At 61.7% G+C, this 45,391-nt stretch carries 39 protein-coding genes and 1 pseudogene; 25 read left to right on the top strand and 15 right to left on the bottom strand.

What is annotated here, in order from left to right; translation table 11 throughout:
• Nucleotides 1-678: VanW family protein (locus J5M72_RS27680; protein WP_207868158.1), on the bottom strand; the 678-nt coding region annotated here is incomplete at its 3' end.
• A gap of 244 nt (nt 679-922) precedes the next feature.
• On the opposite strand from J5M72_RS27680, the gene J5M72_RS27685 reads away from it, so the two are divergent.
• Entirely contained in the window at nt 923-1,744 is an 822-nt protein-coding gene (locus J5M72_RS27685) for a glycosyltransferase (protein WP_207868111.1), read from the top strand.
• A gap of 325 nt (nt 1,745-2,069) precedes the next feature.
• On the opposite strand, the gene J5M72_RS27690 is transcribed toward J5M72_RS27685, so the two are convergent.
• The 5 genes from J5M72_RS27690 to J5M72_RS27710 all read right to left on the bottom strand — a co-directional run bounded on the left by J5M72_RS27690 (nt 2,070) and on the right by J5M72_RS27710 (nt 8,701).
• The gene (locus J5M72_RS27690; protein ID WP_207868160.1) at nt 2,070-2,654 is read right to left on the bottom strand and encodes a hypothetical protein; all 585 of its coding nucleotides are present in this window, start codon (nt 2,652-2,654) and stop codon (nt 2,070-2,072) included.
• Nucleotides 2,655-2,767: 113 nt separating this feature from the next.
• Nucleotides 2,768-3,835, bottom strand: a complete 1,068-nt coding sequence (locus tag J5M72_RS27695) for a lipocalin-like domain-containing protein (RefSeq protein ID WP_207868113.1) — start codon at nt 3,833-3,835, stop codon at nt 2,768-2,770.
• On the bottom strand, nt 3,825-6,296 hold the full coding sequence (locus J5M72_RS27700) for an FtsX-like permease family protein (protein WP_207868117.1): 2,472 nt from the start codon (nt 6,294-6,296) through the stop codon (nt 3,825-3,827). The genes J5M72_RS27695 and J5M72_RS27700 overlap by 11 nt, the downstream gene beginning before the upstream one ends.
• Complete coding sequence (locus tag J5M72_RS27705; protein WP_207868118.1) at nt 6,293-6,946, bottom strand: ABC transporter ATP-binding protein; 654 nt, start codon at nt 6,944-6,946, stop codon at nt 6,293-6,295. Before J5M72_RS27705 ends, J5M72_RS27700 begins: the two co-directional genes overlap by 4 nt.
• A gap of 57 nt (nt 6,947-7,003) precedes the next feature.
• Nucleotides 7,004-8,701, bottom strand: coding sequence for a sulfatase-like hydrolase/transferase (locus J5M72_RS27710; RefSeq protein WP_207868119.1), 1,698 nt, complete (start codon nt 8,699-8,701; stop codon nt 7,004-7,006).
• Between the two features lie 392 nt (nt 8,702-9,093).
• Here J5M72_RS27710 and J5M72_RS27715 point away from each other — a divergent pair, with 392 nt between their 5' ends.
• From J5M72_RS27715 to J5M72_RS27795, 17 genes are all read left to right on the top strand, one after another.
• Nucleotides 9,094-10,446, top strand: coding sequence for a UDP-glucose/GDP-mannose dehydrogenase family protein (locus tag J5M72_RS27715; RefSeq protein ID WP_207868121.1), 1,353 nt, complete (start codon nt 9,094-9,096; stop codon nt 10,444-10,446).
• Nucleotides 10,443-11,480, top strand: a complete 1,038-nt coding sequence (locus J5M72_RS27720; protein ID WP_207868122.1) for an NAD-dependent epimerase/dehydratase family protein — start codon at nt 10,443-10,445, stop codon at nt 11,478-11,480. The genes J5M72_RS27715 and J5M72_RS27720 overlap by 4 nt, the downstream gene beginning before the upstream one ends.
• Nucleotides 11,481-11,498: 18 nt before the next feature.
• A complete protein-coding gene (locus tag J5M72_RS27725; protein ID WP_207868123.1) occupies nt 11,499-12,245 on the top strand; it encodes a sugar transferase in 747 nt (248 codons plus the stop codon).
• Nucleotides 12,245-12,892: a CpsD/CapB family tyrosine-protein kinase gene (locus tag J5M72_RS27730; RefSeq protein ID WP_169429769.1), complete on the top strand. Its 648-nt coding sequence runs from the start codon at nt 12,245-12,247 to the stop codon at nt 12,890-12,892. Before J5M72_RS27725 ends, J5M72_RS27730 begins: the two co-directional genes overlap by 1 nt.
• A gap of 20 nt (nt 12,893-12,912) precedes the next feature.
• The gene (locus J5M72_RS27735) at nt 12,913-13,938 is read left to right on the top strand and encodes a polysaccharide biosynthesis/export family protein (protein ID WP_169429768.1); all 1,026 of its coding nucleotides are present in this window, start codon (nt 12,913-12,915) and stop codon (nt 13,936-13,938) included.
• A gap of 17 nt (nt 13,939-13,955) precedes the next feature.
• On the top strand, nt 13,956-15,548 hold the full coding sequence (locus tag J5M72_RS27740; protein ID WP_207868124.1) for a Wzz/FepE/Etk N-terminal domain-containing protein: 1,593 nt from the start codon (nt 13,956-13,958) through the stop codon (nt 15,546-15,548).
• Nucleotides 15,545-16,639: a glycosyltransferase family 4 protein gene (locus tag J5M72_RS27745; protein ID WP_207868125.1), complete on the top strand. Its 1,095-nt coding sequence runs from the start codon at nt 15,545-15,547 to the stop codon at nt 16,637-16,639. Before J5M72_RS27740 ends, J5M72_RS27745 begins: the two co-directional genes overlap by 4 nt.
• The gene (locus J5M72_RS27750; RefSeq protein ID WP_169429765.1) at nt 16,636-18,006 is read left to right on the top strand and encodes an O-antigen ligase family protein; all 1,371 of its coding nucleotides are present in this window, start codon (nt 16,636-16,638) and stop codon (nt 18,004-18,006) included. Before J5M72_RS27745 ends, J5M72_RS27750 begins: the two co-directional genes overlap by 4 nt.
• Complete coding sequence (locus tag J5M72_RS27755) at nt 18,003-18,971, top strand: glycosyltransferase (RefSeq protein ID WP_207868126.1); 969 nt, start codon at nt 18,003-18,005, stop codon at nt 18,969-18,971. Before J5M72_RS27750 ends, J5M72_RS27755 begins: the two co-directional genes overlap by 4 nt.
• Nucleotides 18,964-20,100: a glycosyltransferase gene (locus J5M72_RS27760; protein ID WP_207868128.1), complete on the top strand. Its 1,137-nt coding sequence runs from the start codon at nt 18,964-18,966 to the stop codon at nt 20,098-20,100. The genes J5M72_RS27755 and J5M72_RS27760 overlap by 8 nt, the downstream gene beginning before the upstream one ends.
• Nucleotides 20,101-20,113: 13 nt before the next feature.
• A complete protein-coding gene (locus J5M72_RS27765; protein ID WP_207868131.1) occupies nt 20,114-21,115 on the top strand; it encodes a polysaccharide deacetylase family protein in 1,002 nt (333 codons plus the stop codon).
• Nucleotides 21,112-22,419 carry a lipopolysaccharide biosynthesis protein gene (locus J5M72_RS27770; protein WP_207868133.1) on the top strand — a complete coding sequence of 436 codons (1,308 nt, stop codon included), beginning with the start codon at nt 21,112-21,114 and terminating at the stop codon, nt 22,417-22,419. Before J5M72_RS27765 ends, J5M72_RS27770 begins: the two co-directional genes overlap by 4 nt.
• Complete coding sequence (locus J5M72_RS27775) at nt 22,416-24,335, top strand: hypothetical protein (protein ID WP_207868135.1); 1,920 nt, start codon at nt 22,416-22,418, stop codon at nt 24,333-24,335. Before J5M72_RS27770 ends, J5M72_RS27775 begins: the two co-directional genes overlap by 4 nt.
• 71 nt (nt 24,336-24,406) lie before the next feature.
• A complete protein-coding gene (locus J5M72_RS27780) occupies nt 24,407-25,096 on the top strand; it encodes an N-acetyltransferase (RefSeq protein ID WP_169429759.1) in 690 nt (229 codons plus the stop codon).
• Nucleotides 25,097-25,100: 4 nt separating this feature from the next.
• Nucleotides 25,101-26,288 carry a GNAT family N-acetyltransferase gene (locus J5M72_RS27785; RefSeq protein WP_207868137.1) on the top strand — a complete coding sequence of 396 codons (1,188 nt, stop codon included), beginning with the start codon at nt 25,101-25,103 and terminating at the stop codon, nt 26,286-26,288.
• Nucleotides 26,260-27,051 carry a ChbG/HpnK family deacetylase gene (locus J5M72_RS27790; protein ID WP_169429757.1) on the top strand — a complete coding sequence of 264 codons (792 nt, stop codon included), beginning with the start codon at nt 26,260-26,262 and terminating at the stop codon, nt 27,049-27,051. The genes J5M72_RS27785 and J5M72_RS27790 overlap by 29 nt, the downstream gene beginning before the upstream one ends.
• 115 nt (nt 27,052-27,166) lie before the next feature.
• Nucleotides 27,167-27,859, top strand: a complete 693-nt coding sequence (locus J5M72_RS27795) for an N-acetyltransferase (protein WP_207868138.1) — start codon at nt 27,167-27,169, stop codon at nt 27,857-27,859.
• Nucleotides 27,860-27,908: 49 nt separating this feature from the next.
• On the opposite strand, the gene J5M72_RS27800 is transcribed toward J5M72_RS27795, so the two are convergent.
• Nucleotides 27,909-28,715: a class I SAM-dependent methyltransferase gene (locus J5M72_RS27800; RefSeq protein ID WP_207868140.1), complete on the bottom strand. Its 807-nt coding sequence runs from the start codon at nt 28,713-28,715 to the stop codon at nt 27,909-27,911.
• Between the two features lie 134 nt (nt 28,716-28,849).
• Between J5M72_RS27800 and J5M72_RS27805 the strand changes: the two genes are divergently transcribed.
• Nucleotides 28,850-29,218, top strand: coding sequence for a hypothetical protein (locus tag J5M72_RS27805; RefSeq protein WP_169429754.1), 369 nt, complete (start codon nt 28,850-28,852; stop codon nt 29,216-29,218).
• Here the strand turns inward: J5M72_RS27805 and J5M72_RS27810 are convergent.
• The 5 genes from J5M72_RS27810 to J5M72_RS27830 all read right to left on the bottom strand — a co-directional run bounded on the left by J5M72_RS27810 (nt 29,209) and on the right by J5M72_RS27830 (nt 37,705).
• Nucleotides 29,209-30,639 (bottom strand): sigma-54 dependent transcriptional regulator, encoded by a 1,431-nt coding sequence (locus tag J5M72_RS27810; protein WP_207868142.1) that lies wholly within the window; start codon nt 30,637-30,639, stop codon nt 29,209-29,211. The two genes, J5M72_RS27805 and J5M72_RS27810, sit on opposite strands and share 10 nt — an antisense overlap.
• A complete protein-coding gene (locus J5M72_RS27815; RefSeq protein ID WP_207868145.1) occupies nt 30,608-32,101 on the bottom strand; it encodes an ATP-binding protein in 1,494 nt (497 codons plus the stop codon). Before J5M72_RS27815 ends, J5M72_RS27810 begins: the two co-directional genes overlap by 32 nt.
• A 102-nt stretch (nt 32,102-32,203) precedes the next feature.
• Entirely contained in the window at nt 32,204-33,274 is a 1,071-nt protein-coding gene (locus tag J5M72_RS27820) for an SCO family protein (protein ID WP_207868147.1), read from the bottom strand.
• 17 nt (nt 33,275-33,291) lie between these two features.
• On the bottom strand, nt 33,292-36,099 hold the full coding sequence (locus J5M72_RS27825; protein ID WP_207868149.1) for a multicopper oxidase domain-containing protein: 2,808 nt from the start codon (nt 36,097-36,099) through the stop codon (nt 33,292-33,294).
• Nucleotides 36,100-36,256: 157 nt separating this feature from the next.
• Nucleotides 36,257-37,705, bottom strand: coding sequence for an ATP-binding protein (locus J5M72_RS27830; protein ID WP_169429749.1), 1,449 nt, complete (start codon nt 37,703-37,705; stop codon nt 36,257-36,259).
• Between the two features lie 307 nt (nt 37,706-38,012).
• On the opposite strand from J5M72_RS27830, the gene J5M72_RS27835 reads away from it, so the two are divergent.
• The 6 genes from J5M72_RS27835 (at nt 38,013) to J5M72_RS27860 (ending at nt 44,375) form a co-directional block, all read left to right on the top strand.
• A complete protein-coding gene (locus J5M72_RS27835; RefSeq protein WP_207868150.1) occupies nt 38,013-39,359 on the top strand; it encodes a hypothetical protein in 1,347 nt (448 codons plus the stop codon).
• A gap of 35 nt (nt 39,360-39,394) precedes the next feature.
• Complete coding sequence (locus J5M72_RS27840; RefSeq protein WP_207868151.1) at nt 39,395-41,629, top strand: Ig-like domain-containing protein; 2,235 nt, start codon at nt 39,395-39,397, stop codon at nt 41,627-41,629.
• Nucleotides 41,630-41,698: 69 nt separating this feature from the next.
• Complete coding sequence (locus tag J5M72_RS27845) at nt 41,699-42,163, top strand: curlin (RefSeq protein WP_207868152.1); 465 nt, start codon at nt 41,699-41,701, stop codon at nt 42,161-42,163.
• Nucleotides 42,164-42,189: 26 nt separating this feature from the next.
• Nucleotides 42,190-43,641, top strand: a complete 1,452-nt coding sequence (locus tag J5M72_RS27850) for a curlin (RefSeq protein WP_207868153.1) — start codon at nt 42,190-42,192, stop codon at nt 43,639-43,641.
• A gap of 268 nt (nt 43,642-43,909) precedes the next feature.
• Nucleotides 43,910-44,116, top strand: coding sequence for an antitoxin (locus J5M72_RS27855; protein WP_085613439.1), 207 nt, complete (start codon nt 43,910-43,912; stop codon nt 44,114-44,116).
• Nucleotides 44,106-44,375, top strand: a complete 270-nt coding sequence (locus tag J5M72_RS27860; RefSeq protein WP_179695643.1) for a type II toxin-antitoxin system RelE/ParE family toxin — start codon at nt 44,106-44,108, stop codon at nt 44,373-44,375. Before J5M72_RS27855 ends, J5M72_RS27860 begins: the two co-directional genes overlap by 11 nt.
• Before the next feature lie 208 nt (nt 44,376-44,583).
• Here the strand turns inward: J5M72_RS27860 and J5M72_RS27865 are convergent, their stop codons facing one another.
• From J5M72_RS27865 to J5M72_RS27870, 3 genes and pseudogenes are all read right to left on the bottom strand, one after another.
• On the bottom strand, nt 44,584-44,811 hold the full coding sequence (locus J5M72_RS27865) for an antitoxin (protein WP_127797545.1): 228 nt from the start codon (nt 44,809-44,811) through the stop codon (nt 44,584-44,586).
• 77 nt (nt 44,812-44,888) lie between these two features.
• Nucleotides 44,889-45,023 (bottom strand): annotated as a pseudogene (locus tag J5M72_RS29110) (CopG family transcriptional regulator); the annotation flags it as partial.
• 25 nt (nt 45,024-45,048) lie between these two features.
• Nucleotides 45,049-45,391: DUF6124 family protein (locus J5M72_RS27870; RefSeq protein WP_207868155.1), on the bottom strand; the 343-nt coding region annotated here is incomplete at its 5' end.

Here is a 45,391-nt window from a genome sequence, read left to right on the forward strand (position 1 = left end):
CTCCCCCTCCCGCACAAACCGATGCCCCACCTCGAACACGTGATACCGATAAGCCCGTTCCCGGTCGCACAACAACTCCCCTTCCAGTTGCGTCTCCCCCACCCTCAGCTTCAGCTGAAAGCTGCGATCCGTCGGGTTGTGCAGTACCAGGTCGATGTAGTTGTAGAAGATCGCTGCGCCGGAGCCGAATGGCAGGACGCGGCCGTCGTCCGGGAAGGGGTCGAAGCTGTGGTTGGCGCGTTCGATGACGACCAGGGGTGAGTGAATGGCCATCCAGTGGATGAGGTTGCTGAGTTGGCAGATGCCGCCGCCGATGCCGGTGCGGGCCTGGCCGAAGGACAGTTCCATGCCTTCGACGTAGCCGCGTTGGCGGGTCGGGCGGCCGACGAGGCGGCAGAAGGAGAAATATTCGCCGGGGGCGATGGTGACGCCGTCGATGGCAGCGACGGCGAGTTTGAGGTTGATGACTTTGTTGTGTTGCAGCGCCAGGTCCGAGTCGCCGAGTTTGCGGATCAGTTTTGAGGTGTGTTTGAGGTAGCGATACGGCAAGCGCTCGGACGTCGTGGCCGGCCGTGCGTAGCGTTTGCTCGAGCAGTGCCAGGCGATGTGGCGAAACAGTCTTTTTTGCCACACGCGCAGCCAGTAAAGGGCCGGGTGGTAGAGGGAAAGTGGTTTCATCCGTGGCGAACGGCGCGGGCCGTTGTCTTCCTTGAACTTGAAATGGCGGCGCATCTTACCGTGGAACCGCGCTTGATCGCCAAGCGCCTCGCCGGTGTCGCAAGCCGTAACAAGTCGCCCGCCCCGGACGCTCGAAAATTAAGCTTGAACTAAGGTTGCGTCCCTACCATCCGGGCCACAAAGCAGCGGTTCTGTGGGCTGATTGCCGTCAGCAGAACCCTTCAACTTGAAGTGAGCCCAGACCATGAGTGCGATCGATTCCACCTCAAAACAACTGCCCGCCTTCAGTCTTGTATTGGTCAATTACAAGACGCCGGAAATAACCCGGATGTGCCTGGAGTTTCTCGAGCAATACGTCAAGGAGCATCAAATTCCGGTGTGGGTGGTGGACAACGATTCCGCCGATGAAAGCCAGATCTACTTGCGGTCCCTGGACTGGATCAACTTGATCGAGCGCCCTTCACCCGGCAAGGAAGCGGGGCATATTGCTCATGGCAAGGCGCTTGATCTGGCACTTGCGAAAGTTGAAACCGATTACCTGTTTTTGCTGCACACCGACACTTTCGTTTTTGACAGTACTGTCTTTTCGATGATGATGAATGAGTGCATGCAATCTTTGGATACAGCGGCGGTCGGTTGCGTCGAGCAATTAGATCGAGGCGTACTTAGAGACACCTGGCGTTTGTCTTCACGTTACTTCAAACACTATTTCCGCCGGGCAAAACAGCATTTTGGGTTGCCCTCCAGAGATCCAAAACCCTACCGGGAAACTCACCTGAAAAGCTTCTGCACCTTGTGGAACGCTCGGTTGATCAAGGCTCACGGGCTGCATTTTTCGATGGATGACCGGGTCCCGGGATACACGCTGCAGGATCGTTTAAGCAACCTTGGCTACGGCATCAAATGCCTCTCGCCGCGGACGATCTTCCGCTACCTGGATCACATCCAGGCCGGCACCGTGGCTGCTATCGGTGGATATGGCACGCGACACCGCCGTACCACCATGTACCAGGAAACGCTCAAGCGCCTTCAGTTACAACAAGGCATGCGACCCGCCAAATCGTAAGACAATAAAAAAGGGCGACTTCACAGTCGCCCTTTTTGCATCTGAATTCTTTGGCCTCCACTCCGAGGAGGTGTTCGCCCAGTGTAATGGCCTGGCAATCCATGCACCGGTAAAGAGCCCTGACACTGGGCGAACGCGAAGGATTTTAATGGAAATTGGCGGATATGTCGTCCTGCTTCAACATGAAATTTATGTACTGAAAAGTTAAAGGAAATATTCGTCGATATTTCCCGACAAACTTTCTGAATTCATCACCTTGAACACTTTATATGACTGCTCTCATACAATTACTTGTACAAGAACAGCCGTTATGTAGAGTCAATACTCAACTTTCATGCTGACTGGTCACTTTTAATACATCGGTGTAAGTGACCACCACACTCTGCCCGACTTTCAAATCTTTCAGTTTGGCCTGAATCTCAGGCTTCTCGACGTTGAGGGTTTTCGACTGGCCTGAAGGATTTTCCAGGGTGACCTGGTTTGTCGCCAAATCAATTTTGGTGATTTTCAGTTGCACCTGAACCTGGCGGAAAGCCTCGCCCCCCGGGTTGCTGCTGCCCACGGCATTGCGCAGTTCACCGGTGCGCTCGGTGGAACCTGGCAGACCTTTATCCACATCAGTGTCCAGATAAGCGGCGACCGAACGAGTCACCTCGATCTTGACCAGATCCCCCACCTTCAGATTTCCAAGATTTTTGGCCTTGTCGCTGAGCTGGATATGTACCTGGCGACCTTCCGCCCCCTCAAGAACAACCTGATGATTGGCCGGGTCAACCGCCAGCACTTTGGTGGTTACCCGGTCGGCCTCGACCGTGGCCGACAGCGGGATATCGTTGGCCATCGCCGAAAGGCTGGCAGCAGAAAGGGTGGCGGCGAGTGCAATGGCGTGCGTCAGTGCTTTGAGCTTCATAAGCGGTACTTTCCCTGTGATGGATGACAGCACCCGGCGCCGAATCGGTCTCGGCACCGCGCGTGCCAAGGAGCATAGACGCTGATCGGCCGTTGCTCCCCGAACCGGGTCAATCAGTACCCGGTCATCTCCAGATAGCCCTGCCCGCCCCGATTGCCGCTCAAGCGCACCGGCCCTTCCCAATACGGAATGCGCAGGTTCATCCAGGCATCGGGGTTGACTGCATCGAGGGTGATTTGCAGATTTTTTTGCGCAATGTCGATCGACCAGCGCACCGGCATCGAACGGCCGGCCACTTTCGCAATGCCCTGCGGGGTCAGCTTGATCTGCTCGGCGTGCAGGGTTTCGGTCTGGCCATCGGCGCCAATCCACGTGCCGGTGAGGTACGGCGCCCCTTGCTTCTGGCGCATGCGGTAGAGCATGACGTGTTCGCCGCCATCCAGATGCAGGGAGAACCAGTCCCAACCGGTCTGGTTGGCGGTCAGCGGTTGGCTGCTCCATTCGCGGTCGAGCCAGGCCGGGCCGCTGACGGTGTAGGTCTGGCCGTCGATCTGCAGGGTGCCGCTGGCCTGAAAAAACGGCTGGCTGTAGTAATACGACGCCTGTCCCTGTTCGGATTTCTGACTGAAACCGTGATCACCTTGCAGCACCAGCGGACGGCTGGAAGTCAGCCTCAACTGATAGCTGAAGTTTTTGTCCTTTGCGCTGAGCTGCATGTCGCCCAGCGGATCACTCGCCTGACTGACGAAACGCCAGTCATCGATCCACGCCTCGAACGGCGCGGCACGCACCCCGGCCTGGCCGACACCACCCCGGGCATAACGCTCGGCGGCGTGATGGACGCTGGCCGAGGTCACCGCCGCATGACCGAGCCAGATCGTTTGATTGGCCCACCCCGGTTGTTCCGGCGAGGCGTTCAGGGCGCTGCGAAACAACGTCCACTGAACGCCGAAATCTTTGCCCTGAGCATCCTTGAGATTGGCCGTGACATACCACCATTCGATGCGAAAACCGTCATGGGCGCCGTGATCCGCCGGGAAACTGAACACCCGCCCCGGCACCACCGGCGTGAAGGCCTGCGCCTGAGCGCCCATCCCGGCAAAACCTTTCTGTTCCGGTGCCGGGTTGTCGCAGCCAGTGAGCAACAGCGCCAGGCACACCACGGCGAAGTTAATCCTCATGGGCAAACGTCCTCAACAAGTCCGCCGGTTGCGTGCGGTACAACGAATACAGCGGCCACGCCGAGGCCAGTAGCGTCGCCAGCAGCGCCAGCCCGGTCAGTTGCAGCAACTGCAACGGAAACACCCGCAACGGCAGGCGCCAGCCAAAGGCCTGCACGTTGATCACCGCATCCAGACACCACGCCAGCCCGATGCCCAATGGCAATGCCAACACCAGCGTCAGTACCGCCAGCAACCAGGTCTGACCGAGGTTGAGCAGCATCAATTGCCGTCGCGTCACCCCCAAGGCCCACAACGGCGCGAGTTGGCCGAGACGGCTCTGGCTCTGGGTCAGCAGGCTGATGAACAACGCCACACCGGCGACCGCCAGCGTCAGGCTGTTGAGCGCGGCCGTCGCGGCAAAGGTCCGCTCAAAAACCTGCACCGACCAGCCCTTGAGCCGCGCCTGATCGACGATGCGGCTGTCGTCGAGCTGGAAGCGTGCCTGCAAGGCACTGAGCAGTGCCGGGATCTTTGCCGGTTCGATCCGCAGGTTGAACCGGTTCGGTGTCAGTTGCGGCCAACTGCGCAACAGGTGATTGCTGTTGACCAGCACATGGCCCTTGGGATTGCCGTAGTCGGCGTAGATCCCGACGATGCGCGGCGACCACGACAGGCCCGGCGTCGGAATCGTCAGGCGATCGCCCGGCCGCACCTTGAGCCGGCGCGCGAGTTGTTCGCTGAGCATCACCGCGTCATCGGTGGCCAGCAAAGCCCACGGGTCGTTGCCCCGGGCTTCGAGCAGCGGCCAGTGCTGACGATAGTGCGGATGGTCGATGATGCCGAACACTTCCGTCGGCCAGCCTTGCAGCGTCACCGAAACCTGCCAGTTGGGCAGGATCGCCGTGACACTCGGCTGTTGTTTGAGCCAGCTGTACAGCTCGCGCGCCTGAGCCGGATTGCTCGGGTTCAGATAGAGCTCGGCAGTGAGCCGTTGTTCAAGCCAATCGTTGAAGGTCTGGCGGAAACCGGTGGTCATGCTGCCGGCGCCGATGTTCGCCGCCAGCGCCAGCAGCAACGCCATCAGCGCCAGACTCAGCGCCGGCAATTGCTGTCGGCAGTCGGCGAGAAACCACTGCCCCAGCACCGAACGACTGCGCCCGAGCAAGCCGTTCAACAGCGCACTGAGCACCACCGGCAGCGCCAACGCGGCGCCGAGCAACAACCCCGCCATCAACACGAAACCACTGGCCAGACTGTTACCCGACACCAGCGCAATCAAAGCAATCGCCGCAAACACCCCGGCCACCCAGCCCTGTCGGCGCAACCAGCGCGCATGCTGTTCATGCCAGGCTTGCGGATCGGCCACCGCCAACAACGGCAGCCGCGCCGCTCGCAACAGGCTGTTGGCCCCGGCCAGCAACGCGCCGAGCAGACTCAAGCCAATGCCGCTGAACCACCACCACGAACTCAGGCGCAACTGCCCCGCCACCTCCGCGCCGTACAACCCGCGCAGGCTGGCGGCGACATCCGGTAGCAGCACACTGGCCAGCCAGTAGCCGCTGACGACACCAAACAGTCCGCCGATCAACGCCAGCGCACCGAGTTCGACGATCAGACAAGCAATCAGCATTCGCGCACTGACACCGCAGGCGCGCAACGTACGCAACAGCCCACGACGCTGTTCCAGCGCCAGACCGATAGCCGCATGCACGATGAACAGGCCGACGACAAACGAGAGAAAACCAAGTGCATCGAGATTGAGATGAAAACTCTCGGTCAGCCGCGCCAGATTGTTTTCTTCGCCGCTGCTCTTGAGCTGCAACCGGCCCTTGAACGCGGCCGGTACGTCGGCGTGAAAATCGTTGGGCAACGTCAGCCGCGACAGTTGACCGGGTTGTTCGAGCACACGTTGAGCAACACCGATGTCCACCAGCAAGACACCGGGAGCCATGTCCTTCTGCGCCAGTAACGGTGGCAACGTCTGACCGGTTCCGGTTTGCGGTGTGTCACCTTCTGACAGGTTCAACGCTTGCAAGGTGTCGGGGGAAATCCAGGTGCTGCCCGGCGCGCTGAAGAACTCGACGATGCGCTCGATCGGCATCGCCTGCCCCGCCACAGCACTGTCGGCCGGCAGCGACACCGGCTCGATACCCATCAATTGCAGGCGTTGAGATTCATGGTCCTTGAGGATCAAACGGCCCTGCAACACCGGCGAAACCGGCCAGCCCTGACGGCGCAGATCGACAAACCACTGCTGCGAAAACGTCGCGCCACCTGGCGCACTCAGGCTGGCTTGGGGTTCGCCGCCGATCATCCGGCTGGCTCGCGCGTAACTGTCCCGCGCCTGGCTGTTGAGCGCTTCGACGCCGGTCAACAGACTGGTGGCCAGCCATAACCCGGTGAGCACGCTGAAAAACTGCACCGGATGTCGCCGCCAGTGACTGAGCAAGGCGATCAGGGCCAGCCGGAAAACCCTCACGTCAGTCGACCGCTGGACAACACCACCCGCTCCGCCAGTCGCGCGGCCACGCGCTGACTGTGGGTGACCATCAGCAAGGTGGTCGGCGTGTTCTCGAGCAGTTCCAGCAACAGCCGCAGCACCTCGTCACTGGTTGACTCGTCGAGGCTGCCGGTGGGTTCGTCGGCCAGCAACAACTTGGGCCGCGATGCCAACGCCCGGCCGAGCGCGACCCGTTGCTGCTGGCCACCAGAGAGTTGTTCGGGATAACGCTTGAGCAGATCGTCCAGGCCCAGACGCTGCACCAGATGGTTCTGCCAGCGCGGATCATGGCGTCCGGCGAGTCGTGCCTGAAACGCCAGGTTGTCTTCGATGCGCAGGCTGCCGATCAGGTTGTACTGCTGGAACACCAGACCGATTTCCGTGCGGCGCCAGTTGGCCAGTTGCGCTTCGCTCATTTCGTCGAGTCGATGTTCGCCGCTGCGGATGCTGCCGCTGTCGACTTTATCCAGACCGGCAATCAGGTGCAGCAGCGTGCTTTTGCCGCTGCCTGACTCGCCCATCAGCGCCAGACTGCTTCCCGGTTTGAGTGTCAGGTCGATGCCTTGCAACACGGGCAACGGGCCTTGAGGGGTGAGATAGCTCTTGAAGACGTTTTGAACCTGCAGCATGCCGCCATCCGATCGAACCGTGTGGGGCAAGGATAGCGGATAGCGGGTGGCGCAGGGTTACTGTCCTGCTGCAATGCTGGTGGGCGACTCACCCGGCGTGACGATGCTGTTCAGGTCGATATGTTTCCACTCGGGCCTGGCCCCCAACCGCGCATTGAAGCGGTAGTTGAAGGTGAAATCGTCCGCTGTCGGCACGCTCAGCGGTTTGCCGTAGACCGATTCGATCCCCGCCAGGTCGTAGCCCATCAACTGCAGCAGGGTCGGAAAGATGTTGTAGTGACTGGAGCGATCCTTGTTGGCCGCCAGTTGTGCCGACCAGTCGAGCGAGTGCAACTGATCGCCCTGAATCACCACCAGCGGCACCAGCCCCTCCTCTTCCACCGGGTCGCCACCGCAATGGGTGTTGAGCCCCGGGTTACCGCGCTCGTGCAGGTCCTGGCCGTGGTCCGAGGTGTAGATCAGCAGTGCGTTGTTCAGATTGGCCTGGGCAAACACCCGCGAGAAAAATTCGCCGACATTCCACAACACGGTGTTCTTGTAGGCGTTGCGGTACAGCACCCAGTCATCCGGCTGGCCGTTGAAACCGTCGCGCTTGCCGGTGTCGGCGACTTCGGTGAACTGCCCTCGCGGCAACGTCGGGCGGTAGGCCATGAAGGCGTCCGGGTATTTGTCGTGCACCGGGAAATGCGCGCCGACCTTGTTGATCACCACCAGCTCCGGTTTGTCGTCGTTGAGCAGTTCGATCAGCTTGGCAGCGGCGGCCATGTCGCGATCGCGGACGCTGGTCTGGTCAAATTGCACGAACTCGTCGATGTCCTTTTTCTCGGTGTCGGTCATCAGGTTCTGCAGGTTGCCGCCGGTACGCTGGGCATCGATGTAGACCGTGCGCAGGCCGGCCTTTTTCGCGTACTGCCAGATCGACGGCAGCGTGGTGTTGATGCGCATGTAATCGGCGCGAGTGCCGCCGTAGCGCAGGGTGACGTTGGTGTCGGCGCTGCAATTGGCGATGGACGCCGCGTAGCCGTAGTTGAAGATCTCGACACCCGGATGCGCTTGCTTGAGGTTGCTGTGCACGCCAAACGGCGCGTTGATGTCCAGGTAATTGCCGGAAATGCTTTCGTCGATGATCAGCACGATGTCGTGACTCACCGCCGGGCCGTTGCGCGTCAGGGTCACTGGCTCACGGGGGCCGACAGTGTTGTGCAGCGCCTCGTAGCCAAACAGGTTGAGGTAGGCCAGCGGCGTGTACATGATCGGCAAGCCCCGCGCCCCTTCCCCGGCCCGCACGAACAGTACGGCGCTGAGCAGCAACACCCCCAGCACCGGCGCCGCGACTCTCAGTGCATTGGGAACCGGAATCGAATGACGCGGCCGCAGGCCGATGCCGATCAACAGCAAAAGACCGTTGAGCACCCCGTGGGCGATCACGTCCCGGTACTGATACGCCGCTTCCTGGATGAAGCCGCCCGAATAAACCAGTGAGACAAAACTGCTGTACGTCAGGTAATCGGCAGTGACCCGGGTATAGACATCAAAGAACACCGCCGAAATAAACATCGCCAATGCGAACAAGTGCCGAATGAAAGTCTGCCTTATATAGGCCGTTAGCAATAATGCGAACGTCAGCGCCAAAAACATCGCGCCAAAAAGTAGTACTGCCGGACCGATACCCATGGCGTTTAAACGTTCAAGGTAATAATCGGAATAAAGCAGTAGATAAATAACTAAAAGCAGTTCTTTCAAATATCGAAACATGGCGATTCCGGGACGCTTGCGACGGGGCATGGTCAATCGCTTGTCGGTCATTTTCTGACACTAGCAGCGGGCCATCAAAGCGCAAGAATTGTCCGACTTTTGCCAAAAGCGTCAAAAAAACATTGACTCAAAACTGACACACCCAAGTCGTTACAGGCCTTGTATTTTGTGGCCTACGACCGTTTATCGTTTTCTTTGAAATGTGAAAAGCATGTCAAGGACGGGACAAATCCAGATACAGCAAGTACTTGATGGCCAATCGCCCCCAAAAACGGGGGTGTTATACACATGCAACATGTCATTTTGCTGACACGCTTTCCCCACCCTGCGCTATACCCCTTTTGACAGTTCCAATTCGATCTTCTTTCCACCGTCTTACGAGGCACGCCAATATGGACGTGAGCGTATTTGGTACGGGCTATGTTGGCCTGATTCAAGCTGCGGCACTCGCCGATGTCGGACATCGAGTGTTGTGCGTCGATATTGACCCGAACAAGATTAAACAACTGCAACAGGCAGTTCCGCCGATCAGTGAACCGGGACTGTCGGCAACTTTGGAAGAAAACATCAAGGCCGGGCGCTTGCTGTTTACCACCCAGGCCAGCGATGCCGTTGAACACGCCGAACTGATCTTCATCGCCGTGGGTACGCCGGCTGACGAGGACGGTTCCGCCGACCTCAGCCATGTGCTCAGCGTGGCACGGCAAATCGCAAGCTTCATGGAGGCCGATCGCACCCTGATCATCAAATCCACGGTGCCGGTCGGCACAGCGGATCAGGTACTCGACACCGCCAACAACGAATTGCACCGGCGCGGCAAAAGCGGCCTGAACGTGCGAATCGTGTCCAACCCCGAATTCCTCAAAGAAGGCAGCGCCCTCGCCGACTGCATGCGTCCGGACCGGATCATTGTCGGCACCCTGGACCCTGACGCCCGGGAGCAGTTGAGCGAGCTGTATGCACCGTTCTGCCGCAACCACGAAAAACTGATGTTCATGGACAACCGCAGCGCCGAGCTGACCAAGTACGCGGCCAACGCGATGCTCGCCACCCGCATCAGCTTCATGAACGAACTGGCCAACCTCACCGAACTGCTGGGCGCCGACATCGAAGCCGTGCGCAAGGGCATCGGCTCCGACCCGCGCATCGGCTATCACTTCATCTACCCCGGCTGCGGCTTCGGTGGTTCGTGCTTTCCCAAGGATCTGCGCGCCCTGTTGCACACCGCCGAGCTCAACGGCATGCCGCTGAAATTGCTGCGCAGTGTCACCGACGTCAACGACACCCAGCGGCACATCCTGTTCAGCAAGCTGAAGGCGCAGTTCCCGCAAGGCCTGGCTGGCAAGTCCATCGCCATCTGGGGCCTGGCCTTCAAGCCGAACACCGATGACATGCGCGAAGCCCCCAGCCGTTATCTGATGGATGCCCTGTGGGCCGAAGGCGCCAGTGTGCAGGCCTACGACCCCGAGGCCATGTCCGAATGCCGGCGCATTTACGGCTACCGCAATGACCTGCACCTGTGCGCCACCCGCGACGACACCCTGGAGGATGCCGACGCACTGGTGATCTGCACCGAGTGGAAGAATTTCCGCGTGGTGGATTTCGAGCTGCTGGCCAGCAAGCTGCGCTCGAAAGTCATCATCGACGGTCGCAACCTCTACAACCCTGAACAAGTGGCAGCCGCCGGCCTGCACTACAGCGGCATCGGCCTGCGGCATATCGCGCCTGACGGGCTGCGGTCATGAAAATCCTCGTCACCGGTGCGGCCGGGTTCATTGGCGCTCATTGCGTGCTGCGGCTGATGCGCGACGGGCATCAGATCGTCGGTCTGGACAATTTCAACGCCTATTACGACCCGCAACTCAAGCATGATCGTGTGCGCTGGGTCCGCGGTCAGGTCGGCGATTTCCAGATTGCCAGAGTCGATCTGGCCGACGCCGCCGCCGTCGACGCCCTCTTCGTCCGTGAATGCCCGCAAGTGGTGATCCACCTCGCGGCGCAGGCCGGGGTGCGTTACTCGCTGGAAAATCCACGGGCCTACATGGACAGCAACCTCAGTGGCTTCCTGAACATTCTGGAGTGCTGCCGGCATCACCCGGTTGAACACTTGATCTATGCCTCGTCGAGCTCGGTATACGGCGCCAACCAGCACACGCCGTACACGGTGCATGACGACGTCAATCACCCGCTGTCGCTGTACGCCGCGACCAAAAAAGCCAACGAACTGATGGCCCACAGCTACAGCTATCTGTTCGGCATTCCCTGCACCGGGCTGCGCTTTTTCACGGTGTACGGGCCCTGGGGGCGGCCGGACATGTCGCCGATCCAGTTCGCCCGGGCCATCTCCGAAGGCCTGCCGTTGAAGCTGTTCAACTACGGCCTGCACCAGCGCGATTTCACCTACATCGACGACATCGTCGAAAGCATTGCCCGCCTCACGGTCCATCCGCCGCATACCCATCCGGAATGGGATCGCGAGCACCCCGATGCGGGCAGCAGCATGGCGCCGTGGCGCCTGTTCAACATCGGCGGCCACCATCCGGTGGAGCTGAAAACCTACCTGGCCCTGATGGAAAAACATCTCGGCCGCAAAGCCATTGTCGAGCTGCTGCCCCTGCAACCGGGCGACGTGCTCAACACCTGTGCCGACGCCGAAGATCTGGCTCAGGCCACCGGGTTCCAGCCCCGGATAGAGCTGGATGAAGGTCTCGGGCGTTTCATCGCCTGGTACCGCGAATACTACCCGACTGCCTGTCGCCCACGCGCCGTTCGCGGCTGAACACCAGCGGAGGACTCCATGACTGGACATGAAAAAGGTGTACCGATCCAACATCTGGTTCGTGACAAACGCATGGATCCGGAACATCGAATGCGCCTCGACGCGGCCATCCACCGCCAGGGGCAAGGCTGGGTGACCGGACGCGAGGGTGGCCGTCCCTGGCAGCTGTCGCGCACCAACAGGGTGGTGGCCTGCCTCGGCGCGCTGGTCATTCTGGTGATGATTTCGCCGCTGCTGATCGGTCTGGCACTCGCCATCAAGCTCACCAGCAAAGGCCCGGTGATGTTCGTGCAGAAACGCACCGGCTATCGCGGCCGCAAGTTCGGCATGTACAAATTTCGCACCATGGTCGCCAACGCGGAAGAACTCAAAGAGTCGCTGCGCCACCTCAATAAACACGGTGCCGATGCGATCGACTTCAAGATTGATCAGGACCCGCGCATTACCCGGATCGGCGGTTTCCTTCGGCGCACCAGCCTCGACGAACTGCCCAACCTGATCAATGTGGTGACCGGCGACATGCGCCTGGTCGGCCCTCGTCCGACCTCGTTCAACGCCTACCGCTACAAGGACAAGCACCTCGCCCGTCTGGCGATCTACCCCGGCATGACCGGCCTGTGGCAGATCTCCGGGCGCAGCAATATCGACTTCGACCAGCGCGTTGAGTTGGACCTCAGCTACATCGCCGAGCAGAGCCTGTTGCTTGATTTGAAGATCCTGTTGAAAACCCCTTTCAAAGTATTCAGCGGCCACGGAGCAAGCTAATGGACGGTTCAACCAACAAAAGCCTGAGCATCGCCAGCCCCAGCGAGTCGAACCTGACGTCGACCGTGCTGGACCTGGATCTGCGGATCCTTTTCCTGACCGCCGCCAACCCCGGCGCCGGCACTACCACCAGCGCGCTGGCCATGGCCAGCCAACTGGCACAGATGAGCAGCGGACTGGTGCTGTACGTCGATGCCAGTCAGTCGGCGAACAACCTCACCCAGCAACTGAACCTGGGCAAGGAGCGCGGCCTGCGCGACCTGCTGTTCAACCCGGACAACCCGCCACTGTTGCAGGACTGCGTGGTGCAGGTGTCAAGCCTGCCCTTCCACGTGCTGCCCAACGGCCGGCCGATCCGCACCCTGGAACACCTGACCGCCGAGCGCCTGAGCCCGTTGCTCGATCAACTGGGCGCTCAGTACCGCTTTGTGGTGATCGACGGCGACGCGGTGTATTCAGCCGCCGACACGCTGGTCATCAGCACTCAGGTCGACGGCGTGGTGTTCGTGGTCCGCGCCGAAGACACCCGCTGGGAAGTCGCGCAAGCAGCCGTGCAGCGCTTGACCCAGGCCGGGGCCAAAGTGGTCGGCAGCGTGTTCAACCGGCGCAAGTACTACATGCCCAAATGGCTGTACAAAAACCTGTAAGCAACGCGAGGGATGACGCAATGAACGCCAAGATACTGGTTCTGCTGATGCTGCCGCTTGCAGGTTGCTCCAGCAACTCCGAAACCCAGACCATGCCGGTGAATATCCTCACCGCCACCCCGGCCAACGCCCAGGCCACCGACATGCCCAAGGTCGAACAGACCCTGCGCCCGCAGGATGTGCTGGACGTGATCTTCCACATCAGCACCAGCGGCTCGGACGCTTACCGCGTGCAGGCCGGTGACCAGATCGGCCTGAACTTCACCGCCGCCAGCCAGCTCAACGGCAACCAGTTGGTATTGCCGGACGGCACCATCAACCTGCCGGGCGCCAACACCTCGGTGAAGATCGTCGGGTTGACCAGTGACGAGGCTCGCGAAGAAATCCAGCGCGCCTACCAGCGCAAACAGTTGTTCCAGCCCAATCGCAATCAGCTGACCGTGCAGATCATCAGTCCGCTGACCAACGAGCAAAACCTGAAAAGCGCCCTCAACCACCCCGCCACCGGCATGAGCCGCGAGATCACCGTGGGCACTGACGGCTACGCGAGTTTCCCGGAAATCGGCGCCGTGCCGCTGCAAGGCATGACCGTCAATCAACTGGAAACCTTCCTCAACAAACGCTATGCGCAACTGCCGGGAAGGATGACCGTGGATGTGCTGCTCAAGTCCACCGCCGGCAACGAGATATACGTGCTGGGTGAAGTCGGCCAGCCCGGTTCCTACCCGATCCGGCGGCCAGTCTCGGTACTTGAAGCGCTGACCCTGGCCCGTGGTACCAACGTCAAGGCGCGGCTGGATTCAGTGGTGATCATGCGGCGCAACGGCAATCAGGTGCAGGCCGTGCATTACGACGTCGAGAAGGCGCTGGCCGGCGACGCCTCGCAGATCGCCTACCTGCAACCGGACGACATGCTTTTCGTGCCGAAGACCAAACTGGCGAGTGCCGGCGATCTGGCCCGGCAACTGGCCGACGTGGTGCTGTTCCAGGGCGTGGGGTTCAGCTTCGGCTACCGCGTCGACAACAAAGGCAGCAACAACAACTGACTCTCGGGTGACCTGACATGAATCCAAAGGAAAACTACCTGCATGAGTTCTTCAGGATCTTCTTCGCCAACAAGCGACTGGTGAAGCGTGTCTTCCTGATCTTTGCAGTGATCGCGCTGGTGCTGCCGCTGGTGCTCAAACAGAGCTTCGATATCACCGCCCAGGTGATCGTGCAGTCAAAAAAACTCTCCCAGGGCGACGCCACCACGTCGCTGACCGTGGACAACGCCACATTCATTCCGCCGTCACTGGCGGACATGGAAACCGAGAGCAACATCCTGCGTTCGCCGGCGCTGATCCGTCAGACCATCAGCGAACTGCGGGACAAGGGTGAATACACCCCGCCTCCCGGGATGTTCGCCCGGCTGATCGGCGATCCGTTCAAGCGCTACATCACCTCGCCCCTGCGCCAGTACCTGATCAACCCGCTGCGCAACCTGCTGGGACTGGAAACCGACCCGGTGCGAGACACCGTGCTCGACGGGCTGACGCAACAGGCCATCGACAGCCTGAAGATCGAGACCCTGCCCGGTTCCAACGTGATCTCGATCGTCTACAGCTTCCCGGATCCGCATCAAGGCACGACCTTCGTCGCCGCCCTGCTGCAAAACTATCTGGTCAGCCGTCAGGCGCTGCAATCGATCGACCTGCCGCAGTCGTTCTACGAGACCAAGAAACACCTGTATCAGGTGCGCCTCGATGGTCTGGAAGGAAACCGCCAGGCGTTGCTGGAAAGTGTCGGTGCGGCGGATCCGAAGGAGGAAATCACCTTCCGCCTGAACGCAATCAACACCGAAGAACAGGCACTGAACCTGTATCAGGATCGCCTGCTGCAGAGCCAGCGCTGGCTGGAATACCTGAAAACCAGCCTGGCCGCCGCCAGCAACAACAAGCTCAATGACTACACCTTCCCCTACACCTTCACCACCACCGTCGACAATGTGGCGTTCGAAGACCGGGAGATCAAACAGCTGGGCGAGCAACTGACCACCCAGGTCAGCCGCTACATGAATGATCTGGCGGTGTTCCAGCCCGGCAGCGAGCCGATGCTGCTGACCCGTGAGCAGATCGCCCGTACCCGCCAGCAATTTCTCAAAGTGGTGAGCAACCGCATTCAGGAACGCACCAACGATCTGGCCGTGGTGCAACAGGTGATCGATCAGAAGACGGCGCGCATCGCCGAATTCAAGGCGCGCATCCATGATCTGCAGCAAACCCAAAGCAAACTGCGGCAGATGGACACCGAAATCGATGCCCTGCACGCCGCGTTCTCGACCTACGCCCAACGCTTTGCAGAAAGCAGCACCACCCGCGCGCTGAACGACGACCTGTCCAACGCCCGGGTCCTGAGCCCACCGTTTGAACCGACCGAAGCGGCGTTCCCCAAACCGCTGCTGATCATTCCGTTCGGTCTGTTCACCGGCCTGCTGCTGGCGATTGCCCTGGTCTACGTGCGTGAGTTCTTCGATCACCGCTTCAAACACCCGGCGCAAATCAGCCACGAGCTGGGCGTACCGGTGCTGCTGGTGATCAACGATCAGAGCACCGAACCCGGCAATCCGCACAAGAACTGGACCGTGCCAAGCTTCGTGCACTGGGTGCGCAATTGAACACGCCGTCCTCCCCGAACGCCGCGCTGCCGATCATTCATTTGCTCAGCAGCGGCGGCTTCTATGGGGCCGAGCGGATGTTGCTGGATCATTGCCTGGCGACACCGGGGCAGCATCAAGTGCTGTTTCTCGATGCGCCAGCGGAGCTGATCGAGCGCTTTCGCGAGGCCGGCGTCGATGCGCAAGGGTGCAACGGGCTCGGCGCACTGCTCGGGCATCTGCGCCAGCGCCGGGCAGAACGTCCGTTGATCAACACCCATAATTTCAAGGGCCTGTTGTTCGGCTGGGTGGGCGCCTCGTTGCTGCGTCTGCCGCTGGTGATCACACAACACGGTTTCACCCCGCGCAGCCGCAAGCAGAAGTTCTACACCTGGCTCAGCCTGCAACTGTGCCGCACCGCCTCGGTGGATCGGGTGGTGTGCGTGGCCGAAAGCATCGCGGTCCTGCATCGCCAGGCCAGCGTGCGGGCGGAGAAGCTGCAAGTGATCCCCAACGGCCTGCCGGCGGCGATCGTCCAGCGGACTCTGCAAGTCGAAAATCCGCGCTGGCTCGCCGGATACGTCGGCCGCTTGAGCAGCGAGAAAGGCCCGGACCTGTTCCTCGATGCCCTGATCCCGTTGTGTCATCAGCACCCGCAGCTCGACGCGGTGATGCTCGGTGACGGCCCGGAACGCGAGGCATTGCAGGCACGAATCGAAGCCGCCGGGTTGCAGCAACGCATTCGCCTGCCGGGTTATCAGACCGACATGCGCCACTGGTGGCAGCGACTCGACGCGCTGGTGATCAGTTCGCGCACCGAAGGTACACCGATGATTTTGCTCGAGGCCATGCAGACCGGGGTGCCGGTGGTGGCCTTTGCTGTCGGCGGGATTCCCGATGTGCTGGAACACCGGCACAACGGCCTGCTCGCCACGCCGACCGACAGCAACGCCCTGGCCCGTCAGCTCGATACCCTGCTGAGCGACAGCGGGCTGGCGCGCAGACTGCGGGACAACGCAAAACGCACGCAACAGGACCGCTACGACCTCAAGGCCCTGGCCGAACGCTGGTCGCAGCTGTACATCCGCACGGCACGGGAGGCACGCGCATGATTTTCCCGCTCTCGATCGTCAGCTTGCTGGGTCTGGTCTGCATCGCCTTGCTGGCCAGCCCCTGGCCCTATCTTGCGCCAGGAGCGGTGCTGGGTCTGGTGGGGTTCACCGTGCTCTACCGCAAGCCGACCTGGGGCCTGCTCGGCATTGCTGCGCTGGTGCCGTTCGAGGGTTTCTTCAAGGACAGCTCACTGTCAGGCAGCAAGCTGATCGGTGCGTCGCTGGCAGTGATCCTGATGCTGCAACTGGCGATGCATCAGATCCCGTCCGAACGCCTGCGCAGCAATATCTGGCGTTACCTGGTCTGGTTCATGGTTCTGTACTTTCTGAGCCTGCTCAACACCGATGACATGGGCATGTCTCTGGGTCATCTGCGCGAACTCAGTGTCGGTCTGATTCTGTTCGTCATCACTTTGCTGATCGGTCGAGAACTGAATCTCGACCTGTTCGCCCGGCTGGTGACGCTGGCCGTCAGCACCACCTGCGCGATGGCGATGTTCTCGAGCAAATTCCAGGATCAGGGCCGCGCCGCCGGCCTGCTCGAAGACCCGAATGCCTTTGCCATGCTGATCGCCTTCGCCGTACCGCTGGGCCTGCTGCTGATCATTCGCAGCCCGAACCTGTTGCACCGTTTGTTCTGGGGCGGTTGCTGCCTGCTGCTGCTCGGCGGCATGACCAAGACCGAATCCCGCTCCGGGCTGGTGGTGCTGGCGTTGAGTCTGGTGATCGGTTGCTGGCACTACCGCGCGCAGCTGACACGCATCCGTCCACGGCACCTGGGCTTCGCCATGCTCGGCATGGCGATCGTGATTCCGCTGGCGATCTATGCGATGCCCGCCGGCTATCTGGCACGTATCCAGTCGCTGAGCGTGCTCAGTGCTGGCGCCCGTGGCCACGATGACGAATCCCTTGGTCGCCGTGCGTCGTACATCGTGGTCGGCAGCCAGATGATCCGCGAGAACCCGTTGCTCGGTTCCGGCCCCGGCACCTTTCCCCTGCATTACGCCACCACCGGGTACGCCAAGGCGTTTTCCGCCAACCGCAAGATCGGCGACCTGTACCGCCGGGCGCACAACACCTACCTGGAAATCTTCAGCGAACTGGGGGTTCCTGCCGGTCTGCTGTTCGTCGGCATGCTCGGACTGGGCCTGTACAACCTGATCCGCGCACGCCGCGTCTGGATGCAGCGCCGCGACTGGGAACAGGCCGACATGATGACCCACCTGGGCGTGAGTTTCCTGTCGCTGACCCTGTTTTTGATGTTCCTCAGTGCACCGAATCAGAAGTACGTGTGGATCATGCTCGCGCTCACCAGCGTCCTGCGCCTGAAGGCCGAGCAAGCACCGTTGGAAGAGGCCAGGACATGAGCCGGATCAGTGTCGTCATCCCGATGTACAACGAGGGCCGCCACATCGGCCGCACCCTGCTGGCGGCGCGAAAAGCCGCCCACGCGGCCAATGTCGAGTGCGAACTGATCGTGGTTGATAACGGCTCCCGCGATAACGGTCCGCAGATCGCCCGCCAGTTCGGCGCGCACGTGCTGGTGGTGCCGGGCGTGCTGATCGGCGCCCTGCGCAATCGCGGCGCCGCCATCGCCACCGGTGACTGGCTGGCATTCATCGACGCCGACATCGAAATGCCCGAAGACTGGCTCACCCGGCTGTTCGCCCTCGAGGCCGAGGGCCACGCCGATGTGTTCGGACTGGACCTGCACACCCCTGCTTCTGCACCGTGGTACGCCGTGGCCTGGCAACGCCGCACCCAGCGCCCGATCAGCCACACGGCTCATGCCGTGGACTGGTTGCCCAGCTCCAACCTGCTGATGCACCGGCACTGGTTCGACAAGGTCGGCGGATTCAACGAAACCCTGCGCACCGGTGAAGACAAAGAGTTCACCCTGCGTCAGAGCAAACAGGGCGCACGGCTGTTGTCGGTCAACGAAACCGTGGCCCTGCACTGGGGCTACGAAATGAACTGGCGCGAATGGATGGGCAAGGAAATATGGCGCCAGGGCAGTCATCTGCAACTGCTGCGCACCCATGGTTTCAGCCTGCGCCTGCTGCGTTTTCCGCTGTTGTCACTGGCGGCGTGGCTGCTGGATCTGCTGGCGATCTCCGCACTGCTCAACGGTTTTCCCCATCACGCCGCGGTCATGGTGATCGTGACCACGATCCCGGCGCTGGTACTGAGCATTCGTCAGAGTCTCCGCCAGCACGATATCGGCCTGACCCTGCAACTGTGGGGCCTGCACTGGGTGCGTCTGCACCTGGCCGGTGCGGCGTTCATTCTCAGTCTGTGTCATTGGAACGCCAGGAGGCCTGCCCGTGGCTGAATTCATTTTCTGGATGTGCCTGCTGCTGCCGGTGTACGCCTATGTCGGCTACCCGCTGCTGCTGACGCTGCTCGCGCCGTTGTTCCCGGCGTGGCGCCACAGCCCGGCACCGCCGCTGAACATCAGCATCGTGATCGCCGCGCACAACGAAGCGCGGCATATCGAACACAAGCTGCGCTCGCTGCTGTCCCAGGATTATCAGCCGGCCACCCTGCAAATCATTCTGGCCAGCGACGGCTCCACTGACGACACCGTGGCTTGCGCTCACAAAGTAGTCGATCCACGGATTACCGTGCTTGACCTGCCCCGCCAGGGCAAGGCTGCCACGCTGAACGCCGGTGCAGCGCTGGCCACGGGCGACATTCTGGTGTTCACCGATGCCGACAACCAATGGTCGCGGGAAACCCTCGGCTATCTGCTCGCGCCTCTGAGCGATCCGCAGGTCGGCGCCTGCGCCGGGCACATGGTGATCCCGGTCACCGGCGGCGGACTGAGCGTCGGCGACAGCCTCTATCGGCATTACGAAGGCTGGCTGCGCCGGGTCGAGAATCGCACCGGTTGCATGGTCTCCGCCGACGGCGCCCTGCTCGCCTTGCGCCGGGAACTGTTCGAAAACGTGCCGGCGGAGGTCAACGACGACTTCTTCATCAGCACCTGCGCCCCGGTGAAATTCAAACGCATCGTCTACGTGCCTGAAGCGCAAGTGATCGACCACGGCGTCGATGAAGCGGACAAACAGTTCCGCCGCCGCCAGCGGGTCACCGTCGGAGGCCTGCAAAGCCTCGCCCAGCGCAGCGAGCTGCTCAATCCGCTCAAGCACGGGCTGTATTCGATTGCGCTGATCAGCCACAAACTGATCCGGCGGCTGGCGCCGATCCTGTTGCTGCCGTTGCTGCTGAGCAATTTCTGGCTGTGGGAAGAGCACGGTTTCTATCGCCTGAGCCTGATCGCGCAACTGCTCGGCTACGCCATCGCGATTGCCGGCCTGCTGGATTCGCAACACCGCTTGCCCAAACCGTTCCGCCTTGCGGCATTCCTGCTGGTGACGCTGGCGGGCATGAGCATCGGCCTGTGGCAGTTCCTGCGCGGCCAGCGTTACGCCCAGTGGAACCCTGACCAAAACCGTTGAGAGGGCTCAAGCCATGGCGATCAAACAACTGATTAAACGCACCAGCGGCTGGCTCTATCTCAACTCGTCCGTGGGACGAAACCAGTTGCACGGCGCCGGGGTGATCCTGATGTTGCACCGGGTGCTGTCCAACGACCGCGCCGCCGACCTGGCGCACCGCAACGAACTGTGTGTCGGCCCGAAAGCCTTCGAGCATTTGCTGGTGTGGCTGCGCAAGCATTTCGATTGCGTGCCGCTGATGGAGATCCTGCAGCCCAACGCTATGCGCCGCGAACGCCCGCAAGTGGCGCTGACCTTCGATGACGGCTGGCGCGACAATGCCGCCAACGCCTTCCCGCTGCTGCAGAAGCATCAGGTGCCGGCGAGCATTTTTCTCTCCACCGACTTCATCGGCAGCCGTCAGCGCTTCTGGTGGGAAAGCCTCGGTGAAACCCTGTGGGGCAGCCACGGCGAAAAACCGCGCATGCACCTGATCGAATGTTTGCAGTCGCTCCATCATCCCGTGCCGGTTTTGTTGGACGACATCGACGTGGATCGGCGCAGTCTGACCCTGTTGCATTACCTGCAAAGGCTTAAAGCACTTGACCCGATGATGCTCGAACGCCTGACCGACGAATGCCCGCAAGAGTCGCAACCTCAGGCACTGGACTGGCATCAGGTGCGGGCGATGGAGGCTTCGGGGCTGGTGCGTTTCGGTCCTCACGGTGCCAGTCACGCGATCCTGACCCAACTCGACGATGTGCGTCTGAGCGAAGAAATCAGCCGCAGCCGCAACGCCCTGAACAACGGCTGCAATCGGCCATTGCCGGTGTACTGCTACCCCAACGGCGACAACGACGCTCGAGTCCGCGAACAGATCGCCCACCACGACTATCCGTTCGCCCTCGGCACCGGCACCGGGATCTATCGCGGCGCCGGTGATCCGCTGAACCTGCCGCGCTTTGGCGTCAGTCAACGTACGGCGCGCAACCCCGAGCTGCTGTCGTGGCGGATCTTTCGCGGAGCGCGACCATGAGTCGAAGCAGTTACCTCAAGCACCTGGCGCTGAGCATGGGTACCAAACTGGCGATGATCGCCCTGCGCCTGCTGAGGAACGTGTTGCTGGCGCGAATCCTCGGCCCCAGTGAGCGAGGTTTGTTCGCCCTGCTCAGCACCCTGCCAGACCTGATCAGCGCCGCCACCAGCGGCGGTTTGAATTCCGCCGTCGGTTACCAGGCCGCCAAGCAGCGGCCGATGGGGTTGCTGCTGGCTCAGGTGCTGGTGTTCGGTTGCTTGCTTGCAGGATTGCTGACCTTGCTGGTGGTGACGCTGGTGCGTGAGTTCGGCAGTGAACTGGACGTGACCGTGCAACTCGGCCTGCTGGCGTGGCTGTTGCTGCTGGCGGTGCCGTTGACCGTGCTCAAGAGCGGCTTGCTGACGTTGCACAATGCGTCCGGCGGCGTGGTCGCGTTCAATGCCTTGCGCCTGGTGGAATCCCTGGCGCCGCTGTTGCTGTTTCTCGCGTTGTTCTGGATGTGGAAAGAAGCGGCACTGGAAGCGGCGCTGATCAGTTGGCTGGCCGGGATCAGTCTGGTGGTGCTGGCCGGTTGGGTCTGGCTCAAGCGCGCGCAGCCGTTGCAACTGCAATGGGATCGCGCCAGCCAGAACGAACTGCTGCGCTACAGCGCCCGCAGCCATCCGGATCTGCTGTTCCAACAAGTGATTCTACGCTCCGACTACCTGTTCATCGGCGCCCTGCTCGGCAGTACCGCGCTCGGTCATTACGCGATGGCCAGCGCCGCCGCCGAACTGCTGCTGATCGTCCCGGAAGCGGTGACCACACCGCTGATGAAACGCCTGCTGCAACAGGACGAAGGCATGGACAAGGTCACCCCGCTGGCCCTGCGCCTGACGGCGACGGTGATGCTCGGCGCTTGCCTGACCATGGCCGTGATCGGCGAATGGCTGATCGTCACCCTGTTCGGCGCCGCCTACCAACCGGCGTATCCGGCGCTGCTGGCGTTGCTGCCGGGGCTGTTGGGTCTGTGCTACGCGAGCATTCTGCGGCTGGACCTGCTGGGCAAGAATCGCCCGGGCACGGTGTCGCTGCTGATGGGCCTCGGCGCCCTGCTCAACCTGGCCCTGAACGTGTTGCTGATCCCGACTTACGGGATTGTCGGCGCCGCAGCGGCGTCATCGATTGCCTATCTGGCGGTGACCGTGGCGATGCTGGTGTTGTATTGCCGTCTGAGCCACGTGCCGTTCTGGCAAACCCTGATCATCCTGCCCGGCGACATAGCGCCAATGTGGCTGATGTTGCAGCGCAGGAAAGCCGCATGAAACGCCTGGCCCTGCTGCTCGGAATAGGCCTCTCGCTGGACGCCTTCGCGGCGTCGATGCGCTGGGGCGACATTCGCGACGGCAGCCTGTACCTGCAAGCGGATCGCCCCGACACCGTGACCGTGCGGTGGGCGCCGGCATGGCAGGCAGACGCCAACGAAGAGCATCTGTACCTGCTCGACGGCCGGGGCAAATTGCAGGGCGAGCGCTTCATCAAGGCCAGCGAAACCCGTGGCAGCCAGAGCTGGCCATTGGCGCCGGGCGCCGCGAGTTATCAGCTGGAAATCCCCGGCTACAGCTTTCGCAATTACCGGGTCGAGCACGACGAAAACACGGTCGCATTGTTCGCCCCGGCCAAGGTGCATTTCAGCGCGGAAACCCGCGACGGCGATGAGCTCTATTTCAGGATTGCGCCGGGCGAACACGCGGTGCTGGCGGGCAAGTTCCACGGTGGCGTCAGCGCCCTGCAAGCGCAGCGGGTCGGCGACGGCCAACAACTGTCGCTGGGGCTCAAACCGTATCGCGCCTATTGGCAATTCGATCAGCTCGCGCTGCCGGTCAGCGATCGCGAACAAGTCTGGCGCCTGCGTCTGCAAGGCAGCGGCAAAGCGGCGTTCTGGCTCGACGGTACGGCCAATCTGTTTGCGCAGAATCCGCAGCAGCTCAAACTGCTGCGCGAAGACGACGGCCAGACCCGCCTGACCCTGCACGACAAAGTCCTCGGCCGCACGCCGGATCTGGGCATCGCCCTGCCCTACGTGATGCCGCCGCCCGCCAGCCATGCCGCCCTCGATGCGCTGAAACCGACGGCCGCCAGTTACTACAGCTTCGTCGATGTGACGGCGAAAAAACCGCAGTTCGAAGACGCGTTTCGCCAGGTTTATCAGGACCGTTTCGGCATTCGCCAGGACATCACCCTGCTCGCCGGCAGTCAGCGTCAGGCTGATTTGCGCGCCGACGTGCAAAGCAACGGCGGCCTCGACGCCTGGCTCGCGAGCACCCGGCTGCTTGGCGGCAAAGGCACGCACTACATCGGGTTTGCCGACGAGCCCAATCTCAACTATTCGAGTTACGAACAATACCGCTCGATCTTCACCAGCATGGCCCGCCAGGTGCGCAGCGATCCGGCCAACGCCCGGGCCGGTGTGCGCATCGCGATGCCGGCCAGTTCGCGGCTGGTCAACGGCCCGTTCGCCGACAACGCGGCAAACAAACGCGGCATCGACTGGGCCCGGCGACTGCTGGGCGAATCCGCCGATGAGGTCGATGCGCTGGCCTGGCATGAATGGATGATCCGCGACCTGCTCGCCACTCGCGTCTACCGCGACAGCGTGCGCCGCGCCGCCGATCTGGTGGGCCTTGATGCCAAGGGGCAGCCACGCAAGGCCTTGCTGCTGGATCAGACCAATCTGTCCAGCGGCTCAAGTTTGAGCCCCTACGATCAGGAAACCCATTACACCTCGCTGTGGTGGGCCTCGGTGGTGATCAACGCCTCCCAGGACGGCTTGCTGACCATGCTCAACTGGTTCCAGGCCGCCGATGAGCCGGAGTATCCCAAAGGCATGTTGCGCGTCTCGCCGGATGAACAACACTTCGAACTCAAACCCGTGGGCCTGGCCCAGCAGTTCATCCAGCAACACTGGCTGCACAATGTGTTGTGGCTGGAGAACGATGCCTTCGAAGTCGATGTGCTGGCCATGGCCGGCGACGATCAGCGCGGGTTGCTGGGTGTAAACAAAGGCACGCGATTGCAGCATGTCGATCTGGCGGGGGTCACGTGCCCGTTGAACAACGGTGCCCTGCGCTACTTCGGCGCCGACAACCGCAGCCGCGACGCGCCCTTTCGCTGTCAGGACGGTCGCGTGCGTTTCAAACTGCCGGGGCAGACCCTGTTTTCCCTGAGCTGGAGCGCTTGATGAACCGCCCGTTGATGTCCTGCCGCGCAGGCCACTTGCCGCGCGATGCCACGTCATCAGGAGTACCGACCATGAACGTTGTGAAAAAAATCAGCGAACACCTCAAACAAAGAGGCCTGCGGGCCACGCTGGCCAAGGTGTGGAAGCACTACGTCTTTTCCCATCAGGAGCTGCTGTGGATGGAGCGCGACCTCGTCAGCCCGGTGCCGCCCCACAGCCTCAAACCGTATTCGCCGCTGCGGGTGGTGAAGATCACCCCGGACAACGCCAGCGCCTTCGCCCGCTATTTCGGTGACCGCGTCGGCACCATGGCCGAACTGGCCAATGAAGGTCACACCGGGCACATGCACCTCGACGATCACGGCGATGCGGTGGCCTTCATCTGGGGCAGCGCCCGGGACTATTTCGACCGCCACTATTACGGTTGCCTGTTCCCGGTGAACCCCGGCGAGTTCTTCGAATTCGGCGGTGAACTGACCCGTTCCTACTGGGGCACCGAACTGTCGGTGGACCTGCAACTGGAACTGTGGAAAGCCATGGCCGCCCAGGGTTGCGACAAGGTGGTGGACGTCTGCGAGTTCCACAACATCCCGGCGCTCAAGCTGCACCTGCGCATGGGCTACACCGAACAGGGCCGGATCATGAACGTGTACACCCTGTTCGCCCGCTGGCGCTTCTACCGCGAAACCCGCTACAGCGGCTCGCGCCTGGATGCGTTGCGCAAACCTTCCCGTCCCTCCGTCACAGCAACGGCGACCTGAGCCTATGGCGCGATTCGAATGGCGCACCTCGTTGTGCGCCCCTGACTTCCCGGCAGCGGCTTATGAAGCGCTGCGCCTGCGGGTGACGGATCACACGCCGTTCAACAGCCTCGGCTGGTTGATCGCGGCAGAGCAGACACTCGATGCGAGTGAGCATCTGCACATTCTGCTGGGCTGGGAGGCGGACGAATTGCGCCTGTGCCTGCCGCTGGTGTCCGGTCGTGAACGCTTTGGCGGGATACCGTTTGGCGTGGTGCATCACCTCGGGTATCCGCTGGCGGATCGCCTGGCATTGCTGTCTGTGCTGGCGGCCGAAGACATGCGCCAGGCACTGCGGCTGATCCGCCATCGCATCCCCCACGCCTTGCTGCAATTCAACGAACTGTCGGAGCCTGCGGGCGAGGAAAGTGTCCTCACCGAATGGATGGCGCACAGCTCGACCGGCGAACGGCGCTTGAGCTGTCGGGTACCGGTGCATCTGATCAGTGACGCCGATCTTCAGGAGGTCTCCGGTGATCCGCGCTACAAACTGCGCCGTGCACGCAAACGCATTGCTGCGTGTGGCGCACGGATACGACGGATCATTCCCGATGCCCTGACCATGGGCCCGTTGCTGCAAGCCATCAGCGAAGTCGAAGCCGTCAGTTGGAAAGGCGACGAAGGCGTCGGCATCTTCGCCACCGAACGCAGCCGACGCTGCATCGAAAGCGCCTTCACCGCCCTCGCCGCCCAAGGTCTGGTGCGCGTGGTCACGCTGGAGCTGGACGGTCGCTGCATCAGCTACCGCCTCGGCCTGCTCGAACAGGGCCGGCTCTACGATTACAACCTCGCCTTCCTGCCGCAGTACGCCGATCTGGGCAGCGGCCGAGTGTTGCTGGAGGAATGGATTCGCTGGGGCCTTGAGGATCACTGGCGCTGGATCGATGCCTCGCGGGTCAGTCTGGAAAACTCCAGCCACCAACTGCACGAACGCATGACCGGACAACTGGAGCACTGGCGCTGGAGCTTCTACTCCTGGCGCCCGAGCGGACTGTTGCTGGGGCTTGGGCTGCGTGTCTGGCAGCGGCTCAAACCGAAAATGCAGCAGTGGCGCGCACGGCAGGCAACGACAAAACCGGCGGCCCTCGCGAAATCGGCCACCCACCCCACCACGGAGGGCGAACATGCCTCGCCAAGTCATAGTCAACGCTGACGATTTCGGCCTGAGCCCGAACGAAAATGCGGTCATCTTCAATGCGTTCCAGGCTGGGGTCATCAGCTCCGCGACAGCCATGGCCAACATGCCGGCATTCGAAGCGGCCTGCGCGATGGCTCGTCATCACTTGCTGGAGGGGCGGGTCGGCCTGCACTTCAATCTGACGTACGGCCGGCCATTGAGTCAGGCGATTCTCGCCCGCCCCACCTTCTGCGACAGCCACGGGGTGTTCGATCTGAGCCTTGCGCGGCACAGCCTGTGGCTGAGTCGTGAAGATCGCGAAGCGGTACAGGAGGAATTGCAGACGCAGTGGCAGCGTTGTGTGGATCACGGCGTACGCCCCAGTCACCTCGATTCACATCAGCACGTGCACAACATCTGGCCGATCGGCGAGATCGTCGCGCGCTTCGCCGCCCACCAGGGTGTGCCGGTGCGACTGGCACGCAACCTGGGACAGAACCTCAGCCTGCCGAAGCGCCTGTTCAAGGGTTTGCTCAACCGTCGTTTGCAAGGGCTGGCCGGTGCGACGGCGGACTATGTCTGCACCCCGGTGGACCTGCGCAGCGAGCCTGCACCGACCGACGGTGTGTTGGAAATCGTCGCCCATCCGAATCAGCTCGGGGCTGATTTCGGTGATGCCTATCTCGAACCCGGAGAGTCCCTGAGTCGCCTGCTAGAGCGCCGGCTGCTGGGCGTTCCACGGGTTTCCTACGCTGACTTGAACAAGGAATTCCTAAGCGGTGCCGCGGCACTCGATTGAGTTACACAACTGGCAATAATTTCGAAGATGGCACTTTGAAATGAACTTGCCAGCTTGATCTATACCCACAAAAGCCACATCCAAAAACACCCGGGCTTCGGCCGCGGAGGGCATCATGAGCGTCATCGAAAAACTGCGCGAACGCATCAAGCAAAAAGGCCTGGGCCGCACGTTTTCCACGTTGTGGAAACGCTACGTGTTCTTCCATTGGGAACTGCTGTGGATGGAACGCGACCTGGTCAGCCCGGTACCACCGCACAAACTGCGCCCTTACGAAGGCCTGCGTAAAGTCGACATCACGCCACAGAATGCCGGTGCGTTCGCCAGACATTTCGCAGACCGTGTGCAGACCATGGCCGAACTCGCCAGCGAAGGCCACACCGGGCACATGTACCTGGACGCCGACGACCACGCCGTAGCCTTCATCTGGGGCAGCACCCGCGACTATCACGACCGTCACTATTACGGTTGCAACTTCCCGGTCAAACCTGGCGAGTTCTTCGAGTTCGGCGGCGAAATGACCCGCGCTTACTTTGGCAGCAACCTGTCGGTGGACGTACAAGTCACCCTCTGGCAAGCCATGGCCGCCCAGGGTTGCCACAAGGTGGTGGACGTCTGCGAAACCCACAACATTCCAGCGCTGAAACTGCACATTCGCATGGGCTATCAGGAACAGGGCCGTGTGACCCACGTCTATGGGTTGTTTGGAAAGTGGCGGTTCTTCCGCGAGACTCGGTATGAAGGCTCGCGACTGGAACCGCTGCGCAAACCGGGGCGGCCGGTGGTGACGGCGGCTGCGCAGGCTTGAAATGACGAAGGCGGCCATTCGGCCGCCTTCGTGACGCTCAATTCGGACTTCAGTTTTTCACCCCCACCCACGTAAAACACATCGGCATCTGCGCCTCGCGGTTCAGGTATTGGTCATACGCCTCTTCCCGGTTCGAATGCGGATACTCCTTGAAGTGCACGATGTTCAGCCCGGCGTCGAGGGCGGCGGTGAAGATGGCGCCGAGGTTGTGCACGAACCAGTACGACGGTGCGGCCTGTTGTTCGACCTTGCCGACGTAGACGATCGGTTCCTGCTGCACGAACGGCTCGCGGCGAAAGTACGAGGTCGCCAGGCGAAACGGATCTTCGGCCTCGGGATCGACCATTTCCAGGAACGGGTGGGTTTCGTAGATCACCAGCCGCCCGCCCGGTTTGAGGGTCGAGGCGACGTGGCGGAAAAACTCACCGATGTCAGGCATCCAGTTGAGGACGCCGATGGTGATCAGCGCCACATCGAAGCGATTACACAGTGATTCGGGCAGGTGGTGAATGTCGGCTTCGATGAATTGGGCCTGGTGTGGCGAACGGCTGTTCAACGCCCGGGCCTGTTCGAGAAACGCCGCCGACTGATCGACCCCGACGACACTTCGCGCCCCCAGCGCGAACAGCGAGAGGCTCTCGCGGCCATTGTTGCAGCCCAGTTGCACGACATCCTTGCCAGCGACACCGACCTGCTCCAGCAGCCCGCGCAGGGTGTCGTCGAGGCAGGAAAAGTCAGCCTGGGTGACCTCGGTCAGCAAAGCCTGCCAGTCAGGTGAATCCTGGTGATGGCGGGCCGAATCGTTCCACGCCTGACGATTGCTTTCGATGGCGTTCTTGTTGTTTGGCACTTCCATGGCGCACTCCGCACGCTCTTGATTGAGCGGCCCGAGTCTAGTTGAGCCTGCCGATCCAGGTTGTTGCGAACTTGTAAGCCAATGGCCGGCTATAGTTAATAGCCTTGGGGAAAACCGCTTCCACAGGTGCCGCCATGCAAACGTTCAACCGGCTGCTGTTATCCGCCTGTCTGCTCGCCGCCGCCCAGGCGCAAGCCCTCGACAGCAATTTCAATTACTACGGGGCCGACCAGCCCTTCGCCCACCCCGCTCCACCCTCGCTGTACGCACAGCCGCCGCGAGCGTTCGATGACACGTCGCCGCAGGATTTCATCGTCATCCCGGATCGCCACGTGTTCCATGACTCACAGTTGCCGACCGTGGCCGATGCAACGGTGCGGGTGTTTATCCGCACATACGACGCCGAGCGCGGCATCTACGTCAATGACGAGGTGCTGGACCCGACGTGCCTGCTGGAATGCCTGAGCCCGCCGAATCCACGCAGCAACGCCGTTTACCACTGACGCTTGTCCGGGCGCGCCAGGCCGAGCTTCTCGATGCGATAGCGCAGCATGTCGCGGCTCAAGCCCAGCAAGCGGGCGGATTTGGTGACGTTCCAGTCGGTCTTGTCGAGCATCTTGCGCACCATGTCGCGCTCGACCTCCGGCAGATTCATCGACTCGGTGTTGCTCGCCGGGCGCGGTTCGAAGTGCGGCACCTCGCGATGTTGATGCAGCGAAGGCTCGTCCACCAGGCTCATGCACACGTTCAACTGGTGCGCGGCGATGGTGTCGCTCGGCGCCAGCAGCACGGTCTGTTCAAGCATGTTGCGCAGTTCGCGCACGTTGCCCGGCCAGGTGTAATTGAGCAGCAACTCTTCAGCCTGCTGACTGAAATGCAGATTCGGCTTGCCGTAGCGTTTGCCGTGGCTGGCGAGAAAATGCCGGGCCAGCAACAAGGCATCGTCGCCGCGCGCATAAAGGCGCGGCACCTTGATCGAAATGATCCGCAGGCGGAAGAACAGGTCTCGGCGGAACTTGCCTTGCTGCACCATTTGTTCGAGGTTGCAATTGGTGGCGCTGATCACCCGCAGGTTGACCTTGCGCTCTTTCACCGAGCCGACCCGGCGAATGGTACGGTCCTCCAGCAACTTCAGCAGTTTGGCCTGCAGGACCAGATCCATCTCGCCGATTTCGTCGAGAAACAACGTACCGCCGTCAGCCGCTTCCACCAGCCCGACGCGGCGATCCTTGGCGTCGGTGAACGCACCTTTCTCGTGACCGAACAGCTCCGACTCCACCAGGTTGGCGGGGATCGACGCGCAGTTGAACTCAATGAACGGGCCCTTGCTGCGCGCGCCGTCGAAATGCAGCGCACGGGCCACCAGTTCCTTGCCGGTGCCGGTCTCGCCTTCCACCAGCACAGGCGGCAGGTCGCCACCGGTCATGCGCCGTTCGGCTTCGAGCAACTGGCCGATGGTGTTCTTCAGATGCTGCATCGGCGCCGATTCACCGATCAGCGCCTGCAAACCGGATTTCTGTGCCTCGCGCTCCTGATAGAACGACAGCGTGCGCTCCATCCGTTCGGTGGCCAGGGCCTTGTCCAACAGCAGTTTGAGCTCCGGCAATGCCACCGGTTTGGTGACGTAATGAAAGGCGCCCTCCTTCATCGCGACCACCGCATCTTCGACGTTGCCGTAACCGGTCATCATGATCACTTTCAGCTCCGGCGCGCTGATGCGCAGCTTCTGGATCAGATCGTGCCCGCTCATGCCCGGCAGTGAGTTATCGGTCAGTACGACGTCCGGCATGAAGCGGCCCAATTGCTCCAGCGCGTCTTCGGCCGAATGGCAGACCGTCACCTCGAAGTCCTTGCGCTCCAGGTAGGTCTGAATATTGTCGGCCAACAGTTCGTCATCCTCGACCAGCAGAATGCTGTGTTCCATATTCCCCTCCCGATGCCACTTTAAAGTTGAGACTGACGCGGGTTCCCTCCTGCTCGCGGCTGGTCAGCACGACCGAACCCTGAAAACGCTCCATGATTCTTTTGACCAGTGCCAGGCCAACCCCGAGGCCGCCCTGCTTGGTGGTGAAAAACGGTTTGAACACCAGTTGTTGCTGCTGTGCGTTCATGCCTTTGCCGGTGTCACCCACGGTCATACACACCTGGCCGGCGTGAGGGGCTTCGATGTCGACACTCAGCACGCCGCACTTGGGCATCGCTTCCAGAGCGTTGGCAAACAGACTATTGAGGATCTGCGTCAGCAGCACTTTGTGGCTGAGGACCGGCGGGCAGTCCCTCAGGTTGAGTCGCACTTCGACGCCATTGCGCCGGATCAGCGCGTCGAACGCGCCGAGCGAGTCTTCCACGGCGGCCTGCAGATCCAGCGCTTCGCCGTCGTCACTCATCGGCCGCAGCGAAACAAGCAACTCTCGGACCCAGCGCGACATGCGATCCACCTGACTGATGATGTCGCCGATATTGCGCTGGGCGTTCTGGCTGGCCACTTCCTGGGCCAGTTCGGCACTGGAACGAATGGTTGCCAGCGGATTACGCAGGCTGTGAGCCACCGCCGATGACATCTCCCCCAGTGCGACAAAGGTTTCGTTGCTGATCAGTTGCTGCTGCTGGCTTTGCAGCAGTGTCGAGGCGCGTCGCACGATCCAGAACAGCCCCAGGTAAATCGCCGCCCCGCCGAGGATCGTCGCCGCCCAGATCGAGGCAAACCCGCGATCGATGCGATCTACCAGATCCTCCGGTTCCTTGTAGATCTCGACCATGGCGACGACTTTGCTTTTGTCGGTGTTGAACATCGGGATGTAATTCTCGATGAACAGGTACTTGGGTTCGCGCGACAGTTTCTGTTCGGGCTTCTCGTCGTCGATCTTGTGGTAGCTGGAGGACACCGGGACTTTCATTTCGAACGATTCGTCCAGTTCGTCATCATCCTCGAATTTCACCCCGATCAGTTCCGGGTTGGTCGACCAGATCACCGTGCGATCCAGGGCATAGACCGTCGCCAGCAGCACATCCGGCATGTGTTGGACGTGATCGAGAAACTCGGCCCGCGCCGCGCCATGGGCCAGCGGATCGACGTCGGGGAAGTTTTCGTCCTGGCGCGGGTCAAGCATTTCACCCATGGTGCGCAGCGGTGTGATGCCGGCGTGACGCATTTCCGCGTCACCGATGGCCTGGACGAATTGCGCCGTGAGCAACGCATCGCGCTCCACGCTTTCGGTGACCACGAACCGCGTGGAGACATAGCCCAGGCCCAGCGCCACCGCCGCGATGATGAAAAAACTCGCCAGCGAGAACCAGCGCAGCAGGTTGAACTGCCCGCCCCAACTCTTGATGGCTGCTACCGCGACATTCGGTGCAGGTGTTTTTTGTTCTTCCAGTCGTTGCATGGGGGTGTCCTGGCGTTTTGTATCGAACCGGTTACAGCCACCTCACGACTGAGTGTAGGTGGCAATGACCGTGATACAGGACTCAATGATGCTATTTAGCCGCTAGCGCATTCGGCTCACCGTTTCGCTGTTCGCGGCCGGACTTATTGGCGTCAACGCCCCGTCAGCCAAGGGCTGCGTGGTCGGTTGCCGGCGCTCGGTTTCATCGCGCAAAAAGTCGATGATCGACTGCGCCGACAGCTCGTCCAGACGAAGGTTGGGCATCGGGATCCGCTCATATCGTTCGAACAGTTGCAGCGCAATCGGGTCTTTTTCCGCCAGTACCCGATCCGGCTCACGGATCCAGCGGTTGAGCCAGGCCGGGTCACGCTGGCGGGTCACGCCGATCAGATCCGGGCCGATGTTGCGCATACCGATGCCCTCGCCGTCCTGCGGGCCGAGGCTGTGGCACGAAGCACAACGGGTGCGGAACAGTTCTTCGCCGTTGCTCGGCGGGCGGATTTCCGGCGCATTGGCGTAGCTTTGCTCGACGCTCGGCTGCTTCCAGTTCTGCAAGGTGTTGGCCAGTTGATCGGCGAGAATCCACGGGTTCTCGAACGGCGACGCCTTCATCCAGCGCCCGGTGCTCTGGTTGCCGACGATCAGGCTCAGGTTGTGATCCTTGGTGCGGCCGTTGTCGACGCCCTCGATGAACAGCCCGAGTTTCTTGCGCAGGTCGGTGATGTCTTCGAATTCGCCGGTGAGGAATTTCCAGCCGGGTCCGACCTTGAAGCGTTGCGCATAGGCCTTGAGCACTTCGGGGGTGTCGCTCAGCGGATCGATGCTGATCGAGTAGAAAAAGATGTCCTGCCCCACCCGATCCCCCAGCAGTTTCTGCACCTGGCGCAGGCGTGCGGTTTCCAGTGGGCAGGAGTCGCTGCAGGAGGTGAAGATGAAGTTGATCACCACCACCTTGTCTTTGATCAGGTCGTCGAAAAACCGCACCTGCCGACCGTCCTGATCGGTTAGCAGGGTGTTGGGGAAATAGTCGCCACCCCACGGGGTGGCGGATTCACTGGCGCCTTCGGGCTGCGCCTGATGGGCGATGAGCACCTGACTGCCAAGCAGGCAGGTGACCAGCACCAGCATCAAGTGCATGCCCAGGGCGCGGGAGCGCGGCGTTGGCTGTTTCATGTCGGCTCCCTCCCTTTTCATGGTTTCACGGTCACTTGCGGGCCGAAGCCGTCGCCGGTGCGGAAGGTTGGCAGCGCGGCGGAGTTGACGTAGCGCACGCCATCCCAACTCGGCAGCGGTGTCGGCATCAACTGCAGTTGCCCGGGTTTCTCAAGGTCCCAACGCAGCAGCATCGAGTTGTCCTCATGCTGGGTGTTGTGGCAGTGCTCCATGTAGGTCCCGGCAAACTCGCGGAAGTTGATCGCCATCTCGACGTTGTCCAGCCCGTCGGCTTCCGAACCGATCCGGTAAACGTCCTTGCGTGCCCATTTTTCCCATTCAGGCGGGGCCTTGCCGCCACGGCTGAGGATGATCCCCTCCTCGAAGTGCACGTGCACCGGATGACTCCAGCCCGTGCCGCCGGCCTTGATGTTCCACACCTCCAGGGTGCCGATGCCGCTGACCCCGGCGTCGGTCGGGCCGCTGGCCAGTTTGGTCGAGGCATTCAAACGGCGTGGGTCCATGTGGAAGCCGAAACCGCTATCGGTCTTGATCGTCCACGGCGCTTCATCGGTGCCGTCGGCGCGACCGAAGGTGAAGGTCCGGTGCAGCGCCTTGGCGAGCAGCGCCTTGTCGGCAGCGTTGTCGCGGTGGATCTTCAGCGGAATCATCACCATGCCTTCGGCCTTGCCCGGTTTGGCAGGCTCGTAGGCGGCCGGGTTCATCGACAGATCCTGGCCGGTATAGGCCTTGACGTTCAGTTGCAGGACCTTGCCCACCACCGGGTCGCCCCGGTCCCATTGCGGGCCTTTGCTGGTCTGCTTGATGACCGCCAGGTATTTCTCCGACAGCACGTCGGCCAGCGGGATCACTTCTTTCGGGCCCTTGCCGTCGTCCTGGGCCTGCAGGTTGACGAAGAACAGCTTGTCGCCCGGCTTGATGCCGTTTTTCGCGAAGTTGACGATGATGTCGAACCGCTCGGCGATGCCCTGGGTCGGCAGAATCGCGTTGTGGTTCTGTTTGTCGCCGTCGGCATCCAGATCCATCGAACCGTCGAACGGCACGCTGTGTTCCATGATGTTGCCGTCGTTGGCGATCATGTGGAACGGCACGCGGCTGTAGGACACACCGGAGTTTCTCGGTCCCTGGAACTCACCACTGGTGCCTTTGACTTCACGCACCAGCGCGAGTTTGAAGTAGCGCGACACCGAACCATTGAGGAGCCGGAAGCGATAACTGCGGGCCCGCACGTCGAGGCTCGGTTTCCATTGCCAGTTGACCAGCACCTGATCGCCGATAAAGCCGTCGGTGTTGAACGGGTTGAACCACAACTGGCCCTGCTGATCCCAGGCCTTGTCGGCGAACACCAGGTTGACGTCATAGTCGCGGTTGCCCCACGGCAAGGCGCTGCCGCTGGGGAAACGCAGGTTGACGCCGTCGTTCACCGATTCGTTGCCGCGGTCCAGGGCGCTGTAGTAGTTCATCATCGCCGCGTTGCCCTTGTAGACATTCTGCGCGGTGAAATCGAGCATGTGGTCGTGGAACCAGTGGGTGCTCATGGTTTCGCGCCAGTCGCCACGGATCTTGATGGTGCCGTGGTCGCAGGTCTTTTTCGCAGGTTGCATGTCGTTGACCCAGAGGGTTTCCCCCGGCGCGCACGGGAACGCTGCACGTGGATCTTCAGCCTTGGTGTTGATGCTGTCGTAACCGGCGAGCTGGATGGGCCAGCGATAGTCGTAGTACTGGCCGGGGAAGAAAAACGCGTTGGCATAGCCGTCGCTTTCCGCCGGCGCATGGCCGTTGTGCTCGTGGGTGGTGATGGTGTGCAGGCCGAAGCCACGGTTGGCCGATGGATCGATCGGCAAGCCATTGTAGTGACGCATCATCACCGGTTGGCCGTAGCGCACCATCAGCAGTTTCGGCGGCAGCGTGCCGTCGAAGGTCCACACCGAATTGTGGTCCTGCACCGGCATCGCCGGGTGGAACCGTGGGTCGACACCCTTGGCCGTGCCATCCGTCGCCGGCACGCCAGCGACGTTGTGGTACAGACCACCGGGGCCGAATTCGCCAACGGCATAACCGTGCATCTGCCGACTGTCACGCAGGCCACCGTTCAGACGCGCGCCGGTCTGCACGGTCTTGTAGGCGACTTGTGGGTAAAACTCGTTCCAGCGCTGGTGAGCCCAGCCTTTTCCCGGTGGCCGGCCTTCGGCGGACGAGCCGATATGCCGGTTGAGGAACAGTTCGATCTGCGCCTGCCACGGGTTGCGGTCAACCACGTTGGCAAACTGACTCGGGAATGGCGTGAGCCCCGGTTGACGCAGGAATGCGTCCAGCGCGGTGCCGGGTGGCGCACTGCGGGCGACGCTGTTCGGGTCCTGGGCCGGCGCCGGGCCGATGGCGGCTGGCGGAAAGCCCAACGGCGCGGCCGGGGTGGTCGGGTCGAGTTTTTCCGGGCCGAACTCTTCGAACAGCACCAGTTGCTGAGTGAACGGCTGAGCACCATACAGCGGGCTCGGCTTGCCGTTGGTGGGGTAATTGAAACTGGTCTGGACGGTGGGCGGCAGAATGTTTTCCGTGCGCGTCGTATTGCGCGTGCCTGTGACCCCGTTGGGCAGATCGAAGGAGTATTCGTTGGCCTCGGGCATCGTCAGGATGGCGTTGAGCGCACCGGCACGGTCTGCGGGCTCGTCGTAATACGCCGACGGGTCGGACGCTTCCGGCTGATTCTCGTCGTCGATCGGGCTCGCTCGAACCCCGGCCATCTGGCCGAGGGTCAACATCAGAAAGACGCTCAGTGGCGTCAAAAGAAACAGCTTTTGGGGGTCACGCATTGCTCTGTCCATCACCAGCCGCCTCATTTAAGGAAGGGGTGATGGTGTTTTGCAATTACCTCGCCAAAGTATTAATCCCCGTTGAAACAAGCTGTTACAGACGCTGTTGCATTCCCCACTCCCCGGTGACCGGGGCCTGACACCCGCTCCTGGGGGAAGTTCACCCCCATTACTGGATGAGTTGAAACGCAAGACGAACGGTGGTGCCCTCGCCTTCGCGACTGTCCAGGGACACACCGCCGCCGAAGCGTTCCATGATCCGTTTGACCAGCACCAGCCCCACACCGAGCCCACCCTGCTTGGTGGTGAAAAACGGCCGGAACGCCATGCTGCGCTGTTCCTCGTTCATGCCTTTGCCGGTGTCGCTGAGCATGACGCTCACGCCACGGCTGTCGCTCGGTTCGAGGGTGATGGTCAGCGTGCCGCCCTTGTCCATGGCCTCCAGTGCGTTGGCCAGCAGGCTGTTGAGGATTTGCGTCAGTTGCACCGGTTGGCTCAGCACCATCGGCGTTTGTTGCGGATGAAACACCACGTGCACCGCGTTTTTTGCGATCTGCTGTTCAAACGCGACCAGACTCTCGTGCAGCGCCGCCACCAGATTCACCGGTTCCGGCTCATCGTTGAGCGGTCGCAGCGATTGCAGCAGTTCGCGCACCCACTTCGACATGCGGTCGACCTGACCGATGATGTCCTTGATGTTTTTCTGCGCCGGGCCGGCGTCGAACTCCAGGGCCAGCTCGGCGCTGGAGCGGATGGTCGCCAGCGGGTTGCGCAGACTGTGGGCCACCGCCGAAGACATCTCACCCAGCGCGACAAAGGTTTCATTGGCGATCAGTTGTTTTTGCTGGGCCGTCAGCAAAATCGCCGCCCGTCGCACGATCCAGTACAGCCCCAGGTAAATCAGCCCGCCGCCCAGTGCGGTGGCCAGCCAGATCAGCGTCAGGCCGCGCTCCATGCGCGCAATCAGGTCTTTGGGCTCTTTATAGATCTCGACCATCGCCGTGACGTTCTTGCCCTCGGCGTCGAACAGCGGGATGTAGTTTTCGATGAAGATGTATTCCGGCGGCACCACGAACTTTTGTTCTTCACGCGCCTTGTCGACGTCGTGATAGCTGGCCGATACCGGGATCTTTTCATCGAAGGCCCGGTCGAGGTCTTCGTCGGCGTGAATGCGGGTGTTGACCAGCGCGGGATTGGTCGACCAGATCACGGTACGGTCCGGCGCATAAATGTTGGCGAGGATCACGTCCGGCAAATGTTCGATGTGATCGAGAAATTCGCCTCGTGCATTGGCCCGGGCCTCCGGGTCGACATCGGGAAAGTCGTTATCCTGACGAGGGTCGAGCAACTCTCCCATGGTGCGGATATTGGGGATCGAGACGTGGCGCACTTCCGCCGACGCGATGGCCTGTATGAACTGCGCGGTCAGCAAGGCATCGCGCTGCACACTTTCTTCGATCACGAACCGTGTCGACACCGCTCCGAGCGCCACCGCTACGGTGCCGATCACTGCCATGCTGACCAATGAAAACCAGCGCAACAGATTGAACGGCTGCTTGCGCGAGTTCAGCCGCAGGCTGCTCTCCTGGACCGGTAGTGATTTTGACTGCATGTTCATGGCGGCGACTTCCCGATACGTCCCTATAGGGTTATAGCCCACGGTTGGGTGATTGCCCGGATGCGGGGGGTGAACGGTCCTGCGATCCCCCTCCGTCAATCGGCGCTGTCGATTGATCCCCACCTCCCCCCAATGCTGGGGACTGTCGCCCGATGTCCGCGCCGCGAAAAAGCCCCCTCCTCACTCGAAAACCCTTGCCCCACGGGCCTCTCGCGCCAGTTGCGCAGCCGTTGGTATGGAAGTTGAAACGCCCCTCTGCAACTGACCCACCCCCAAGGGGCAGGCACTTCGATAGAGGGATTAACTCATGCACCCTTTACTGTCCAAAACCGCGACCGTCCTGGTCGTGAGCGCTTTGGCCCAGGGCATTGCCCAGGCCGCTCTGTTCGCCGTCGACCCCGGCCCCTACACGCCGGCCAATGGCGGTTTCGCCAGCTGGTATCAGGACAGCCACGGGCGCACCCTGGATCTGTGCCTGTCCAAAGCACTCAGTTCCCGCGTGCCGAGCACGCCGGGCGCCCCGTCCTACATGTGCTCGCTGCTGCCGACCCCCGGCGTGTTCGATGACACACAACCGCTCGTATTCCCCACCAACTTCCCCGATGAAGCCTTCTGGTTCACCGGCGATACCTCCATCGTCGATGCGGCTCGCGGCATCAATCTGACTTACGTCAGCGCCGTTGAAGCCGCGTTCGGTGGCGGCGATCCGCTGGAAGGCGACCAGATCAGCTTCGCGCGGATCCGCATCCGGGTTGATGTGCCCACCGCCGGCACCTACGTCATCACCCACCCGTACGGCGTCGATGTGTTCAACGTCGACGCCCCCGGTCGCCGCGCCATCAACATGACCCGCGACATCGGCATCGGCACCCCGAAAACCTACGACGGCGCGCTCAAGGGTGACATCGGTCCGTTCCTGCGCAGCGTCAACGGGCCGTACACCGAGACCAATCCGGTGACCGGCGCGGCCGAGCAGTTTGTCGGCGACCCGAACCTCAACGAAGCCGTGACCGGCAGCCCGTTCAACACCAACTTCGTGCGCATCGAAGGCCCCGGTGGCATAGACCTGCGCAGCACGACCTTCGCCGTGTCCGGCAAGTTGTCGACAGTCGTGCGGCCGACTCCGCTGATTCCTCAGCGCAGCACTTACTCGCGCAAACCGGGCGACAGTGCGCCGGTGGCCCAGCAAGACGTGTTCGTCCAGGCGCCGCCCGCGCCGGGCACCGCCGCGATCACCAGCAGCACGCCCGTGGTGAACATGACAGAAGCCGACAGCACCGGCAGTTGGTATGCGCAATCAGCGGTCAACCCGACCTTGCCGACCGTGCTGCAAGTGACCGCCGACAACCACTTGGCGATCGCCACCAGCTCGCCGACGACCCTGCCCATGAACCTGACCGACCTGGTGGTGATCCAGCGCGCCGAGTACAGCCTCACTTCCGGGCAATTGACTGTGGTGGCCTCGACCAGTGACGAAACCTCGCCACCGGTGCTCACCGCCACCTCCGGCACCGGCGCCACCATCGGTGCGCTGGGCGGTGATGGCGCGGTGAAAACCCTGGCCACCGGGATCACGCCGATTCCACCGGCCAGGGTTCGAGTGACGTCGTCCAACGGCGGCAGCGATACCGAAGAAGTGGTCATCGTGCAATGAACGCTCACATGCCCAGATCCGCATCAGGAGGCATCATGAACAAGTGGCCACGCTTCGCGCTCAACGCGCTCGGGCTGACAATCTCGCTGACCGGCAGTGCGTTCGCGCAACTGGCCGCCGTCGATCCCGGCCCCTACACCTTCGCCACCGGGAAATTCCCGATGTGGTACCAGGACAACAATCAACTGTCGATGGAACTCTGCCAGTCCCGCGCCGCCAGTTCGCGGGTGCCGGTCAGCACCCCGCCGGCGTACATGTGCACCCTGCTGCCGGAACCGGGCGTGTTCGACGACACCTTGCCCATGGTGTTCCCCGACAACTGGCCGCCGGAAGCGTTCTGGTTCCTGGCGGAAACCAACATCGCGAACAACGGCGCCGGTTTCGGCGTGGATGCCTATGTGGCCGGGATCGAAGCGGCGTTCGCTTCGGGAAATCCGGTGGATGGCGATCAGCAAAGCTTCGCGCGGATCCGTATTCGGGTGAACGTACCCGTGGCCGGCACCTACACCATCACCCACCCGTATGGCGTTGAAACCGTCAACGTCACCACGCCGGGCAGGCGGGCGATCAACATCACCAAAGACATCGGCATCGGCGCGCCAGGCGACTTCAGCGGTGCGCTCAACGGCGCCATCGGCCCGTTCCTGCGCAGCATCAACGGCCCGTACACCGAAGTGAACCCGGACACCGGCAACGTCGAAACCTTCGTCGGCGACCCGAACCTCACCGAAGCGGTGACCGGCAGCCCGTTCAACACCAACTTCCTGCGGATCGACGGTCCGTCGGGTGTTGGCTCGATTCAGACCAACCTGTTCACCGTCGCCGGCAAGGTCCTCGACAACCGTCAGCAGACCCACGTCGCCATCGACCGCGCCACCTATCGCCGGACTTCGGCCGGTGTGCGCGCCGAGGTGTTCGCCAAGGCTGACAGCAGCACGACCCTGTGCTTCCGCGAAACCCTGGCGTTACTGCCCGGCCCACCGCCGACGCCGTGCCAGACCAGTCTGCTGGGTGACAACAACGGGCTGTTCTTCGGCCAGCGCCTGGGCACCGGCACCCTGCCGTCGGTGGTGGTCGTGACCGCGACCAACCCGGCCGGCACGACCCGTCCGACGGCCGTCTCGGCCAAGCTCACCGACGTGGTGAAAATCCAGACCGCCCGCTACAGCTGGGCCAATCACAGCCTGCTGATCGAGGCCACGTCGACCGATGAAGTCGCGGTGCCGGACATGGTTGCCCAAGGCTACGGACGTTTGTCGAAAACCGGCACGCTGCAAAAAATCACCGTCGCCGACCTGACCCAGCCACCTGCCACCGTCACGGTCAAATCCGCCGCCGGCGGCAGCGACACCGAGCCGGTTGTGGTGGTCGGTGCAGCACCGGACACCGGTGAAAACCAGGCGCCACTGTCCGTCGCCGACACCGGCAGTACCAGCTTCGGCGTACCCATCACCCTCAGCCTGTTGACCAACGACAGCGACCCGGACAACAACGTGCCGCTGACCATCACCGCGTTGACTCAACCGGCCGCCGGCCAAGGCACCGTAGCCCTGAACGGCACCACGTCGGTGGTCTACACCCCGCCAGCCGTGGTGACGACACCGTTGACCACAACCTTCACCTACAAGGCGCAAGACAGCAAAGGTCTGGCCTCGGCCAACCCGGCGACCGTGACGGTTACCGTCGCGCCCAACCGACCACCGACCGCCGTCGCCGACAGCGTCGCCACCCTCGGTGTCGCGATCCCGATCAACGTCCTGGCCAACGACACCGATCCGGAAGGCAACACACCGCTGGGCGTCGCCAGCCTGACCCAACCGCCGGCAGGACGCGGCACGGTCAGCACCGACGGCACGGTGATCACCTACACCCCACCGGCCACCGTGACCACGGCCTTCACCACGACTTTCACCTACATCGCCCGGGACAGCTTCGGCGCCCAGTCGACGCCGGCGACCGTCACGGTGCAAGTGTCGCCACGGCCTGCGGCGGAGACTTTCACCGTTACCGCTTCAACGGTGCAGGCGCGGGCAGGTGGACGCTTCAACTGGGACTTCACCGGTACCTCGTCGGTGACCACCGGCAACACCATCACCGTGCAGGTCACCACCCCGACCGGGCTGGTAACGCTGGGTACAACCACGGTACCGGTGACCGGACGCTGGCGGCTGACGCTGAACAACACGCTGGTCGTGCCGTCGGCTAACCCGACCGCCACCATCCGTTCGTCCCAGGGCACCGTGCGCACGGTGTCGGTGACCACGCTGTAAGGCTGCGCCCCGCCTGCTTTCGGGCTGGCGGGGCAACGCTCGACGCTTGACCCCAGACAGGATCACGCCATGAACACGCCGACCGCCGCCCTGCTTTGCCTGCTCGCCCTGTGCGTCAGTGCGGACGTGCGCGCCGACGACCTGATGGACAACGATGACCTGGCGCCCAACAGCGCCGATCTCGGCGAACTGCCGCCCCCGGTGGGCCAGCAAGCCCTGATCGACCAGAACGGCCAGGTCAACCTCGCCCTGCTCTCGCAAAACGGTCAGTCGCTGCTGGGCAAGATCGTGCAGTCGGGCAGCAATCAGGAGGCGTACATCCTGCAACAAGGCAGCGACCTGATGGCCTTGATCACGCAAAACGGCTCCGGCAACGCCGCGTCCATCACGCAAACCGGCAGCCACAACCGTGCGCAGATTTCGCAAAACGGCAACAACAACGACGCCAGCATCGAGCAGGCCGGCACGGGGCTGCAAAGCGCCGTGACCCAGTCGGGCAACGGCATGAGCGTTTCGGTCAGGCAATACCGCTAAGCACTGCAATCATCGGAGAGTTCATCATGTTCAAACTGACGCCCCTCACCGCCGCCATCCTGGTCATGATCAGTGCCCAGGCCATGGCCGACGACAGCCTTTCCACCCAGAGCCAGCTCGGCACCGCCAACATCGCCAACGTCAAGCAGACCCAGGCCCCGTTCAGCAGCGCCACCCAGACCCAACTGGGCCAGGGCAACGACGCCGCCGCCGTGCAAGACACCGCCAGCAGCGTCATCACCCAGGACGCGGTCGGTGACTACAACGCCGGTTACGCTGAGCAACTCTATGAAGACAACGGCACCATCACCCAGCAACAGGTCGGCGCCTTCAACACCACCCACGCCAGCCAGTCGCTGGGTTTCGGCGCCCCCAACACAGCCCTGCAACAGCAGCAAGGCACCGGCAACTTCTCGTTCGTCTACCAGGACTCGCAGAACGGCAGCGAAGGCAAAACCTTCCAGTACGGCGACAGCAACGAAGCCAACATCGAGCAATTGTATGAAGGCAGCGGCAACAGCTCGGTGATCACCCAATACGGCACCGCCAACTACGGCACCGCCGAACAGGTCACCCACAACGGCGGCCAGATCGGCATCAACCAGGCCGGCGAAAACAACTACGGCTACGCCGACCAGCGCAACGGCACCGGCGGCAACATCACCATCAACCAGTTCGGCAACCTCAACGGCAGCGAAATCTGGCAAGACTCGCAACTGGCCAGCCAGGCCACCGTCAACCAGTACGGCGACAGCAACGAAACCGTGGTCGACCAGAGCTTCGGCGAAAACAACACCGCCGCCATCACCCAGGTCGGCAACACCAACGCCATCTACGCCGATCAATTCGAGTCGGTCAACTCGACCCTGGCGCTCTATCAAGTCGGCAACGGCAACGTGCACTTCACCTACCAGAGCGGCGACGGTCACACGCTCAACGCCACCTCCGTGGGCAACGACAACAAGGTCTACGCCAGCAACTGGAAAGGCCCGCAACACGGCGGCCAGTTCGGCAGCAACCAGCGCGCCACCGTCACCCAGGCGGGTAACGGCAACATCGCCAGCTTCACCCAGGACGGCGTCGGCCACATCATGACCACCAATCAGACCGGAACCGGCAACAAGACCACGGTCAGCCAGGCTGATTCCTACAACGAGCTGTACTTCGACCAGAACGGCAGCGACAACATCCTGATCTCCGATCAACGCGGCACCACCAACCTGGTTCAAGGCTCATCGAACGGCTCCGGCAACAGTGCCGAATTCGATCAATCCGGTACCGGCAACCAGGCCTACACCGCGCAGCTGTATGGCAGCGACAACATGATCACCGTGAAACAGGCTGACACCATGAACGTGGCGTACGTGACCCAGGGCGGCACCGGGAACATTGCCAATGTGGATCAGAGCGGGATGACGCAGACCGCGAATATTCAGCAGTTCGGGTCGGCTAACCAGGCGACGGTTTTGCAGCAGTAAGTGTTGGGTGTTGGAAAACCGCGACCTGTTGAGGGTCGCGGTTTTTTGCGCTGACGCTTGAATGGCGTCCTACGGAAAACGGAACGTTTTCAGAAAATCGAGGAGTTTTCTGACGAATTCTGGCGGTTGGCCGTCGGAAGTGCAGGCTCTAGGATTTGTCGGGACAACTTGATCCCCATGGAGCTTGGCCTACATGCAATTCATCCAGACAGCGACGACAGCGATACCGTTACCGAATAGACTTCCCGGCACCCAACCCGGAGGTTCCATGATCGACCCGTCTTTGATCGACCCACTGTGCCCGGTTGTTTCGGATCTTGGTCCTGAAGAACAGGCTGCGAGTTATGACCGTTGGTTGATCGCCAAAATACAAGCTTCCATGAATGACCCACGTCCGAGCATTCCTAATGATCAGGTGATGGCCGAAATGCATGCCCTGATGGAAGCAAAGCGTAAAAAATACGATGCAGGTTGAGTGGCAGCCCGAAGCTCGGGCTGAACTCCTGCACATTCTTGACTACATCAGTGACCGTAACTTCAAAGCGGCTAACAAGCTTTCAAACGCTATCGAAGCCGCCACGGTTACCCTTACCAAACATCCACACCTCTATCGAGTGGGGCGAACTCCCGGCACTCGTGAGATGGTCGTACATCCCAACTACCTGCTCATTTACCAAGCGGTGGGCCGGATAAATATTCTGGGCGTTGTGCACGCACGTCAGGAATATCCGTGATGTGGCGCTCGGTCACAGAATGAATAACCCCACTGAAGCAAAAAAATGCGCTCCCTTTTGGGGGCGCTTTTTTCGCTGGTGCTTGAGTCGTTGATCGTTCCCACGTCGAACCGACTCGGGAAATGCCTCAAGGGACGCACCGCGTTCCAGCTCGCGAATTTGACGCGGAGCGCCCGGGGCTGCATTCCCACGCAGAGCGTGGGAACGATCAATCTGGTGCTGCGGTGCAGTCCTTGTTCGACGCCTCAAGTGCCTCGTACCTGCGTTGCGCCTCTTCCATCAATACCTGTATTTCAGCCATCACTTGCTCATGCGGAATACTTGGACGCGGGTCATCGATTGACGCTTGGACTTCGGCACGGAACCACCGGTCGTAGCTGGCGGCCTGCTCTTCGCTTTCGAAGTCTGAAACGATTGTGGATATTAGGGGATCCATGGTGGCTCCGGATTGAAAGTGAAGAACGCGACCTTGTTCTCGGATCGCGTTCTTTTTTGTTTCTGATGTCTCTCAAGCTATTGGGGACTATCTAACGTTTTCTCCGGACAGATCAGAGATTCGGCCCAATCCAGCACTGCTTGATGGTCAATCACCCGATCAGCCTCCACATCGTCCATCGCCTCCAAGGTAAGTCGACTATGTTCTGATTCGAAGGGACTTGGTTTCTGTACCGAGCTATTCATCGTTCAACTCGACGTGATCCAAGGCCTGATTTACGGCCAGTTCACCTAGCATGAGGATCTGTGCGATGCCCAGGGCGGTCTTGCGGTGGGCGGGGTCGAGGGCGGCGGCGAAGTTGTTGAGCATTTCGCTGGCGGAGCCCAGGGACTCGCAGGCGTTCGCGAGCAGGGATTCGGTGTTGTAGGCCGGGTTGGCGAGGTACATCGGGGCGGGTTCGTTGACGCTGCCCATGATGTGGGCGCCGGGGCAGAGGTAATGATCGAGGGCGCGTTCGGCGGCTTCGTGGAGTTTTCTGGAGTGGGCGGAGGTGTATGGGGAGGTTGGGTCGGTTTCGGGG

This window comes from Pseudomonas sp. 58(2021) (genome assembly GCF_017491585.1).
Lineage (GTDB): Bacteria > Pseudomonadota > Gammaproteobacteria > Pseudomonadales > Pseudomonadaceae > Aquipseudomonas > Aquipseudomonas fluorescens_BT.

What these genes read in the sequence shown, in the direction of transcription:
- J5M72_RS27685 (WP_207868111.1), top strand. Translation starts at nt 923, where the DNA reads ATGAGTGCGATCGATTCCACCTCAAAACAACTGCCCGCCTTCAGTCTT.
- J5M72_RS27690 (WP_207868160.1), bottom strand. Translation starts at nt 2,654, where the DNA reads ATGAAGCTCAAAGCACTGACGCACGCCATTGCACTCGCCGCCACCCTT.
- J5M72_RS27695 (WP_207868113.1), bottom strand. Translation starts at nt 3,835, where the DNA reads ATGAGGATTAACTTCGCCGTGGTGTGCCTGGCGCTGTTGCTCACTGGC.
- J5M72_RS27705 (WP_207868118.1), bottom strand. Translation starts at nt 6,946, where the DNA reads ATGCTGCAGGTTCAAAACGTCTTCAAGAGCTATCTCACCCCTCAAGGC.
- J5M72_RS27710 (WP_207868119.1), bottom strand. Translation starts at nt 8,701, where the DNA reads ATGTTTCGATATTTGAAAGAACTGCTTTTAGTTATTTATCTACTGCTT.
- J5M72_RS27715 (WP_207868121.1), top strand. Translation starts at nt 9,094, where the DNA reads ATGGACGTGAGCGTATTTGGTACGGGCTATGTTGGCCTGATTCAAGCT.
- J5M72_RS27720 (WP_207868122.1), top strand. Translation starts at nt 10,443, where the DNA reads ATGAAAATCCTCGTCACCGGTGCGGCCGGGTTCATTGGCGCTCATTGC.
- J5M72_RS27725 (WP_207868123.1), top strand. Translation starts at nt 11,499, where the DNA reads ATGACTGGACATGAAAAAGGTGTACCGATCCAACATCTGGTTCGTGAC.
- J5M72_RS27730 (WP_169429769.1), top strand. Translation starts at nt 12,245, where the DNA reads ATGGACGGTTCAACCAACAAAAGCCTGAGCATCGCCAGCCCCAGCGAG.
- J5M72_RS27735 (WP_169429768.1), top strand. Translation starts at nt 12,913, where the DNA reads ATGAACGCCAAGATACTGGTTCTGCTGATGCTGCCGCTTGCAGGTTGC.
- J5M72_RS27740 (WP_207868124.1), top strand. Translation starts at nt 13,956, where the DNA reads ATGAATCCAAAGGAAAACTACCTGCATGAGTTCTTCAGGATCTTCTTC.
- J5M72_RS27750 (WP_169429765.1), top strand. Translation starts at nt 16,636, where the DNA reads ATGATTTTCCCGCTCTCGATCGTCAGCTTGCTGGGTCTGGTCTGCATC.
- J5M72_RS27755 (WP_207868126.1), top strand. Translation starts at nt 18,003, where the DNA reads ATGAGCCGGATCAGTGTCGTCATCCCGATGTACAACGAGGGCCGCCAC.
- J5M72_RS27765 (WP_207868131.1), top strand. Translation starts at nt 20,114, where the DNA reads ATGGCGATCAAACAACTGATTAAACGCACCAGCGGCTGGCTCTATCTC.
- J5M72_RS27770 (WP_207868133.1), top strand. Translation starts at nt 21,112, where the DNA reads ATGAGTCGAAGCAGTTACCTCAAGCACCTGGCGCTGAGCATGGGTACC.
- J5M72_RS27775 (WP_207868135.1), top strand. Translation starts at nt 22,416, where the DNA reads ATGAAACGCCTGGCCCTGCTGCTCGGAATAGGCCTCTCGCTGGACGCC.
- J5M72_RS27780 (WP_169429759.1), top strand. Translation starts at nt 24,407, where the DNA reads ATGAACGTTGTGAAAAAAATCAGCGAACACCTCAAACAAAGAGGCCTG.
- J5M72_RS27785 (WP_207868137.1), top strand. Translation starts at nt 25,101, where the DNA reads ATGGCGCGATTCGAATGGCGCACCTCGTTGTGCGCCCCTGACTTCCCG.
- J5M72_RS27790 (WP_169429757.1), top strand. Translation starts at nt 26,260, where the DNA reads ATGCCTCGCCAAGTCATAGTCAACGCTGACGATTTCGGCCTGAGCCCG.
- J5M72_RS27795 (WP_207868138.1), top strand. Translation starts at nt 27,167, where the DNA reads ATGAGCGTCATCGAAAAACTGCGCGAACGCATCAAGCAAAAAGGCCTG.
- J5M72_RS27800 (WP_207868140.1), bottom strand. Translation starts at nt 28,715, where the DNA reads ATGGAAGTGCCAAACAACAAGAACGCCATCGAAAGCAATCGTCAGGCG.
- J5M72_RS27805 (WP_169429754.1), top strand. Translation starts at nt 28,850, where the DNA reads ATGCAAACGTTCAACCGGCTGCTGTTATCCGCCTGTCTGCTCGCCGCC.
- J5M72_RS27810 (WP_207868142.1), bottom strand. Translation starts at nt 30,639, where the DNA reads ATGGAACACAGCATTCTGCTGGTCGAGGATGACGAACTGTTGGCCGAC.
- J5M72_RS27815 (WP_207868145.1), bottom strand. Translation starts at nt 32,101, where the DNA reads ATGCAACGACTGGAAGAACAAAAAACACCTGCACCGAATGTCGCGGTA.
- J5M72_RS27820 (WP_207868147.1), bottom strand. Translation starts at nt 33,274, where the DNA reads ATGAAACAGCCAACGCCGCGCTCCCGCGCCCTGGGCATGCACTTGATG.
- J5M72_RS27825 (WP_207868149.1), bottom strand. Translation starts at nt 36,099, where the DNA reads ATGGACAGAGCAATGCGTGACCCCCAAAAGCTGTTTCTTTTGACGCCA.
- J5M72_RS27830 (WP_169429749.1), bottom strand. Translation starts at nt 37,705, where the DNA reads ATGAACATGCAGTCAAAATCACTACCGGTCCAGGAGAGCAGCCTGCGG.
- J5M72_RS27835 (WP_207868150.1), top strand. Translation starts at nt 38,013, where the DNA reads ATGCACCCTTTACTGTCCAAAACCGCGACCGTCCTGGTCGTGAGCGCT.
- J5M72_RS27840 (WP_207868151.1), top strand. Translation starts at nt 39,395, where the DNA reads ATGAACAAGTGGCCACGCTTCGCGCTCAACGCGCTCGGGCTGACAATC.
- J5M72_RS27845 (WP_207868152.1), top strand. Translation starts at nt 41,699, where the DNA reads ATGAACACGCCGACCGCCGCCCTGCTTTGCCTGCTCGCCCTGTGCGTC.
- J5M72_RS27850 (WP_207868153.1), top strand. Translation starts at nt 42,190, where the DNA reads ATGTTCAAACTGACGCCCCTCACCGCCGCCATCCTGGTCATGATCAGT.
- J5M72_RS27855 (WP_085613439.1), top strand. Translation starts at nt 43,910, where the DNA reads ATGATCGACCCGTCTTTGATCGACCCACTGTGCCCGGTTGTTTCGGAT.
- J5M72_RS27860 (WP_179695643.1), top strand. Translation starts at nt 44,106, where the DNA reads ATGCAGGTTGAGTGGCAGCCCGAAGCTCGGGCTGAACTCCTGCACATT.
- J5M72_RS27865 (WP_127797545.1), bottom strand. Translation starts at nt 44,811, where the DNA reads ATGGATCCCCTAATATCCACAATCGTTTCAGACTTCGAAAGCGAAGAG.